This window comes from Geodermatophilus sp. SYSU D00965, from assembly GCF_054050075.1.
On record NZ_JBJGYQ010000016.1, the window covers coordinates 1 to 55,278 of the forward strand.

At 75.2% G+C, this 55,278-nt stretch carries 60 protein-coding genes (1 of these 60 only partly in view); 33 read left to right on the plus strand and 27 right to left on the minus strand.

All coding sequences use genetic code 11. The features are described 5' to 3' along the window. Positions 1-249: 249 nt before the first annotated feature. Positions 250-1,185, minus strand: coding sequence for an acyl-ACP desaturase (locus ACI789_RS15765; RefSeq protein ID WP_457010318.1), 936 nt, complete (start codon positions 1,183-1,185; stop codon positions 250-252). 188 nt (positions 1,186-1,373) lie between these two features. Here ACI789_RS15765 and ACI789_RS15770 point away from each other — a divergent pair, with 188 nt between their 5' ends. Then, entirely contained in the window at positions 1,374-2,948 is a 1,575-nt protein-coding gene (locus ACI789_RS15770) for an LCP family glycopolymer transferase (RefSeq protein WP_457010319.1), read from the plus strand. Positions 2,949-3,030: 82 nt separating this feature from the next. Here the strand turns inward: ACI789_RS15770 and ACI789_RS15775 are convergent, their stop codons facing one another. Together ACI789_RS15775 and ACI789_RS15780 are read right to left on the minus strand one after the other, a co-directional pair. Beyond that, positions 3,031-3,414, minus strand: coding sequence for a VOC family protein (locus ACI789_RS15775; protein WP_457010320.1), 384 nt, complete (start codon positions 3,412-3,414; stop codon positions 3,031-3,033). A gap of 9 nt (positions 3,415-3,423) precedes the next feature. Continuing rightward, a complete protein-coding gene (locus ACI789_RS15780; protein WP_457010321.1) occupies positions 3,424-3,696 on the minus strand; it encodes an ArsR/SmtB family transcription factor in 273 nt (90 codons plus the stop codon). Between the two features lie 54 nt (positions 3,697-3,750). Here ACI789_RS15780 and ACI789_RS15785 point away from each other — a divergent pair, with 54 nt between their 5' ends. Together ACI789_RS15785 and ACI789_RS15790 are read left to right on the plus strand one after the other, a co-directional pair. After that, positions 3,751-3,948 carry a hypothetical protein gene (locus ACI789_RS15785; RefSeq protein WP_457010322.1) on the plus strand — a complete coding sequence of 66 codons (198 nt, stop codon included), beginning with the start codon at positions 3,751-3,753 and terminating at the stop codon, positions 3,946-3,948. A gap of 70 nt (positions 3,949-4,018) precedes the next feature. Continuing rightward, positions 4,019-4,219: a hypothetical protein gene (locus ACI789_RS15790; protein ID WP_456920706.1), complete on the plus strand. Its 201-nt coding sequence runs from the start codon at positions 4,019-4,021 to the stop codon at positions 4,217-4,219. Positions 4,220-4,243: 24 nt separating this feature from the next. Here the strand turns inward: ACI789_RS15790 and ACI789_RS15795 are convergent, their stop codons facing one another. From ACI789_RS15795 to ACI789_RS15825, 7 genes are all read right to left on the minus strand, one after another. Beyond that, the gene (locus ACI789_RS15795; RefSeq protein ID WP_457010323.1) at positions 4,244-5,062 is read right to left on the minus strand and encodes an SDR family oxidoreductase; all 819 of its coding nucleotides are present in this window, start codon (positions 5,060-5,062) and stop codon (positions 4,244-4,246) included. A gap of 100 nt (positions 5,063-5,162) precedes the next feature. Further along, positions 5,163-6,374 (minus strand): acyl-CoA dehydrogenase family protein, encoded by a 1,212-nt coding sequence (locus ACI789_RS15800; protein ID WP_457010324.1) that lies wholly within the window; start codon positions 6,372-6,374, stop codon positions 5,163-5,165. A gap of 28 nt (positions 6,375-6,402) precedes the next feature. Continuing rightward, a complete protein-coding gene (locus tag ACI789_RS15805; protein WP_457010325.1) occupies positions 6,403-6,693 on the minus strand; it encodes a DUF3040 domain-containing protein in 291 nt (96 codons plus the stop codon). 183 nt (positions 6,694-6,876) lie between these two features. Beyond that, positions 6,877-7,323 (minus strand): DUF4383 domain-containing protein, encoded by a 447-nt coding sequence (locus ACI789_RS15810; protein WP_457010326.1) that lies wholly within the window; start codon positions 7,321-7,323, stop codon positions 6,877-6,879. 174 nt (positions 7,324-7,497) lie between these two features. Continuing rightward, entirely contained in the window at positions 7,498-9,141 is a 1,644-nt protein-coding gene (locus tag ACI789_RS15815; RefSeq protein WP_457010327.1) for a carbamoyltransferase family protein, read from the minus strand. Positions 9,142-9,305: 164 nt separating this feature from the next. After that, a complete protein-coding gene (locus tag ACI789_RS15820) occupies positions 9,306-11,012 on the minus strand; it encodes a RecQ family ATP-dependent DNA helicase (protein WP_457010328.1) in 1,707 nt (568 codons plus the stop codon). 89 nt (positions 11,013-11,101) lie between these two features. Beyond that, entirely contained in the window at positions 11,102-12,328 is a 1,227-nt protein-coding gene (locus tag ACI789_RS15825) for a DUF2786 domain-containing protein (RefSeq protein ID WP_457010329.1), read from the minus strand. A gap of 128 nt (positions 12,329-12,456) precedes the next feature. Between ACI789_RS15825 and ACI789_RS15830 the strand changes: the two genes are divergently transcribed. The 6 genes from ACI789_RS15830 (at position 12,457) to ACI789_RS15855 (ending at position 16,612) form a co-directional block, all read left to right on the plus strand. After that, on the plus strand, positions 12,457-12,852 hold the full coding sequence (locus tag ACI789_RS15830; protein ID WP_457010330.1) for a TOBE domain-containing protein: 396 nt from the start codon (positions 12,457-12,459) through the stop codon (positions 12,850-12,852). Positions 12,853-12,958: 106 nt separating this feature from the next. Further along, complete coding sequence (gene modA / locus ACI789_RS15835; protein ID WP_457010331.1) at positions 12,959-13,747, plus strand: molybdate ABC transporter substrate-binding protein; 789 nt, start codon at positions 12,959-12,961, stop codon at positions 13,745-13,747. Beyond that, positions 13,744-14,547 carry an ABC transporter permease gene (locus ACI789_RS15840; protein WP_457010332.1) on the plus strand — a complete coding sequence of 268 codons (804 nt, stop codon included), beginning with the start codon at positions 13,744-13,746 and terminating at the stop codon, positions 14,545-14,547. The genes modA and ACI789_RS15840 overlap by 4 nt, the downstream gene beginning before the upstream one ends. Beyond that, positions 14,544-15,599, plus strand: coding sequence for an ABC transporter ATP-binding protein (locus tag ACI789_RS15845; RefSeq protein ID WP_457010333.1), 1,056 nt, complete (start codon positions 14,544-14,546; stop codon positions 15,597-15,599). Before ACI789_RS15840 ends, ACI789_RS15845 begins: the two co-directional genes overlap by 4 nt. A 12-nt stretch (positions 15,600-15,611) precedes the next feature. Then, positions 15,612-16,205 (plus strand): nucleotidyltransferase family protein, encoded by a 594-nt coding sequence (locus ACI789_RS15850; RefSeq protein ID WP_457010334.1) that lies wholly within the window; start codon positions 15,612-15,614, stop codon positions 16,203-16,205. After that, positions 16,202-16,612: a molybdenum cofactor biosynthesis protein MoaE gene (locus tag ACI789_RS15855; protein ID WP_457010335.1), complete on the plus strand. Its 411-nt coding sequence runs from the start codon at positions 16,202-16,204 to the stop codon at positions 16,610-16,612. The genes ACI789_RS15850 and ACI789_RS15855 overlap by 4 nt, the downstream gene beginning before the upstream one ends. Positions 16,613-16,628: 16 nt before the next feature. On the opposite strand, the gene ACI789_RS15860 is transcribed toward ACI789_RS15855, so the two are convergent. From ACI789_RS15860 to moaA, 7 genes are all read right to left on the minus strand, one after another. Continuing rightward, on the minus strand, positions 16,629-17,582 hold the full coding sequence (locus tag ACI789_RS15860) for a hypothetical protein (protein ID WP_457010336.1): 954 nt from the start codon (positions 17,580-17,582) through the stop codon (positions 16,629-16,631). 161 nt (positions 17,583-17,743) lie between these two features. Next, positions 17,744-18,232, minus strand: a complete 489-nt coding sequence (locus tag ACI789_RS15865) for a GAF domain-containing protein (RefSeq protein ID WP_457010337.1) — start codon at positions 18,230-18,232, stop codon at positions 17,744-17,746. 85 nt (positions 18,233-18,317) lie between these two features. Continuing rightward, positions 18,318-18,521, minus strand: coding sequence for a hypothetical protein (locus ACI789_RS15870; RefSeq protein ID WP_457010338.1), 204 nt, complete (start codon positions 18,519-18,521; stop codon positions 18,318-18,320). Between the two features lie 36 nt (positions 18,522-18,557). Beyond that, on the minus strand, positions 18,558-19,583 hold the full coding sequence (locus tag ACI789_RS15875; RefSeq protein WP_457010339.1) for a hemolysin family protein: 1,026 nt from the start codon (positions 19,581-19,583) through the stop codon (positions 18,558-18,560). Further along, positions 19,576-20,949: a hemolysin family protein gene (locus ACI789_RS15880; RefSeq protein WP_457010340.1), complete on the minus strand. Its 1,374-nt coding sequence runs from the start codon at positions 20,947-20,949 to the stop codon at positions 19,576-19,578. The genes ACI789_RS15875 and ACI789_RS15880 overlap by 8 nt, the downstream gene beginning before the upstream one ends. A 78-nt stretch (positions 20,950-21,027) precedes the next feature. Further along, positions 21,028-21,267: a MoaD/ThiS family protein gene (locus ACI789_RS15885; protein WP_456920685.1), complete on the minus strand. Its 240-nt coding sequence runs from the start codon at positions 21,265-21,267 to the stop codon at positions 21,028-21,030. A gap of 7 nt (positions 21,268-21,274) precedes the next feature. Continuing rightward, positions 21,275-22,327 (minus strand): GTP 3',8-cyclase MoaA, encoded by a 1,053-nt coding sequence (gene moaA / locus ACI789_RS15890; protein ID WP_457010341.1) that lies wholly within the window; start codon positions 22,325-22,327, stop codon positions 21,275-21,277. A gap of 170 nt (positions 22,328-22,497) precedes the next feature. Here moaA and ACI789_RS15895 point away from each other — a divergent pair, with 170 nt between their 5' ends. Both ACI789_RS15895 and ACI789_RS15900 read left to right on the plus strand, forming a co-directional pair. Then, positions 22,498-23,757: an MFS transporter gene (locus ACI789_RS15895; protein ID WP_457010342.1), complete on the plus strand. Its 1,260-nt coding sequence runs from the start codon at positions 22,498-22,500 to the stop codon at positions 23,755-23,757. A 63-nt stretch (positions 23,758-23,820) separates the two neighbouring features. After that, positions 23,821-24,657, plus strand: a complete 837-nt coding sequence (locus ACI789_RS15900) for an aldo/keto reductase (protein ID WP_457010343.1) — start codon at positions 23,821-23,823, stop codon at positions 24,655-24,657. 52 nt (positions 24,658-24,709) lie between these two features. Here ACI789_RS15900 and ACI789_RS15905 read toward each other — a convergent pair whose 3' ends face one another. The 3 genes from ACI789_RS15905 to ACI789_RS15915 all read right to left on the minus strand — a co-directional run bounded on the left by ACI789_RS15905 (position 24,710) and on the right by ACI789_RS15915 (position 26,843). Next, complete coding sequence (locus ACI789_RS15905) at positions 24,710-25,084, minus strand: GntR family transcriptional regulator (protein ID WP_457010344.1); 375 nt, start codon at positions 25,082-25,084, stop codon at positions 24,710-24,712. A 5-nt stretch (positions 25,085-25,089) separates the two neighbouring features. After that, a complete protein-coding gene (locus tag ACI789_RS15910) occupies positions 25,090-25,962 on the minus strand; it encodes a hypothetical protein (RefSeq protein ID WP_457010345.1) in 873 nt (290 codons plus the stop codon). Between the two features lie 71 nt (positions 25,963-26,033). Then, on the minus strand, positions 26,034-26,843 hold the full coding sequence (locus ACI789_RS15915) for a DUF3097 domain-containing protein (RefSeq protein ID WP_457010346.1): 810 nt from the start codon (positions 26,841-26,843) through the stop codon (positions 26,034-26,036). A 318-nt stretch (positions 26,844-27,161) separates the two neighbouring features. Between ACI789_RS15915 and ACI789_RS15920 the strand changes: the two genes are divergently transcribed. From ACI789_RS15920 to ACI789_RS15950, 7 genes are all read left to right on the plus strand, one after another. After that, entirely contained in the window at positions 27,162-28,202 is a 1,041-nt protein-coding gene (locus tag ACI789_RS15920; protein WP_457010347.1) for a DUF2382 domain-containing protein, read from the plus strand. 114 nt (positions 28,203-28,316) lie between these two features. Further along, positions 28,317-29,231: an AAA family ATPase gene (locus ACI789_RS15925; protein WP_456920676.1), complete on the plus strand. Its 915-nt coding sequence runs from the start codon at positions 28,317-28,319 to the stop codon at positions 29,229-29,231. Positions 29,232-29,352: 121 nt separating this feature from the next. Continuing rightward, entirely contained in the window at positions 29,353-30,399 is a 1,047-nt protein-coding gene (locus ACI789_RS15930) for a vWA domain-containing protein (RefSeq protein WP_456920675.1), read from the plus strand. Positions 30,400-30,467: 68 nt separating this feature from the next. Beyond that, positions 30,468-31,589, plus strand: a complete 1,122-nt coding sequence (locus ACI789_RS15935) for an XdhC family protein (RefSeq protein WP_457010348.1) — start codon at positions 30,468-30,470, stop codon at positions 31,587-31,589. A 165-nt stretch (positions 31,590-31,754) separates the two neighbouring features. Next, entirely contained in the window at positions 31,755-32,021 is a 267-nt protein-coding gene (locus ACI789_RS15940; protein ID WP_456920673.1) for a helix-turn-helix domain-containing protein, read from the plus strand. Beyond that, on the plus strand, positions 32,018-32,710 hold the full coding sequence (locus ACI789_RS15945) for an ATP-dependent Clp protease proteolytic subunit (RefSeq protein ID WP_457010349.1): 693 nt from the start codon (positions 32,018-32,020) through the stop codon (positions 32,708-32,710). The genes ACI789_RS15940 and ACI789_RS15945 overlap by 4 nt, the downstream gene beginning before the upstream one ends. A gap of 53 nt (positions 32,711-32,763) precedes the next feature. Next, complete coding sequence (locus ACI789_RS15950) at positions 32,764-33,354, plus strand: MOSC domain-containing protein (RefSeq protein WP_457010350.1); 591 nt, start codon at positions 32,764-32,766, stop codon at positions 33,352-33,354. Here ACI789_RS15950 and ACI789_RS15955 read toward each other — a convergent pair. The 3 genes from ACI789_RS15955 to ACI789_RS15965 form a co-directional block, all read right to left on the minus strand. Continuing rightward, positions 33,308-34,243: a vWA domain-containing protein gene (locus ACI789_RS15955; RefSeq protein WP_457010351.1), complete on the minus strand. Its 936-nt coding sequence runs from the start codon at positions 34,241-34,243 to the stop codon at positions 33,308-33,310. The two genes, ACI789_RS15950 and ACI789_RS15955, sit on opposite strands and share 47 nt — an antisense overlap. Positions 34,244-34,386: 143 nt before the next feature. Further along, positions 34,387-35,280, minus strand: coding sequence for an AAA family ATPase (locus ACI789_RS15960; protein WP_456920669.1), 894 nt, complete (start codon positions 35,278-35,280; stop codon positions 34,387-34,389). 144 nt (positions 35,281-35,424) lie between these two features. Then, positions 35,425-36,552: an NDMA-dependent alcohol dehydrogenase gene (locus ACI789_RS15965; RefSeq protein ID WP_457010352.1), complete on the minus strand. Its 1,128-nt coding sequence runs from the start codon at positions 36,550-36,552 to the stop codon at positions 35,425-35,427. Between the two features lie 151 nt (positions 36,553-36,703). On the opposite strand from ACI789_RS15965, the gene ACI789_RS15970 reads away from it, so the two are divergent. The 4 genes from ACI789_RS15970 to ACI789_RS15985 all read left to right on the plus strand — a co-directional run bounded on the left by ACI789_RS15970 (position 36,704) and on the right by ACI789_RS15985 (position 41,914). Next, the gene (locus ACI789_RS15970) at positions 36,704-38,146 is read left to right on the plus strand and encodes a bifunctional 3-(3-hydroxy-phenyl)propionate/3-hydroxycinnamic acid hydroxylase (RefSeq protein ID WP_457010353.1); all 1,443 of its coding nucleotides are present in this window, start codon (positions 36,704-36,706) and stop codon (positions 38,144-38,146) included. Positions 38,147-38,209: 63 nt separating this feature from the next. Next, positions 38,210-38,737, plus strand: a complete 528-nt coding sequence (locus ACI789_RS15975) for a hypothetical protein (RefSeq protein WP_457010354.1) — start codon at positions 38,210-38,212, stop codon at positions 38,735-38,737. A gap of 125 nt (positions 38,738-38,862) precedes the next feature. Continuing rightward, complete coding sequence (locus tag ACI789_RS15980; RefSeq protein ID WP_457010355.1) at positions 38,863-40,065, plus strand: cysteine desulfurase-like protein; 1,203 nt, start codon at positions 38,863-38,865, stop codon at positions 40,063-40,065. A 184-nt stretch (positions 40,066-40,249) separates the two neighbouring features. Continuing rightward, positions 40,250-41,914, plus strand: a complete 1,665-nt coding sequence (locus tag ACI789_RS15985; protein ID WP_457010356.1) for a multicopper oxidase family protein — start codon at positions 40,250-40,252, stop codon at positions 41,912-41,914. 144 nt (positions 41,915-42,058) lie between these two features. Here ACI789_RS15985 and mftR read toward each other — a convergent pair whose 3' ends face one another. After that, on the minus strand, positions 42,059-42,652 hold the full coding sequence (gene mftR / locus ACI789_RS15990) for a mycofactocin system transcriptional regulator (protein ID WP_457010357.1): 594 nt from the start codon (positions 42,650-42,652) through the stop codon (positions 42,059-42,061). Positions 42,653-42,823: 171 nt separating this feature from the next. Here mftR and mftA point away from each other — a divergent pair, with 171 nt between their 5' ends. The 5 genes from mftA to ACI789_RS16015 all read left to right on the plus strand — a co-directional run bounded on the left by mftA (position 42,824) and on the right by ACI789_RS16015 (position 47,291). Then, a complete protein-coding gene (mftA, locus tag ACI789_RS15995) occupies positions 42,824-42,937 on the plus strand; it encodes a mycofactocin precursor MftA (RefSeq protein WP_456916595.1) in 114 nt (37 codons plus the stop codon). 77 nt (positions 42,938-43,014) lie between these two features. Then, positions 43,015-43,302, plus strand: coding sequence for a mycofactocin biosynthesis chaperone MftB (gene mftB / locus ACI789_RS16000; RefSeq protein WP_456916594.1), 288 nt, complete (start codon positions 43,015-43,017; stop codon positions 43,300-43,302). Further along, on the plus strand, positions 43,299-44,531 hold the full coding sequence (gene mftC, locus ACI789_RS16005; RefSeq protein WP_457010358.1) for a mycofactocin radical SAM maturase: 1,233 nt from the start codon (positions 43,299-43,301) through the stop codon (positions 44,529-44,531). The genes mftB and mftC overlap by 4 nt, the downstream gene beginning before the upstream one ends. A 14-nt stretch (positions 44,532-44,545) precedes the next feature. Continuing rightward, positions 44,546-46,414: a mycofactocin system FadH/OYE family oxidoreductase 1 gene (locus ACI789_RS16010; RefSeq protein WP_457010445.1), complete on the plus strand. Its 1,869-nt coding sequence runs from the start codon at positions 44,546-44,548 to the stop codon at positions 46,412-46,414. 55 nt (positions 46,415-46,469) lie between these two features. Next, a complete protein-coding gene (locus ACI789_RS16015; RefSeq protein ID WP_457010359.1) occupies positions 46,470-47,291 on the plus strand; it encodes a mycofactocin-coupled SDR family oxidoreductase in 822 nt (273 codons plus the stop codon). 219 nt (positions 47,292-47,510) lie between these two features. On the opposite strand, the gene ACI789_RS16020 is transcribed toward ACI789_RS16015, so the two are convergent. Next, entirely contained in the window at positions 47,511-47,993 is a 483-nt protein-coding gene (locus tag ACI789_RS16020; RefSeq protein ID WP_457010360.1) for a pyridoxamine 5'-phosphate oxidase family protein, read from the minus strand. 106 nt (positions 47,994-48,099) lie between these two features. Between ACI789_RS16020 and ACI789_RS16025 the strand changes: the two genes are divergently transcribed. Further along, on the plus strand, positions 48,100-48,921 hold the full coding sequence (locus tag ACI789_RS16025) for a mycofactocin-coupled SDR family oxidoreductase (protein WP_457010361.1): 822 nt from the start codon (positions 48,100-48,102) through the stop codon (positions 48,919-48,921). Position 48,922: 1 nt separating this feature from the next. On the opposite strand, the gene ACI789_RS16030 is transcribed toward ACI789_RS16025, so the two are convergent. Then, positions 48,923-49,300: a YchJ family protein gene (locus ACI789_RS16030; protein ID WP_457010362.1), complete on the minus strand. Its 378-nt coding sequence runs from the start codon at positions 49,298-49,300 to the stop codon at positions 48,923-48,925. Positions 49,301-49,341: 41 nt separating this feature from the next. On the opposite strand from ACI789_RS16030, the gene ACI789_RS16035 reads away from it, so the two are divergent. Beyond that, the gene (locus tag ACI789_RS16035; protein ID WP_457010363.1) at positions 49,342-51,285 is read left to right on the plus strand and encodes a mycofactocin system FadH/OYE family oxidoreductase 2; all 1,944 of its coding nucleotides are present in this window, start codon (positions 49,342-49,344) and stop codon (positions 51,283-51,285) included. 43 nt (positions 51,286-51,328) lie between these two features. On the opposite strand, the gene ACI789_RS16040 is transcribed toward ACI789_RS16035, so the two are convergent. After that, entirely contained in the window at positions 51,329-52,036 is a 708-nt protein-coding gene (locus tag ACI789_RS16040) for a TetR/AcrR family transcriptional regulator C-terminal domain-containing protein (protein WP_457010364.1), read from the minus strand. A gap of 56 nt (positions 52,037-52,092) precedes the next feature. On the opposite strand from ACI789_RS16040, the gene ACI789_RS16045 reads away from it, so the two are divergent. The 4 genes from ACI789_RS16045 to ACI789_RS16060 form a co-directional block, all read left to right on the plus strand. After that, positions 52,093-53,067 carry an ATP-binding cassette domain-containing protein gene (locus ACI789_RS16045; protein WP_457010365.1) on the plus strand — a complete coding sequence of 325 codons (975 nt, stop codon included), beginning with the start codon at positions 52,093-52,095 and terminating at the stop codon, positions 53,065-53,067. 2 nt (positions 53,068-53,069) lie between these two features. Further along, entirely contained in the window at positions 53,070-53,942 is an 873-nt protein-coding gene (locus ACI789_RS16050; protein WP_457010366.1) for an ABC transporter permease, read from the plus strand. A gap of 118 nt (positions 53,943-54,060) precedes the next feature. Next, entirely contained in the window at positions 54,061-54,756 is a 696-nt protein-coding gene (gene mftE / locus ACI789_RS16055; protein ID WP_457010367.1) for a mycofactocin biosynthesis peptidyl-dipeptidase MftE, read from the plus strand. Positions 54,757-54,795: 39 nt separating this feature from the next. Beyond that, positions 54,796-55,278, plus strand: partial view of a cysteine hydrolase family protein gene (locus tag ACI789_RS16060; protein WP_457010368.1) — the 5' portion only. The gene runs 60 nt beyond the window's last position; 483 of the gene's 543 nt are visible here — the first part of the coding sequence; the start codon lies at positions 54,796-54,798; its stop codon lies beyond the right edge, outside the window.

Here is a 55,278-nt window from a genome sequence, read left to right on the forward strand (position 1 = left end):
TCCTCGGGGACCCTCCGGGCCCCGCTCGTCGCTCGGGCGACACCGCGGCCAGGTACCCCCTGCAGCGGCGCTGAGCCCCGGCGGTCCTTCGCTCCTCGGGGACCCTCCGGGCCCCGCTCGTCGCTCGGGCGACACCGCGGCCAGGTACCCCCTGCAGCGGCGCTGAGCCCCGGCGGTCCTTCGCTCCTCGGGGACCCTCCGGGCCCCGCTCGTCGCTCGCGGACGCGTTGCCGCGCCCTGGCACTCCGCTCAGTCCTGGCGGGCGGCCTCGCGGGCGCGGGCGCGTTCGCGGCTCTCGACGAAGCGGGTGGCCTGCGCGTCGAGGCCGGCCAGGAACCCCGCGAGCTCCTCCCGGGCCTTCTCGCCGGCCGGGCCGAGGTCGGTGCGGTCGAAGACCCGCCAGGCGCGCAGCACCGGGCTGACCACCTCGTCGTGGTGCAGCCGCAGGTCGTAGATCCCCGCCTTGGCGATGAGCGTCGAGTTCCTGCGGAAGCCGGCCATCGTGGCCCCGGGCATCTCGAAGCCGACGACCTCCTTGGTCACCGCCTGCATGGCGAGGTCGGGGTCGATGTCGAACGCCGCGGCCATGAGGTTCCGGTAGAAGACCATGTGCAGGTTCTCGTCGGTCGCGATGCGGGCGAGCAGCCGGTCGGCGACCGGGTCGCCGGTGGCCCGCCCGGTGTTGCGGTGCGAGACGCGGGTGGCCAGTTCCTGGAAGGAGACGTAGGCGACCGCCTCCAGCGGCGTCTTGTCCCCGGAGTCGTACCCGAGCGTCATGTACTCCATCCGGGCCCGCTCCAGGGCGACCGGGTCCACGCCGCGGGTGACGACGAGGTAGTCGCGGAGCGCGACCCCGTGCCGGTTCTCCTCCGCCGTCCACCGGCCGACCCACTGACCCCAGGCGCCGTCCCGGCCGAAGCGGGTGGCGATCTCGCGGTGGTAGCTGGGCAGGTTGTCCTCGGTGAGCAGGTTGACGAACATCGCGGCCTTCGCGGGCTCGTCGAGCCGGGACTGCTCCGGCGACCAGTCCTCGCCGCCGAGGAAGGCGAAGTCCCGCCCCCGCGACCACGGGACGTAGTCGTGCGGGTGCCACTCCTTGGCGACGGTCAGGTGGCGGTCGAGGTTCTGGGCGACCACCGGCTCGAGCTCGTGGAGCACCGCCGCGTGGGGGGACGTGCGGGTCATGGGAGACCTCCGGTCGGTCCGTGAGCGTCGGTCGGCTCCCTGCCGGGTTCCCTGGCGGGACCGGCGTCACGCATCGGGCCTCTCCGATCGGGTGCACCGCAGGTGGGACGCGCAGAACAGCCGGTACGGAGTGGTTCTGAGTGGGACCATGGTCGAATGACCCGGATCCGTCCTGCACAGGCGTGCCCGTGAGCGAGCACGAGGACGCGACCCAGCCCATCGGGCCGGCACGGCCGCTCCCACCGCCGCACGGACCGGTCTACACCCGCGAGACCCGTGGGCGCTCCTTCTGGTCGGCGCTGGGCCTGACCGTCCTCGGCGCGATCCTGCCGGGGACGGCGTTCCTCGCCGCCGGACGCCGCAAGCTCGGCGTCGTCACGCTGGTGCTCTTCGCCCTCCTGGTCGGCGGCGCGGTCTGGCTGGCCACCGCCGGACGGCGCACCGCGGTGCAGATCGCGCTGGACTCCGCGTCGCTGGGCTGGCTGCTGGCCGGGGTCGTCGCCGTGGCGCTGCTGTGGATGGTCGTCGTCGTCGCCGGCTACCGGGCGCTGCTGCCGGAGCGCACGTCCGGCGTCCGGAAGACGCTCGGGGCGGTGGTCGTCCTGGCGCTGCTGGCCGGGATCGGGTACCCGTCGTTCCGGGCCGCCGAGGTGGCCACCGCCCAGCGCGGGCTGCTCGACGACGTCTTCGCCGACGACCGGCGGTCGGCGACGGTCGACGACACCCCCGACCCGTTCGGCGACCAGGAGCGGGTCAACGTGCTGCTGCTCGGCGGGGACGGCGGCGTCGGCCGCGAGGGCGTGCGCACCGACACCGTGATCGTGGCCAGCATCGACACCGACACCGGTGACACGACGCTGTTCAGCCTCCCGCGCAACCTCGAGGACCTGCCCTTCCCCGAGGACAGCCCGCTGGCCGAGGTCTACCCCGACGGCTTCGAGGGCGCCAACGAGGCCGACAGCCTGCTCAACGCCGTCTACCGCACCGGGCCGGCCACGCACCCCGACATCCTCGGCCCCACCGACGACCCGGGCGCGGACTTCCTCAAGCTCGGCGTCGGCGAGGCGCTCGGCCTGCACATCGACTACTTCGTGCTGGTCAACCTCGACGGGTTCAGCCGGCTGGTCGACGCGCTCGGCGGGATCACCGTCAACGTCAACTACTACGTGCCGATCAACGGGATCACCGGCGAGGAGCTGCCGGACGACTACATCGAGCCGGGGCCGAACCAGCACATGGACGGCTGGACGGCCCTCCAGTTCGCCCGCGGTCGCTACGGGCTCACCGACTACGACCGGATGGCCCGCCAGCGCTGCACCATCGACGCGATCATCGACGCCGCCGACCCGGTCACCCTGCTGCAGCGCTACCAGGAGCTGGCGGCGACGACCCAGGACATCGTGAGCACCGACATCCCGCGGTCGGCGCTGGACGACTTCGTCGACCTCGGCTTCCTGGTCAAGGACGCCGAGGTGCGCAGCGTCGTCTTCGACGACAGCGTGATCACCCCGGCCTACCCCGACTACGACCTCATCCGGCAGATCGTGCAGGACGCCCTCGCGCCGGCCCCGGCTCCGGACGACTCCACGGACGGCGCCGACGGCACCGCCGCGCCGACCCCGGCCGAGCAGACGCCGCCGCCGGCCGGCACCCCGGAGGGCGACGCCCAGGCCGTGACCGACGTCAGGGACGCCTGCGCCTACGACCCCGCGCAGGCGCAGGCCGCCCGGGACGCGGGGGAGCCGCCCAACCGGGCCGGCTGAAGCAGGACCCCGTCCAGGGGCTCGCCGTGGCCCCGTCCCGGTCCCGTCCTGAGCTCGCGAAGGGTGGGGAGGACGGGGTCCTTCAGGTGCTCGCGAGCTGGATCAGGTTGCCGCAGGTGTCGTCGAGGACGGCGGTGGTCACCGGCCCCATGGTCAGCGGCTCCTGGGTGAAGGTGACGCCCAGCCCCTTCAGCCGCTCGTACTCCGCCGGGACGTCGTCCACCGCGAACGAGGTGAACGGGATGCCGTCGGCGACCAGCGCGGCCTTGAACGGCCCGACGGCCGGGTGCCCGTCGGGCTCGAGCACGAGCTCGACGCCGTCCGGGGCCTCCGGGGAGACGACGGTCAGCCAGCGGTGCTCGCCCAGGGGCACCTCCGTCTTCTTCACGAAGCCCAGCACCTCCGTGTAGAAGCGCAGGGCCTTCTCCTGGTCGTCGACGAGGACGCTGGCGAGGTTGATGCGCACGAGTTCTCCTCAGGGGTCGATCCGCCACCGTTCGGTGATGGTCCGGAGGGGCCCGGTGTCCAGGGAGTGGAACTTGTACCGGCCCTCGCGGCGGGTCCGCACCAGGCCGGCGTCCTCGAGGACGTCCAGGTGCTGGGAGACGGCCTGGCGGGACGAGGTGAGCCCGTGCTTGGTGACCAGCCGGGCGCACAGCTCGAACAGCGTCTGACCGTCCCGCTCCTGGAGCTCGTCGAGGATCGTGCGCCGGGTCGGGTCCGCGAGGGCCTTGAACACGTCGCCCACGGCGGAACAATACGCAAGCATCTGCTTGCATGACAAGGGCCTAGGGTCGGCTCCATGAGCTCTCCCCGACCGGCGGCCCGCCGCGAGCGACAGGTGGCCCTGCTGGTGGCGGGCGTGGCCGCCGTCCTGCTGGTGTCCTCACCGACCTGGTTCGCCAGCGACCAGGCCGGCGTCGGCGTCGCGCAGCTGTTCCTCGGCGTCGTCCTCGCGGGCGTGGCCGCGTTCCTGTACCGCCGGGCGCAGCGTCGCTGACGCCGTTGCACGCCGACGTGACCGGGACCACGCTGGACCGCGTCTGTCGGCGACCGAGCGGAGGTCAGGCGTGAAGCTGGACAAGCAGGAGCTGCTCCGGGTGCTGCGCACCGAGGGCGACAACGAGACGGCGGACGAGGTCGAGGCGCAGCTGCCCGACGAGATCGACACCGACCGGGACGGCGAGGCGCTCGCCGCCGTGGGGCTGGACCGCACGCAGCTCATGGCGAAGCTCGCCGGCGGCGGGTTCGGCTCGACGCTGGCGCCCTGAGGGCAGCGGCCGCCCGCCCGCGCGTCACCGACCGCGCCAGGCGCCGCCGGCGGCCGCCGACCGCGCGTACTCCTCGAACGGCGTGGGCGGGCGGCCGGTGACCCGGCGGACGGCGTCGTCCGGCGCGTCGTCCCCGCGGGCGCGCAGGCCTGCGAAGGCGGCCAACTCCGCCTCGACCTCGGCGGGGTCACGGCCGAGGTCCAGCTGGGCGCGGCGGTACGCGGCGGGGTCGCCGGCGAAGCGCGCCGGGGGACCACCCGCTCCTTCGATGACCGCCAGCGCCTCGGCGAAGGAGAGCGCCCGCGGGCCGTGCAGCTCGTAGGTCCGGCCGCCGTGACCGTCGGTGGTCAGCGCGACCGCCGCGACCGCGGCGACGTCCCCGGCGTCGACGAACGCCTGGCGCAGGTCGCCGAGGGGCAGCGCCAGCTCGCCGGCGAGCACCGCGTCGCGGAAGAAGCCCTCGTCGAAGTCCTGGTCGAACCAGTTCGGCCGCAGCACCGTCCACTCCGCCCCCGAGGCGCGCACCGCCCGCTCGGCGTCCAGCAGCCGGCCGTCGCCCATCTCCTCGACCGCGCCGCTGGACAGCAGCACGATCCGGCGCACGCCGCTCTCCGCGGCCAGCGTCACGAACCGCGGGTCGACGGGGACGCCGTCGGGCGCCATCAGGTACACCGCCGCGACGCCGTCCAGCGCCGGTTGCCAGGTCTCCGGCGACGACCAGTCGAAGCGCGTGGCGCTGCTGCGGGACGCCGGTCGCACGGCGTGCCCGGCCGCGCGGAGGGCCTGGACCACGCGGCGCCCGGTGGTCCCGGTGGCGCCGAGGACGAGGACGGGACCGGTCATCCCCGCACCGTGGCACGGGGCACCGACAACCCCCGGTCAGCGGAGTGCGGGCAGCGAGGACTCCTCGCTCCCCGCACCCCGCTGAGCCCGGGATGTCCCGTCAGCCCACGAACGGGCGGTCGCGGGCCAGCTCCTCGCGGGCGACCGAGCGCAGGTGGACGGCGTCCGGCCCGTCGGCGATGCGCAGCGTGCGGGCGGCGGCGTAGAAACGGGCGAGCACCGTGTCGTCGCTGACGCCGGCACCGCCGTGCACCTGGATGGCCCGGTCGATGACCTCGCAGGCCACCCGCGGGGCCACGACCTTGATGCCGGCGATCTCGGTGCGGGCACCCTTGGCCCCGTACCGGTCGATGAGGTCGGCGGTCTTGAGCACCAGCAACCGGGCCTGGTCGATCTCCAGCCGGGAGAGCGCGACGAGCTCGCGGACGGTGCCCTGCTCGGCCAGCGCCCGCCCGAAGGCCACCCGGCCCTGCGCCCGGTCGACCATCAGCGCCAGGGCCCGCTCGGCCATGCCGAGGGCGCGCATGCAGTGGTGGATGCGCCCGGGGCCGAGCCGTGCCTGGGCGATCGCGAACCCGTCACCCTCGCCGGCGAGCAGGTTGCCCACCGGGACGCGGACGTCGGTGAGGACCAGCTCGGAGTGGCCGTGCTGGTCCTGGTACCCGAAGACCGGCAGGTGCCGCACGATCTCCAGCCCCGGGGTCTCCCGCGGGACCAGGACCATCGACTGCTGGCGGTGCGCCGGGCCCTGCGGATCGGTCTTCCCCATCACGATGAAGACCTGGCACCGCTCGTCGGCGGCACCGGTGGTCCACCACTTCCGGCCGTTGACGACGTACTCGTCGCCGTCCCGGACGATCGAGGTCGTGATGTTGCGGGCGTCGGACGACGCGACGTCCGGCTCGGTCATCGCGAAGCCGGAGCGGATCTCGCCGTCGAGCAGGGGCTGCAGCCAGCGCTCCTTCTGCTCGGGCGTGCCGAACAGCATCAGCGTCTCCATGTTGCCGGTGTCCGGCGCCCCGCAGTTGGTCACCTCGGGGGCGATCGTCGGGCTCCAGCCGGTGATCTCGGCGACGGAGGCGTACTCCAGGTTGGTCAGCCCGCCGAGCTCGGGGGAGAACAGGTTCCACAGCCCCCGCTTGCGCGCCTCGACCTTCAGCTCGTCGAGCACCGGCGGGTGCGCGTGGTCGTCGTGCCCGCGGGCGGCCCGCCACGCCGCGTAGACGGGCTCGGCGGGGAAGACCTGCTCGCGCATGAAGTCCCACATCCGGCCGCAGACGTCCTCGGCTCGGGCGGACAGGGAGAAGTCCATGACCGCAACGTAGAGCCCCCGACGCGGGTCACGGGGGTGGCGGGTCGTCCTCCGGTGGGGACGGCGCCAGCAGCCAGTGGCACACCAGCAGCGGCGTGGCCAGGACGGCGATGCCCAGGAGGCCGAACGCCATCGGCCCCAGGAGCACCGGCGAGAGCGCGGCGGTCAGGACGCCGGTGAGCGCCAGCCAGACCAGCACCCGCCGGCGGTCGCGCTGCGGGGCGGCCGGCTGGGGACCGGCGGACAGCAGGGCGGCCAGGTCGGGGTCCTCGCGGGCGAGGTCCTCGCCCAGGGCCCGCAGCACGGGGTCGTCGTCCACGGCGGTGCCTCCGGGAGCCGGAGCCTGCGGCGGTGCGCACGCCAGTAGGCGACCGCGTGACCGCACTGTCGAGTGCCCCTGGTCACCGTGCCCGCAGGGACCTTGGGTGGTGCCCCGGACAGGCCGGAGGCCGGGCCCCTGCTCGGGACCCGGCCTCCGGGTGCGTGGCGCGGTGTCCCGTCCTCAGACGCGGGTGGACCGGCCGCCCACGGCGCTGCGGACCGGGCCCAGCGCGATGACCAGACCGACCAGCGCGGTCAGGAGGTGCAGCACGTTGTCGGCGGCGTTGATGCTCAGGAAGTCCCAGGCCTCCCCGATGGCGATCAGGCCGTAGACGAACGCCGCGCCGTAGCCGACGGCGAGCAGCCAGCCGTAGGTGCGGGCCCCGGCGAGGGTGCGCGCCAGGAGCAGCCCGGCGATGCCGATCACGATGTGCACGACGTTGTGCATGCCGTTGATCTCGAAGCCGAGCAGGGTCTTGCCGGTGTCGTGGGCGAAGAAGCCCTCGAAGCCGGTGACGAAGAAGCCGATGATGCCGACGATCAGGTAGATCGCCCCGAAGGCCAGCGCCAGGGCCTGGGGCCAGGTCATGGCCCCCCGGCCGGTGCCGGCGTCGCCGGTTGCGGACATGGTGGTCCTCCCAGGTGTGCGCGGCCCGCCCTGTTCTGGACGGCCCGGAGCCGGAAATACCCGCAGGTCGCGATCGCTAACGGTCATCCCCGTCGAGGGGACGATCGTCACCCGACCGTGACCTGCCGGTCCGGTCCCGTCACCCGGGTGTTCGGCTCCGCCCCGCCGACCGGTTCAGCGCGGCGTCGGCTTGGGGCGCCGGACGACGAACGGGCCGATCGCCAGCAGGTCGACCGGGGCCGAGCCGAAGCACTCCAGGGCGTCGCGCGGGTCGTCGACCATCGGCCGGCCGGCGGTGTTCAAGCTCGTGTTGACCACGACCGGCAGCCCGGTGCGCCGCTCGAAGCACTCGAGCATGCGGGCGACCAGCGGCTCCTCGGCCCGGTCCACGGTCTGGATGCGCGCCGTCCCGTCGACGTGGGTGACCGTGGGGATGCGGTCCCGCCACTCGGGGGCGACGTCGTGCACGAAGAGCATGTAGCGCGACGGGATCGGGCCCCGGCTGAAGATCTGCGGCGCCCGCTCGGCCAGGACCATGGGCGCGACCGGGCGGAACTGCTCGCGGCCCTTGACGTTGTTCATCCGCTCGAGGTTGGCCTCGTACCCGGGGTGGGCCAGCAGTGACCGGTGGCCCAGCGCGCGCGGGCCGTACTCGCTGCGGCCCTGGAACCAGGCGACGATCCCGTTGTCGGCCAAGACGGCGGCGACGGCGTCGGCGACGTCGTGCGGCCGCTCGTAGTCGATCGCGGCCGTCCGCAGCCACTGCTCGATCTCGTCGTCGGACCAGCCGCGGCCCAGGTCGGCGCCGGGCATCGGCTCGGTCTGCTCGCCGAGCACGCGGGCCACGTGCAGGGCGCTGCCCAGGGCGGTGCCGGCGTCACCGGCGGCCGGCTGCACCCACACGTCCTCGAACGGGGTCTCGGCGTAGATGCGGGTGTTGGCGACGCAGTTCAGCGCCGTGCCGCCGGCGAGGGTCAGCGTGCGCTCGCCGGTCTGCTCGTACAGCCACCGGGCCAGGTCGAGCATGACCTCCTCCAGCCGCTGCTGGACGGAGGCGGCGAGGTCGGCGTGGTCCGGGGTCCAGTCGTCGCCCTTGCCCAGCCGGGGCGCGAACTCGGAGAAGTCGATCCGCTCGGTGCGGAAGCCGCCGTCGTCGGTGGCCCGGATGAGCTCGGTGAGCTCGCCGAGGAACCGCGGCTTGCCGTACGAGGCCATCGCCATGACCTTGAACTCGTCGCTGCTGCGCAGGAAGCCCAGGTGGTCGGTGAGCTCCTCGTACATCAGGCCGAGGGAGTGCGGCAGCGCCTGGCCGGCCAGGACCTCCAGCTGCCCGTCGACGTAGCGGCCGGCCAGGTGGCTGTGCGCCTCACCGCGGCCGTCGAGCACGAGCACCGCGTTGGACGGCGTGGGGGCGGCCAGCCCGGCGGAGGCCGCGTGCGCCACGTGGTGCTTGACGAAGCGGACCTTGGCCGGGTCGAGGCCGGGCAGCGCGTGGGCGAGGAACTCCGGTGCCTTCTCCGCGTACATCTTCCGCATGACGTCGCCGGGGTCGTTCAGCCCGGACTCCTCCGGCGTCCCCATCAGGGCGGGGTCGAAGGAGTAGGCGACCGCGTCGAGCTCCTCGGGGTGGATGCCGGCCTCGGCGAGGCACCACGCCGCCGACAGCTCCGGCAGCTCCCAGGCGCTCCACGGCAGGGGACGCTTGCCGTGCTTGCGACGGCTGAAGCGCTCCTCCTCCGCGGCGGCCACGATGCGGCCGTCGACGACGAGCGCCGCTGCGGGGTCGTGGTAGATCGCGTTGATGCCGAGGACCTTCACCCGTGTACTCCTCCCGCCGGGCGGCGACCGCCCGATCCGTCGTTGTGTTGATCATCGAGCCGGTGACCTTGGTCCGCATGGCGAACGGCCCAGGTCACCCGACCGTGCGCCTCCGGCCCCGTCCCGGGCCCGCCCTGGGCTCGCGAGGCGGGGGAGGGTCTCCTTCAGTCGCGGCGGCGCAGCAGGTCGTGCTCGGTGACCGCGGCCAGGGCGAGGGTCTTGTAGCCGACCTCCTCGAAGAGGACGACGACCCGGTCGTCCTCCACCCGCATGACCACGCCCGGACCCCACTCGGCGTGCTCGACGGGCGTCTGCGCCGGGAACGGGGTGTCGTCGTCGGCGGACGGCTGCTCCTGGGACAGCCCGGCAGAGCAGTTGTCGCAGTTGCCGCACGGCTTCTCCAGCTGCTCGCCGAAGTAGCCGAGCAGGAACTGCCGCCGGCACTCGGTGGTCTCGGCGTAGCCGCGCATCATCTCGACCCGGCTCTGGTCGACCCGCTCGTGGTGCTCGGCCAGCTCGTGCGCGGCCGAGGCGGCCTCCCCGGGGCTCGGCGCGCCCTCGGCCGGGTGGGCGGCGCCCTCGTCGTCGAGCACCACCGCCGACACCTGCTCGAGCAGGTTCAGGTCGCGGGCCAGCGGGGTGGCGCCCCGGCCGGTCTCCTCGCGCAGCTGCTTGACGTCGACGCCGTCCTCGATGCCGGCGACCTCGGCGGCGGCGACCAGGCCGGCCACCTGCTGCAGCTCCTCCTCGGCCGGGATGCCGGCGGCGAAGAACTTGCGGACGCCGAGGTCCTCCTGCCGGTACACCAGCACCGCCAGCGCCGGCTGCCCGTCGCGGCCGGCGCGGCCGATCTCCTGGTAGTAGCTGTCGACGGAGTCGGCCGGCTCGGCGTGGACGACGAAGCGGGTGTCGGGCTTGTCGATGCCCATGCCGAAGGCGGTCGTGGCGACGACGACGTCGAGCTCGTCGTCCATGAACGCCCGCTGGGTCTCCTCGCGGTCGGCCTTGCGCAACCCCGCGTGGTAGGGCGCCGCCCGCAGCCCGCGCTCGGTGAGCTCGGTGGCGATCTCCTCGGTGCCCTTGCGGGTGGCGCTGTAGACGATGCCCGGCGTCCGCCCGTCGCCGACCTCGGCGAGCACGCGGTCGAGGACCGCCTGCTGCTTGCCGTGGGCGTCGGCGTGCTGCTCGACCTCCAGCCGGATCTCCGGACGGTCGAAGCCGGCGACGACGGTCCGCGGGTCGCGCATCGCCAGCCGCTCGAGGATCTCCGCGCGCACCGGCGGCGCCGCGGTCGCGGTGAGCGCCAGCACGGTGGGGTGCCCGAGCTGCTCGACGACCGCGCCCAGCCGCAGGTAGTCGGGGCGGAAGTCGTGCCCCCAGGCGGAGACGCAGTGCGCCTCGTCCACCACGAACAGCGCCGGGTGCGCCTCGGCGATCGCCTCCACCACCTCGGGCTTGGCCAACTGCTCGGGGGCGAGGAACAGGTAGCGGACCGTTCCGTCCGCCAGGCCCTCCAGGGCGGCCCGCTGGTCACCGGCCGACAGGGCCGAGTTCAGCTGCGCGGCCTGCCCGTCGAGGCCGTCGAGCTCCTCGAGCCGGCCGACCTGGTCGCGCTGCAGGGCGATGAGCGGGGAGACGACCAGCACCGGGCCGTCCGCGAGCTGGCCGGCGACCTGGTAGACCGCGGACTTGCCGGCGCCCGAGGGCAGCACCGCGAGGGTGTCGCGCCCCTCGACCACCGCCTTCATCGCCTCCTCCTGGCCGGGCCGGAACTCCTCGATGCCGAGGAGGTCGCGAGCCACCGCGCGGATGCGGCGGGTGCGGACGGAGGGGGACGCCCCGGCGGGGTGGTCCTCGTTGCTGCGGGGCACCGGCTCCCGCTGCCCGGGGGCCGAGGTCGGCAAACGGAACGCCGGTGTGCTGTGTCGCGCACCGCGTCCCTGCGGGGCAGCCGGTGCGGTCACCGCAACCACGAGCGGCGGGACCCGACGTCGGCGGAGTCCGCGGCGGCCCGGCCGGCGTACCAGCCCGCAGGGTCCATCGACGCCCGGCTGCGGCTGGTGCGCACCCGGGGGAACAGCTCGGTGAAGGCCTCGTCCACCGCCTCCTGCCGCGAGCGCAGGACCGGCAGCAGGTCCACGCCGTGCTCCGCCGCCGCGCTGGACGTGGCCCGCTCGCGGCTGGTCCGCAGCCGTTCGCCGATGCGGCCCGCGTAACCCAGCAGGAACGCCCGCCGGAAGGAGCGGGACGCCGATCCCCGCGCCGCGGACCGCTCGGCCGCCGCGAGGGCCGGGCCCGCCTGCAGCAGCAGGGAGGTGAACAGCAGCTCGACCGCGTCGAGGTCGGAGGGGATGCCGACCAGGTTGGCGATGGCCAGGCTCCGGTACCAGACCAGCCGCACGTCGTTGGCGTCCGCGACCGCCCCGAGCAGCTGCACCTTGGCCCGCACGTACGGGTCGTCGACGTGCACCCGCCGGGTGCCGACCACCGCCCGGGCCGGGCCGGGGCGGCCCGAGTCCAGGAGCGCGGCGTCGACCGCGTGCCGGGCCATCAGCTCCTGCGCCTTGGCGGTGAGCGCCTCGGCCTCCTCCGGGAACTCCGTCGACTCCGCCTTGGCCAGCAGGCTTCGGATGCGCCGCAGCAGCCGTGCGTCGGCGGCGGCCGGGGCGGGCTCCGCGCGGCGGGTCTCCGTGCCCCATCGGGAGGGCGGCGGCACCAGCCGGTCGATCCGGGGGAGCGTGCGCAGGACGCCGGCCACGTGCAGCACACCGCGCCAGGCCTCGGCGGCGGGGCGGCTCTCGGCCCGGTGCCAGGCGGCGACGACGTCCCCGTCGCCCGGGTCGAGGGCGCCCAGCTCGCGCAGCTGGGACACCCACGGCTCGGGCGCCCGCGCGGCGGCGTCGGTCCGCCGGGCGTCCTCGGCGAGCAACGCGACGGTCAGCCGCGCCGCTCGGCCGGCCGCCTGGCGGCGCACCGCGTGCACCACGTCGGCCGGCTGCCACCCCCGCTCCCAGGCCTCGGCGAGGGCGGAGAGCAACGCCCGGGTCGCCCGGCCGGCGGCGTCGACGGCGGGGTCTCGCGCGGCCAGCACGGCGGCCGTCTCGTCGGCGTCGCGCGGGTCGTCGAGCCAGTGGCCGGCGAGGAGCAGGTCGCGCAGCCAGGTCTCGTCCGCAGTCGTCGTCCCCATGCCGGGCATGCTCCCCCGCCGCCGCCCCGGAGGCCGGTCGCGCCTGTGGACGACGCCGGGCGGTCCACAGATCCGCGCCTGCGCCTCTGTTGACGGGAGAGGACCGCAGCCGCGGCTAGGCTCGGCCCGTGGCCGCCTCCTACCGCATCGCCGAGGCAGCCGCGCTGCTCGGCGTGAGCGACGACACCGTGCGCCGCTGGATCGACAGCGGCCGCCTGCCCGCCCGCCGCGACGGCGGTGGCCCGGCCCAGGTCGACGGCGCCGAGCTGGCCCGGGTCGCCACCCGGCTGCACGAGGCGCCCGAACCCGGCACCACGCGGCACTCCTCGGCCCGCAACCGGCTCACCGGCATCGTCACGCGCGTCCTGCGGGACACGGTCATGGCCCAGGTGGAGATCCAGGCGGGGCCGTTCCGGGTGGTCTCGCTGATGTCCCGCGAGGCGGCCGACGAGCTGGGCCTCGACGTCGGCGTCCGGGCGGTGGCGACGGTCAAGGCCACCCAGGTCAGCGTCGACGTCCCCTGATCCGGCAGTCGCGGACGAGTCCCGGCCAGATCGCGCGCGTCTGCGGATCGCAGTGCGCTACGGTCCCGCAGACGCGGACACGCCTGTCCGGGAACGTGGAGGTCCGATGAACACGCGCGTCCCAGTGGTGCTGACGCTCGCGGCCACGCTGGTGCTCTCGGCGTGCGGCGGGTCGGACGACGGCGTGGCGGCGCCCGTTCCGGCCACGGACGACGGGCTCAGCGGGACGCTCACCGTCTTCGCGGCCGCCTCGCTCACCGACGTCTTCACCGAGCTGGGCGACCGGCTCGAGCAGGACGCCCCGGACCTCGACGTCCAGTTCAACTTCGCGGGCAGCTCCGCGCTCGCCACGCAGCTCACCCAGGGAGCCCCGGCCGACGTCTTCGCCTCGGCCGACGAGACCCAGATGCAGGTGGTGACCGATGCCGGGCTGCAGGCCGCCGACCCGACGGTGTTCACGTCGAACGTCCTGCAGATCGCCGTCCCCGCGGGCAACCCCGCCGGCGTGACCGGGCTGGCCGACTTCGGGCGGGAGGACCTCACCCTCGCGATCTGCGCACCGGAGGTGCCGTGCGGGGCCGCCGCCGAGGACGTCCTCGCCGCCGCGGGGGTCACCGCCGTGCCCGACACCCTGGAGGAGGACGTGCGGGCGGCGCTGACCAAGGTGGAGCTGGGCGAGGTCGACGCCGCGCTGGTCTACACCACCGACGTCACCGCGGCCGGCGACGCCGTCGAGGGGCTGGACTTCCCGGAGGCCGAGGACGCGGTCAACGACTACCCGATCGTGACGCTGGCCGACGCCCCCAACCCCGCGGCCGCGGCCGCCTTCGTCGACCTGGTGCAGTCCGGGGAGGGGCAGCAGGCGCTCGCCGACGCCGGCTTCCGGACCCCGTGAGCCGCCGGGAGGCCGGGGTCCCGCTGCCGCTGCTGGTCCCGGCGCTGATGGCGGTCGTCTTCCTCGTCCTGCCCCTGGTCGGCCTGGTCGTCCGGGCGCCGTGGGGCGAGCTGTGGCCGCAGCTGACCTCGCCGGCCGTCGGCGAGGCGCTGCGGCTCTCGCTGGTCTCGGCGACGCTGGCCACCGCGGTCTCGCTGGTGCTCGGGGTGCCGCTGGCCTGGGTGCTGGCCCGCTCCCGCGCCCGGGGGCGGTCGGTGCTGCGCGCCCTGGTCACCGTGCCGCTGGTGCTGCCGCCGGTGGTCGGCGGCGTCGCGCTGTTCCTCGTCCTGGGCCGGCAGGGGATCGTCGGCCGGTGGCTGGACTCGGCCTTCGACGTCACCATCCCGTTCACGACGACCGCGGTGGTCATCGCGGAGACGTTCGTGGCGATGCCGTTCCTCGTCATCAGCGTCGAGGGGGCGCTGCGCGCGGCCGACGCGCGCTTCGAGGACGCCGCGGCCACCCTCGGCGCCGACCGCTGGACGACGTTCCGCCGGGTCACCCTCCCGCTGGTGGCGCCGGGCATCGCGGCCGGCGCGGTGCTGTGCTGGGCCCGCGCCCTGGGCGAGTTCGGCGCCACGATCACCTTCGCCGGCAACTTCCCGGGGACGACGCAGACCATGCCGCTGGCCGTGTACCTGGCGCTGCAGCGGGACCCGGAGGCGGCGATCGTCCTCTCGCTCGTGCTGCTGGTGGTCTCGCTGGCCACGCTGCTGCTCCTGCGTGACCGCTGGCTGTCCCGCGCCGGGGCCGCCGCGTGAGCCTGGCGGCCTCGATCACCGTGGCCCGCGGCGCGCTCACCGTCGGCGTCGACCTGGAGGTCGCCGACGGGGAGGTGCTCGCCGTCCTCGGGCCGAACGGGGCGGGCAAGTCCACGCTGCTGCGGGTGCTCGCCGGCCTGCTCCGTCCCGACGGGGGCCGGGTGGCCGTCGACGGCCGCGACGTGTGGGACGACGTCCCCGCCGGCGTGCACGTGCCCGCGCACGAGCGCCGCCTCGGCATGGTGTTCCAGGACCACCTGCTCTTCCCGCACCTGACGGTCACCGACAACGTCGCCTTCGGCCTGCGCACCCGGGGCGTCCGCAAGGCCGCGGCGCGTGCGGCGGCGGGGGAGTGGCTGGCGCGGGTGGGCCTCGAGGGCCTCGGCGACCGCCGTCCCGGGCAGCTGTCGGGCGGTCAGGCGCAGCGGGCCGCGCTCGCCCGGGCGCTGGTCGGCGACCCCGCCGTCCTGCTGCTCGACGAGCCGCTGTCGGCGCTGGACGCCCGCACCCGGCTCACCGTCCGCGCCGAGCTGCGCCGGCACCTGGCCGGCTTCGGCGGCAGCACCGTCCTGGTCACCCACGACCCGGTCGACGCCATGGCACTGGCCGACCGGGTGGTCGTCGTCGAGGAGGGGCGGGTGGTCCAGGCCGGGACGCCGGCCGACGTCAGCCGGCACCCGCGCACCGACTACGTGGCCCGGCTGGTCGGGCTGGCGCTGCTGCCGGGCACCGGCGCGGGCACGTCGGTGCGGCTGGACGGCGGCGGCACGGTGGCGGTGGCCGAGGAGGCGGCGGGGCCGGTGTTCGTCGCCGTCCGGCCCGAGTCGGTCGCGCTGTACCTCAGCGCCCCGCACGGCAGCCCGCGCAACGTCTGGTGCCTGCGGCTGGTGTCGGCGACCCCGCACGGGGCCACGGTGCGCTGCGAGCTCGACGGCGAGGTGCCGCTGGTCGCCGACGTCACCGCGACCGCCTTCGCGGAGCTGGGCCTGGCGCCGGGGTCGCAGGTGTGGGCGGCGGTGAAGGCCTCCGAGGTCGCCGTCTACGCCCGCTGAGAGGCTGGCCCCATGAGCGCAGTCGCGGGTCTCGTCCTCGCCGCCGGCGGCGGCCGCCGCTACGGGATGCCCAAGGCGCTGGCCGAGTACGAGGGCAGCCTGCTGGTGGAGCGGGCGGTCCGGACGGCACGGGAGGTGTGCGACCCGGTGCTCGTCGTCCTCGGCGCCCGCGCGGTCGACGTCTGGCGGACCGCCGACCTCGACGGCGCGACGGTGCTGGCCAACCGAGACTGGGAGACCGGCATGGCCTCGTCCCTCCGCACCGGCCTGGAGGGGCTGCGCGGCTGGCCGGGACGCGTCGACGCGGCCCTCGTGCTGCTGGTCGACATGCCGGGCATGACCCCGGCCGCGCTGTCCCGGATGGCGCAGCACGCCGCGCCCGACGCGCTCGCCGTCGCCACCTACGACGGCGTCCGCGGGCACCCGGTGCTGCTCGGACGGGAACACTGGGCCGGCGTCGGGGAGACGGCGACCGGCGACGAGGGCGCCCGCCGCTACCTGGCCGCCCACGAGGTCACCGAGGTGGACTGCACCGGCCTGGCCGACCCCACCGACCTCGACGTCCCGCCGGGGAGCGACCCCTCCGGGGTACCGTCGGCGCCGTGATCGCCCGGGTCGTGGACACGCCGCTGTCGGTCGCCGAGCACGAGGACGCCGTGGCCGACAAGGCCGCCGGCGCGGTCGTGTCCTTCGCCGGTGTGGTGCGCGACCACGACGGCGGCCGCTCGGTGACCGAGCTGGAGTACGTCGGCCACCCCACGGCGCAGGAGGTCATCGTCGAGCTGGCCGAGGAGTTCGCCGCCCGGCCCGAGGTGCACGCCGTGGCGGTGTCGCACCGCGTCGGGATGCTCGGCATCGGCGACGTCGCGCTGGCCTGCGCGGTCAGCGCCTCGCACCGCGGCCAGGCGTTCGCCGCGTGTGCCGAGCTCGTCGACGAGGTGAAGAAGCGGCTGCCGATCTGGAAGCGGCAGGTCTTCACCGACGGCGAGGAGGAGTGGGTCGCCTGCCCCTAGGGCGTGCCCGGGGCCTTCAGGAGTCGACCAGCACGACCTCGTACCGGTCCGCGGTGGGCGGGATCCCGGTGTCGAACTTGGCGTTCACGACCGCGAGCCGGTGGTCGAACCAGACGGCCGTGGACGGGGTCTGGAAGGCGTCGTCGGTGATCACCTCCTCGACCGTGCCGGAGGTCAGGTCGCGGCTGAGCCGGACCTGGGTCACCTGGTTGCTGTTCTGCACCGCCCAGAGGTCCCGGCCCCTCGACACGATGCCGTCCACGCCCGGCACGCCGACCCCCTCGATCACCGCGCTGCCGCCGGTCTCCGGGTCCACGGTGAGCAGCTGTCCCCGGCCGGAGTGCGCGACGACCAGGGTGTCGCCGTCCCGGGTGGCGACGATGCCGTTGAGGTTGAACTGCCCGCTGGTGTCGGCCGCCGGGCCGCTGAGCTCCAGCGTGCTCGGCCCCCCCGGTTCGCCGTCGCGGTCGACCGGCACGAAGAACAGCGCGGCGCGGCGGCTGTCGGTGAACCAGGCGCCCTCGTCGGTGACGGTCACGTCGTTGATCGCGGTGGTGGGCGGGGCGGCGTCCGCGGGGGACGGGGGAGTGAGCTGGTGGGTCGCGACCGTGTCCCCGCTCCCGGCGTCGTACACGTACGCCTGGCCGGTGAAGCCCCCGGCGACGAACAACAGCCCGTGCCGGCGGTCGACGGTCATGCCGACGGCCATCCGCTGCTCCTCGTCCGGGACGTCGATGAACAGCTCGGCGGTCCCCTCCTCCAGGTCGCCGCGGAAGACGTCGCCGCGGAAGAGGTCGCCGGCGTAGAACGTGGCGCCCCAGCGGGCGATCCCCTCGGCGGAACTGGCCCCGGGCAGCACGATGACGTCCTCCGCCGGGGCGGCGACCGCCGGGCCGCCGGTGCCGACCACGAGGGCGAGGACGGCACCCAGCGTGACCATCGGGGATCGGGGGAGCGCGGACCTGGGCATCGGGGCCTCCTGGTCGCAGCCGCGAGGGGCGGCCGGGACCGAGACGTGGGTCCCGGCCGCCCCACGATGGCACCGCCCGACCGCCCGGGGAAGGGACCTCCGGGCGGTCGGGGACGGCGTCGACGAGGGAGCTGACCGGGTGCCCGCCGGGTGTTCCGCGGTCAGCGGAGCACCGAGCCCGGGGGTGCCGGCGGCGGTGGCGGGTCCGGGACCATCCCGGTGGCCATGAGCGTGCTGAGCATCCGGGCGACCAGCTCCACCAGGGGCAGGTCGCGGGCCGCGCTGCGCGGTTTGGCCCGGAAGCCGATGGCGCACACGGTGCCGAACAGCTCGCCGTCCGCCGTGACCAGCGGGACACCGAGGTAGGCGGCCACCCGCTGGACCGGTCCGAGCGAGCGCGAGGCGTACTCCGGGACGGCGGCGGTCACGGTGGCCACCCGCGGCGCCTCGCCGGAGACCATCAGCCGGCAGAAGCTCTCCTCCCACGGCAGGGACGCGCCCCGCGGCAGCACGTCCGTCGGGAAGGCGTGCAGCACCACCTGCCGCCCGTCGACGACGCGCGTGACGACGCAGACGTCCCACCCGAGCTGCTCGTGCAGGAACCTCAGCGCGCCGCAGGCGACGCCGCCGAAGTCGCGCCAGGGCGCCATGTCGGCGATCCCCGGTCCGGCAACCACGTGCTCCGCCATCCCCCCGGGCCCCTTCCGGTCACCGGGCCGCGCCCGGCGACGTCCCTCAGTGGTCCTGGTCGGTCCCGGGACCGGGCCGCCGGTGCGCGGCCTCCTCGCGCTCGGCCGCCTCCTCCTCGGCCTCGCCCTCCAGGCGCCGGGCCTCACCGGCGACCTGCGCGGCGGCGTCCCCGTGCGACTCGCCGTAGACCTCCTCGGCCCGGCCGAGGAGCTCCTCGGCCTTCGCCCTGGCCCTGTCCCAGATGCTCATGCACCCATTCTCGACCGTCGGCGCGCTCCCGGCGGGTCAGCGGTGCACGGCGTCCCGGATCTCGCCGACCAGCTCCTCGAGGATGTCCTCCAGCGCGACCACGCCGAGCACCACGCCGTCCTCGGTGACCGCGGCCAGGTGCGCGCCGCCGGCCTGCATGGCCTGCAGCGTGGTGCGCAGGTCCCCGGTGGCCGGCACGCGGGGCAGGGGGCGGGTGATGGCGGCGACCCGGACGTCGGCGTCGCCGTCGGCCACCAGCACGTCCTTGACGTGGACGTAGCCGACGAGCCCGCCGCCGCGCACCACGGGGAACCGGGAGAAGCCGGTGCGGGCGGCGGCGCGCTCGACGGCGAGGGCGCCGTCCTCCCAGCGCACGGTGGTCAGCCGGTCGCGGGGGATGAGGACCGAGCGGGTGTCGCGGTCCTCGAGGGTCAGGGCGCCGGTCAGCAGGTCGTGCTCGCGCTCGTCCAGCAGCCCGCCGGCCCGCGACTGGTCGAGCAGCCCGGCCACCTCGTCGCGTGTGAAGGAGCTGGTCACCTCGTCCTTGGGCTCGACCCGCAGCAGCCGCAGCACGGCGTTGGCCAGCGCGTTGAGCGCGCCGATCACCGGCTCCAGCACCCGCACGACCGTGGCGAGGGCGGGCGCGAGGGCCAGCACCGCGCGGTCCGGGCCGGCCAGGGCGAGGTTCTTGGGGACCATCTCGCCGATCACCACGTGCAGCGCGACGACGGCGAGCAGCGCGATCGCGAAGGCGATCGGGTGCACCAGCACCTCGGGCACGCGCAACGCGTCGAACACCGGCTCGAGCAGGTGCGCGACGGCCGGCTCGCCGATGGCGCCCAGGCCCAGCGAGCACACCGTGATGCCCAGCTGCGCGCCGGCCATCATCAGCGACACCCGCTCCATGGCGGCCAGCGTGGTGCGGGCGCGGCGGGAGCCGGCCTCGGCCAGCGGCTCGATCGACGAGCGCCGCGCGGAGACCAGCGCGAACTCGGCGCCGACGAAGAACGCGTTGGCCAGCAGCAGGACGACGGCGACGAGCACCCCGACCCAGTCACCCACGGAGGTCCTCCTCGGCGCCGAGCGCGCCGACCAGCGCGCGGTCGACGCGGGTGCCGTCGAGGCGCTCGACCTCGACCCAGACGCCACCCGGGTGCCCGTCGGCCTCTGCCGCCAGCTCCGGCGGCAGCTGCCGCGCGGCGGTGACCCGGTCGCCCTGCTCGGGGATGCGGCCGAGCCGGTGCAGCACGAGGCCGCCGATGGTCTCGTAGTGCCGGTCGGTGGGGACCGGCAGCCCGGTGAGCGCGCTGACCTCGTCGGGGCGCAGCAGCCCGGACACCGACCACACGCCGTCGCCCCGCTCGACGACCTCGGCGGTGACCGCCGCGTCGTGCTCGTCGGAGACGGCGCCGACCAGCTCCTCCACCAGGTCCTCGACGGTGACGACGCCGTCGGTGCCGCCGTACTCGTCGATCACGACGGCCATCTGCAACCCACCCCGGCGCAGGTCGACCAGCAGGTCGTCGAGCGGGCGGGAGGTGGGCACGAACAGCGGCGGCACCATCACCCGCTCGACCGGCACCGTCGCCCGCTGGTCCCGCGGCACGGCGAGCGCGTGTTTCACGTGGACCATCCCGTGCACGTCGTCCGCGCCGGAGCCGGAGACGACCGGGAACCGCGAGTGCCCGGACTCCCGTGCCGCGGTGAGGACGGCGGCGACCGGGGCGCCCGCGGGCACGGTGGTCATCCGGGTGCGCGGTGTCGAGACGTCGCTGGCCCGCAGCTCACCGAAGGCCAGCCCGCGCTCGAGCAGGGTCGCCGTCCCGGCCGGCAGCGTGCCCACGGTGCGCGAGCGGCGGACCAGCGAGGTGAGCTCCTCCGGCGACCGGGCGGAGGCCAGCTCCTCCTGCGGCTCGACGCCGAAGACCCGGCGCAGGATGCCGTCGGCCGCGCCGTTGAGCACCCGGATGACCGGCGACGCGGCGCGCGTGAAGCCGCGCTGGAAGCCGGACACGGCCTCGGCCACCCGGAGCGGCTGGGCGAGGGCCAGGTTCTTGGGCACCAGCTCGCCGAAGACCATGGTGAGCACGGTCGCCAGGACCAGCGCCAGGGTGATCGAGACCGACCGCGCGGCGGCGCCGGACAGGCCCAGGTCGCCCAGCGGGCCCTCGAGCAGCGCGGCGATCGAGGGCTCGGCGACGAAGCCGATGGCCAGGTTGGTGACGGTGATGCCCAGCTGGGCGCCGGACAGCTGGGTGGAGAGTGTCCGCAGCGCGGACAGCGCCGTGCCGGCCCGGCGGGAGCCCGCCTCGGCCGCCCGCTCCACGGTCGCCCGGTCGACGGTGACCAGGGCGAACTCGAAGGCGACGAAGCCGGCGCAGGCGAGGACGAGCAGGACGCCGACGACGACGAGCAGCCACTCGGTCATCGGGGGGTCCGCGCGGGCGGGCTCAGCAGGCGTTCAGGGCAGGGGGGATGGTGAGGCAGCGCCTGCACGAGTGGGGGATCAACCTCCGGCGAACGGGGGCAGCACGTCGACGACTGCCCCGGGCTGCAGGACCAACGAGCGGTCCCGCGTCTGCGTTCCGTCGACGAGGAACGAGCAGGCGGTGAGCACCCGCTCCAGCTTCTCGCCGTGGGTGTCGACGATCTGCCCGACCAGCTCCTGCAGGGTGCCGGCGCTGCGTTCCTCGGTGTCGACGCCGGCCGCCGCGCGGGCGCCGGCGAAGTACCGGACCGTGACCATGGAGTGCTCAGCCCCCGATGGCCGACATGGGCCGGGAGGGCTGCAGGAAGCTGGGGTCGTCGATGCCGTGCCCGGGCAGCTTGCCGAGGGTGGCGATCCGCCAGCGGTCGGCGAGCTCCTCGTCCGAGGCGCCGTCGCGCATCGGCGTCCGCAGGTCGGACTCCTCGCGGGCGAACAGGCAGTTGCGGACCTGCCCGTCGGCGGTCAGCCGGGTGCGGTCGCAGGTGCCGCAGAACGAGCGGGTCACCGAGGCGATGACGCCGACGGTGGCCGGTCCGCCGTCGACCAGCCAGCGCTCGGCCGGCGCCGAGCCCCGCTCCTCGGTGTCGGGGGTGAGCCTGTGCGCGGCGGAGAGCCGCTCGAGGATGTCCTCCGCGGTGACCATCCGGCCGCGGGTCCAGGCGTGGTGGGCGTCGAGCGGCATCTGCTCGATGAACCGCAGCTGGTAGCCGTGCTCCAGGCAGAAGTCCAGCAGCGGGACGGCGTCGACCTCGTTGATGCCGTGCAGCAGGACGGCGTTGACCTTGACGGGAGTGAGCCCGGCGGCCTGCGCGGCGGCGAGGCCGGCGAGGACGTCGTCGAGTCGGTCGCGGTACGCGAGCTGCTTGAACCGGTCGCGGTCGAGGGTGTCGAGGCTGACGTTGATCCGGTCCAGGCCGGCCTCCGCCAGCGCGGGGGCGACGCGGGCGAGGCCGATCGCGTTGGTGGTGAGGCTCACCTCGGGACGCGGGCTCAACCGGGTGGTGGCCTGGACGATGCCCACCAGGCCCGGGCGCAGCAGCGGCTCGCCGCCGGTGAAGCGGACCTCGCGGATCCCCAGCTGCTCGACGCCGATGCGGACCAGGCGGACGATCTCGTCGTCGGTCAGCACCTCGACCTTGGGCAGCCAGTCCAGCCCCTCGGGGGGCATGCAGTAGGTGCAGCGCAGGTTGCACCGGTCGGTGAGGGAGACCCGCAGGTCGGTGGCGACACGGCCGTGCCGGTCCACCAACCCGCCGGTACCGGGGACCGGGTCCGGGCGGCGCACCACCGGGTCGGGCAGCGGCGTCGTCGAGGTCACGCCCCGAATGTAGTGGCGGGAGCCGACATCGCGCCGCCGTCCGGCGCGGGACCGGTCCGCGCGGAAACCGGCGGCGGCCCGTCGGTCGCCGTTGCTACGGTCGGCGGGCCACCCGAGAGTCCGGCGGGCTCACCCCGCACTCGCCTGTGGCCAGGAAGCGCGAGAAGTCCGTGTCACCCCGCACCGTGTTCGCTCCGTACGCCCGTCTGTTCGCCGTGCCCGGCTCGGTGGCGTTCTCCTTCGCCGGCTGGGTCGCCCGGTTGCCCATCCCCATGCTCGGTCTCGGTGCCGTGCTCCTCGTGGCTGGGAAGACCGGCAGCTACGGGCTGGCCGGCGCGGTCTCGGGCACCCTGGCACTGAGCTTCTCCGTCGCCAGCCCCCAGTGGGCCCGCGCGATGGACCGCCGCGGCCAGGGCGCCGTGCTGCGCTGGGCGATGACTGCCTACCTGCTCTCCGGGGTGGGCTTCGTCGCCGCGGTGACCGCCGGGGCACCCCGCTGGTCGTGGTTCCTGCTGGCCGCGGTCTGCGGCGCCAGCGGGCCCAACATCGGCTCGCTCGTGCGGGCCCGCTGGGCGGCGGCGCTCGAGGACGCCCGCGGGCGGCAGACCGCCTTCGCCCTGGAGGCCGTGGTCGACGAGGTCGTCTTCGTCGTCGGCCCGCCGCTGGTCACCCTGCTCGCCACGCTGGTCGCCCCGCCGGTCGGCTTCCTCACCGGCATCGTCCTGGGCTCGGTCGGCGGCTTCTGGCTGGCCGGCCAGCGCGCCACCGAGCCGGCCGTGCACGAGCCCGACCCCGCCTCGCCCACCCGCAGGTGGGCCGCCCTCAACGCCACGGTCCTGGTGGTCTCGGCGACCTACGTCGCGGTCGGGGGCGTGTTCGGCGCGGTGGACGTCGTCGTGGTGGGCTTCGCCGCCGCGGAGGGCGTCCCGGCGCTGGCCGGCCTGGCGCTCGCCGTCTACGCGGGCGGCAGCCTGGTGGCCGGCCTGCTCTACGGCGTCCTCCGGCTGCCCGGCACGCTGGCCACCCGCTTCCTGGCCACCGCGGTCGCCTTCGGCCTCGCCGCGCAGCTCATGTGGGGTGTCGGCTCGCTCGTGGTCCTGGTGGGTGTCGGGTTCCTCGCCGGCCTGACGATCGCCCCGGTCCTGGTGTCGGGGACGTCGCTGGCCGAGTCGCGGGTGCCGCGCGCCGCGCTCACCGAGGCGCTGTCCTGGACCACGACCGGGCTCACCCTCGGGGTGACCGCCGGCTCGGCGCTGGCCGGCGCGGCGGTCGACGCGTGGGGCGCGGAGACCGCCTTCGCCGTCCCGGCGCTGGCCGCGGCGGGCGCCGCCCTCCTCGCCCTCGCCGGCGGGCCGCTGCTGCGCCGTCCGGCGCGGTCGGCCGGTGTGCCCCCGCACACTGCACGGGTTGACGACGGCGTCAAGGGGTAGGCGTCTCCCGCGGGCGGCCCCGTCGTGAGCGCCGCCCTCCCCGATCCGAGAGGAACCGTGCCTGTGGCCAGCGTGCCCACCATCCGACTGAACAACGGCGTCGAGATCCCCCAGCTGGGCTTCGGCGTCTTCCAGATCCCGCCGGACCAGACCGCCGAGGCGACCCGCACCGCGCTCGAGGTCGGCTACCGGCACATCGACACCGCGCAGATGTACGGCAACGAGAAGGGCGTCGGCGATGCCGTCCGCACCTCCGGCATCCCGCGCGAGGAGGTGTTCGTCACCAGCAAGCTGAACAACAACCGGCAGACGCGCGACGACATCCTCCGGTCCTTCGACGAGAGCCTGGCCCAGCTCGGCTTCGACCAGCTCGACCTCTTCCTCATCCACTGGCCGCTGCCGACGGTCAGCGACTACGTCGCCCGCTGGAAGGTGATGGAGGAGATCTACGCCGGCGGCCGGGTCCGCGCGATCGGCGTCTCCAACTTCCAGCCGCACCACCTGCGCAACCTCTTCGGGGCCAGCGAGGTCCGCCCGGCGGTCAACCAGATCGAGGTGCACCCTTACCTGGCCAACGACGAGGCGCGCACCTTCGGCGCCGAGCACGAGATCGTCACCGAGGCCTGGGCGCCCATCGCCAAGGGCAAGGTGAACGACGACCCGGCGATCAAGGAGGTCGCCGAGAGCCTGGGCAAGACCCCGGCGCAGGTGACCCTGCGCTGGCACGTCCAGCGGGGGGACGTCGTCTTCCCGAAGTCGGTCACCCGCAGCCGGGTCGAGGAGAACTTCGCGATCTTCGACTTCGAGCTCGACCAGTCGCAGATGGCGGCGATCAGCGGTCTGGACCGCGGCGAGCGCACCGGCCCCGACCCGGACACCTTCGACTACATCCCCGGCTGACCGTCTCGAGCGGAGTGGATCTGTGCGGGTCACCTGCCCGGATCCACTCCGCTCAGCGCGTCTGGAGCAGGGCCGCCCGCACGATGGCCAGCACCGTCTCGCCGTCCACGCCCAGGGACCGGGCCTGCACGGCCAGCTCGCCGGCCGTCCGGCGCAGCTGCTCCTCCGCCGGGGCGGCGGGACCGCGGCCGGTGACCACCGTGCCCGTGCGGCGGCGGCTGGCGACCAGGCCGGCCGCCTCCAGCTCGGCGTAGGCCCGCGCCACGGTCCCGGTGGCCACGCCGAGGTCGGCGGCCAGCGCCCGCATGGCCGGCAGCCGGGCCCCCTCGGGGAGCAGGCCCGCGTGCACGTAGGCGGCGATCTGGCTGCGGATCTGCTCGTACGGCGGGATCGCCGCACCGACGTCGACGGTGATGTCGAGCGCCATCGCCGTCAGGCCTGGACGGCGGGCTCGCCGGCGGGCACCCCGGGCGCGCGGACGCAGGCCACGGCCACCCCCGCCAGCAGCGCGGCGAACCCGCAGCCCCCCACGCCGACCCCGACGGCGCCGAGCACCTGCTGCCCGGTCGAGGTGGACACGCTCCACAGCGCGCTGCCGGCGGCACCGAGCAGGCCACCGGTGACCACGAGCGTCGCCGCGGCGGCCCCGCGCAGCACCCGGTGCACCGAGGCCCGCCGCAGCGCGGCCTCCACGCGCTCGTCCTCGGTCGCCACCGCCGGCCGGGTGGCGACGATCCACAGCGCTCCCGCGGTGAGGGCCGCGAGCAGGAGCAGCCCGAGCATTGCCGGGCGGCCGTACAAGAGGCCGGGGAAGGGGCTCGCGGTCGACCGGACCGGCGGGGCCTCGACCAGGATGCTGCGGCCGTCGGGAGCGGCCAGCGCGGCACCCAGCGCGATCGTGGCGGCGGCGGCCACGGCGGCGACGACCGTCGTCCGCACCAGCCAGCGCGGCGCGGCGTCCAGCAGCCCCCGGCGCTGCAGCCGGGCCCGGCGCACCGTGCCCTCCGGCCGCGGCCAGGCCAGCTCGGCCAGGCCGAGGACGACCGTGTGCAGGACGCCGAACGTGATCGGCACGAGCAGCGCGGTGACGCCCAGGCTGCCGGGGCCGCCGTCGTCCAGCCGGGTGGTGCCCACCCCCAGCGCCCCGGCTGCCCCGGCGACGAGGGCGGCCGCGGAGCCCAGTCCGGCGTGCTGCCGGGCAGCGGCCACGGCCCGTTCCCGGCTGGGCGGGGTCCTCCGCAGGACGCCGGGAACGACGAGGGCCGCCATCGCGGCGACGACCGGTAGCAGCAGGACCAGGCTCACGGCGCCCCCATGTCACTCAATGAATCAAGTGATTGGGACAATGACATCCCGGCCCGGCCGGGACAAGGGGGTCAGTCGGTGGTGACGAAGTCGATGAGCTCCTCGACCCGGCCGATCAGGGCCGGCTCCAGGTCGGTCCAGGTGCGGACACGGGCGAGGATCCGCTGCGCCCAGACGTAGCCGGTGTCGTCCTCCCAGCCCAGCCGGCGGCAGACCCCCTCCTTCCACGACTCGCCCTTGGGCACCGTCGGCCAGGCGCGGATGCCGACCACCTGGGGCTTGACCGCCTGCCAGATGTCGATGAACGGGTGCCCGACGACGAGCGCGTGCTCGCCGGTCACCTGGTCGGCGATCCGGGACTCCTTGGAGCCCTTCACCAGGTGGTCGACCAGCACGCCCAGCCGTCGCCCCGACGCCGGGCGGAACTCCCGGACGATCGCCGGCAGGTCGTCCACGCCGTGCAGCGGTTCCACGACGACGCCCTCGATGCGCAGGTCGTGGCCCCAGACCTTCTCGACCAGCTCGGCGTCGTGCTTGCCCTCGACGTAGATGCGGCCCTCGCGGGCGACCCGGGCCCGCGCCCCGGCGACGTAGGTCGACCCCGACGCGCTGCGGGTCGGGGTCACCGGCGCCGCGGGCTTGGGCCGCACCAGCACGACCGGCCGGCCGTCGACCCAGAACCCGGGCCCCAGCGGGTAGGCGCGGACCTTGCCGAACCGGTCCTCCAGGTGGACGACGTCCTTCTCGCAGCGCACGACCGCGCCCACGAACCCCGAGCTCGGGTCCTCGACGACGAGGTCCCGCTCGGCCTCGACCTGCGGGGCGGGCTTCTTGACGGTGCGCGGGTGGACCAGGTCGTCGTACGGCGAGCGGGGAGGCACGCCCTCCAGGATGAGCAGCGGGGGGCCGGTCGGCGGTGGCGACGCGCCGGGAGGCGGGGCGAGACGACACGCCCGGCCGAGGATTCGTGACCCTCCGTGCCCAGCCGGTCCGGCTGGTACCGAAACACCGGTTGCACGCCGGAGGCGCCCTCGTGGACCTGCGCGAACGCGCACCGCCGGGTCCCGAGATCGTCGTCGGCGGGAGCCGGGGACCGGCCCGCCCGGGCGTGTCGTCGAGCGCGTGTCCGTTTCGTGACCTCACTCCCGGTCACCCCTCTCGCGACCGTGTCACCAGCTCAGTTGGGAGCGACAACGACGATGATCGGAACCGACGCCATCAGCCGCGTGATCGGCAAGGACGTCTACGACCAGTCGGGGGACAAGATCGGCTCGGCCTCGGAGGTCTACCTCGACGACGAGACCGGTCAGCCGGAGTGGGTCACCGTCCGCACCGGCCTGTTCGGCACCAAGGAGTCCTTCGTCCCGATCCGGCAGGCCGACCTCACCGACGACGGCCTCCGGGTACCGGTCAGCAAGAGCGCGGTGAAGGACGCGCCGAAGATCGACACCGAGGGCCACCTGTCGCCGCAGGAGGAGCAGGAGCTCTACCGCTACTACGGCATGGACTTCGGCTCGGGGAACGTGGGCCGCACCGACACGACCGTCGGCCGCGCCGACCAGGCCGGGACGGCGGGCACGAGGACCGGCACGGAGTCGACCACCGGCATGGCGACCACCGGGATGGCCGGCCAGGGCATCGCCGACCGCGACCTGACCGACCGTGACCGCGGTGGTCTGACCGACCGCGACCGCGATCTGACCGGCGCGGACGCCGGCACCGGGCGGCACACCGACACCCGCGCCGCGGTCGGCCACGACACCTCCGGCCCGACGACGGACAACGCCATGACCCGCTCGGAGGAGCAGCTCAACGTCGGCACCCGCAGCGAGGAGGTCGGCCGCGCCCGGCTGCGCAAGTACGTCGTCACCGAGAACCAGACCGAGACGGTGCCGGTCTCCCGCGAGGAGGTCCGGGTCGAGCGCGAGCCGATCACCGACGCCAACGTCGGCAACGCGCTGGACGGCCCCGCCATCAGCGAGGAGGAGCACGAGGTGACCCTCCACGCCGAGCGCCCGGTGGTGGAGAAGGAGGCCGTGCCGGTCGAGCGCGTGCGCCTGGACAAGGAGACGGTCACCGACACCGAGACGGTCTCCGCCGACGTCCGCAAGGAGCAGATCGACGTCGACGACGCGCAGGGCACCGGCCTGCGCGGCGACGCGGCCGGCCGGGACGACCGCAGCCTCAAGCAGAAGGCCAAGGACGCCCTGGACCGCGACCGGGACGGCCGGATCGGCTGACCCGACCGCTCTGCAACGGCGCCCGCTCGGCTCGTCCGTGCGGGCGCCGTCGCGTGCAGGGGCCCTGCCCCGCCGGGGACCGCGCCGGGACACGGCAGGTGGGATGCTCGGACCGTGAGTGAGACCACGCTGGAACCGGTGTCGGCCTCGGACGGCGGCTTCGCCGGGCCGGACGAGCTGGCCGCTGCCCTCGAGGGCACCGGCTACCTCCCCGACGAGGGGCTGGCCACCGCGGCCTACCTGGCCCTGACCATGCACCGCCCGCTGTTCCTCGAGGGCGAGGCCGGCGTCGGGAAGACCGCGCTGGCCCAGGCGCTGGCGCAGGTGACCGGCCGGCCGCTGTACCGGCTGCAGTGCTACGAGGGCCTGGAGGCCAGCCAGGCGCTCTACGACTGGGACTTCGGCCGGCAGCTGCTGCACCTGCGCGCCGCGGAGGCCGCGCACGCGACCGGCGACACCGAGACCCTCGAGGCCTCCCTCTACGACCGCCGGTTCCTGCTCGCCCGCCCGCTGCTCCAGGCGCTGGAGGACTCCCCGAGCGTGCTGCTGGTCGACGAGGTCGACCGCGCGGACGACGAGTTCGAGGCGTTCCTGCTCGAGGTCCTCTCCGACTTCACCATCTCCATCCCGGAGCTGGGCACCATCCGGGCGGTCACGCCGCCGCTGGTGGTGCTCACGTCCAACCGCACCCGCGAGGTGCACGACGCGCTCAAGCGGCGCTGCCTCTACCACTGGCTGCAGCACCCCGACTTCGACCGCGAGGTCGCCATCCTGCGCACCCGGCTGCCGCAGGTGACCGAGCAGCTGGCCCGCGAGGTGGCCCGCGCGACGGCGAAGCTGCGCACCCTCGACCTGCTCAAGCCGCCCGGCGTCGCGGAGGCGATGGACTGGGCGACCGCGCTGCACACCCTGGGCGCCCGCGACCTCGACCCGGACGTCGCCGCGCGCACGCTGGGCGCGGTGCTCAAGTACCGCGAGGACACCGACCGGGTGCACGCCCTGGCCCGGGGGGCGCTCTTCGGTGGCTGAGAGAGGACCTCGTCTCTCGCACGCTCGGGGCGGGCCCCTGGGCGAGGCCGCCTCCTCGTCCCGCCGGCGGGACGTCGTCGACACGGTGCTGGGCTTCGCGCGCACCCTCCGCCACGCCGGGGTGGCCGCCAGTCCGGACCGGGTGGAGGCGATGCTGGCCGCGGTCGGCGCGCTCGACGTCCTCGACGCCACCGACGTCTACTGGGCGGGACGGCTGACCCTGTGCGCCGGCCCCGACGACCTGGACCGCTACGACGCCGCCTTCGCCGCCTTCTTCGGCGGCGAGGCGCCGCGGCCGACCCGCTCGGCGGCGCAGCCGGAGCGGGTGCTGGCCACCACCGCGCCGCTGGAGGCCGGCACCGGCGCGGGCGAGGAGGGCGAGCAGCCGCCGGAGCTGGCCGGGCGGGCCAGCGCCGACGAGGTGCTGCGACACCGGGACGTCGCCGAGATGACCGTGGCCGAGCGCGAGCACCTGCGCCGGCTGTTCGCGCTGCTGGTCCCTGCCTCCCCGATGCGGGCCTCCCGCCGCCGCCGGCCGAGCGCGCACGGCGCGGTGCACGCCTCCCGCACGGTGCGCCGGGCGCTGCACGACGGCGGTGAGGTCACCCGGCTGCTGCACCGCCGGGCCCGGCCGCGACCGCGCCGCGTCGTCCTGCTCGTCGACGTGTCGGGGTCGATGAGCCCCTACGCCGACGCCCTCCTGCGGTTCGCCCACGCCGCGGTGCGCGCGCACCCCGCCGCCACCGAGGTGTTCACCATCGGCACCCGGCTCACCCGCGTCACCCGCGAGTTGCGGCTGCGCGACCCCGACAAGGCGCTGGCGGCCAGCGGCACCGCCATCCCCGACTGGTCCGGGGGCACCCGGCTGGGCGAGGTGCTCAAGGCGTTCCTGGACCGGTGGGGGCAGCGCGGCACGGCCCGCGGCGCGGTCGTCGTCCTGTGCAGCGACGGGTGGGAGCGCGGCGGCACCGACGTGCTCGCCGAGCAGATGGCCCGGCTGCACCGGCTGGCGCACGCGGTCGTGTGGGTCAACCCGCACAAGGGCCGGGAGGGCTACGAGCCGCTCACCGCCGGGATGCAGGCCGCCCTGCCGTTCGTCGACGCCTTCGTGGCCGGGCACAGCATGGCGGCGTTCGAGGAGCTCGCGGGAGTGATCTCCCGTGCCTGAGGTGTTGAGCGGAGTACCACGGTGCGGGTTTCCTGCACTTCCACACTCCGCTGGGAGAAGAGGCAGCGATGCGTGACGTGCTCGACGACCTGGTCGGCTGGTGGCAGGCGGGCGAGACCGTCGGGATGGGGACGGTGGTCGCCACCTGGCGGTCGGCGCCGCGCCCGGCCGGTGCCTCGATGCTCGTCGGCCCCGACGGCACCGCCGTGGGCAGCGTCTCCGGCGGCTGCGTCGAGGGCGCGGTCTACGAGGAGGCCAAGGACGTCGCCGAGAACGGCGTCCCGACCCTCGAGCGGTACGGCGTCAGCGACGACGACGCCTTCGCCGTCGGGCTGACCTGCGGCGGGATCCTCGACGTGTTCGTCGAGCGGGTCTCCCGCGAGTCCTTCCCCGAGCTGGGCGAGATCAAGGAGTCGGTCGACCGGCACGAACCGGTCGCCGTGGTCACCTGCGTCGCCGGCCCCGAGGATCGCGTGGGGAAGCGGCTGGTCATCTGGCCCGACCGCAGCTCGGGCACGCTGGGCCTGCAGCGGCTGGACGACGCCGTCGCCGCCGACGCCCGCGGGATGCTCGCCGCCGGCCGCACCGGGCAGATGCACTTCGGGCACGACGGCGAGCGCCGGGGCGACGACCTCACGCTGTTCGTCAACTCCTTCGCCCCGCCGGCCCGCATGGTGGTGTTCGGCGCGATCGACTTCGCCGCGGCGGTCGCCCGGGTCGGCGCGTTCCTCGGCTACCGGGTCACCGTCTGCGACGCCCGCCCGGTGTTCGCGACGCCCAAGCGCTTCCCGGACGCCCACGAGGTGGTCGTGGAGTGGCCGCACCGGTACCTGCAGGCCGAGGTGGACGCCGGGCGCATCGACGAGCGCACCGTGCTGTGCGTGCTCACCCACGACCCGAAGTTCGACGTCCCGCTGCTGGAGGTCGCGCTGCGGCTGCCGGTGGCCTACGTCGGCGCCATGGGGTCGCGGCGGACGCACGAGGAGCGGCTCGCGCGGCTGGCCGACGCCGGCCTGGCCAAGGAGGAGCTGGCGCGGCTCTCCTCGCCGATCGGCCTGGACCTGGGCGCCCGCACCCCCGAGGAGACCGCCATCTCGATCGCGGCGGAGATCATCGCGGGGCGCTGGGGCGGTTCGGGGGAGCGGCTGACCGGCATCGAGGGCCCCATCCACCGGACCGCCGAGCGCTGAGGGCCGGCCGTTCCCGGGCCCGACCCCAGCCCGGCGTTGATCATGGGCTTGTTGCAGGCGACACGCGCCGCCACGCCGCGGCGACCGGCAACAAGCCCATGATCAACGGGGCGAGAGGCGGGGCGACGCTTCCCGGTATAGCGGAAGAGATATACCGTTGGTGCTATGCCGCCGCAGCGCCGCAGCCGCTTCCCGGGCCTCGAGGGGCTCGCGGACCGCCGGCGCGGCCTCATCGAGGAGCTCGTCCGGCTCCGCCAGGAGAGCGAGCTGAGCCAGACCGAGCTCGCCGCGCGCATGGGGACCTCGCAGTCCGCGGTCGCCCGGCTGGAGAGCGGTGAGCTCGACGCGCGGCTGTCCACGCTGGAGCGCTACGCGGCCGCGCTGGGCCGCACCGTCGACTGGCAGGTCCGACCGTCGGAGGAGTCCCCATGACCGTGCCCAGGAACACCTTCCCGCCCCTGCCCCCGCAGCCGCCGGAGCCGCCGCGCCCGCGGCACGACCCGTGGCACCCCGAGCCCCGTCCGGCCGCGCCCGGGCCGGTGTCGGCGTCGGCCTCCCTGGTCGTCGGCGGGCGGGACTGGCTGGCCGAGCGGCTGATCGAGCGGCGGGTGGTGGCCCTCGGTGGGCACCTGGACGCCGAGGCGGTCAACCAGGCCGTCGCCGAGCTGGCGCTGCTCGACGCGACCGGTGACGGACCGGTCCGGCTGCAGCTGTCCGGGGTCGGCGCGGACCTGGACGGCGCCCTGACCCTGGTCGACGCCCTCGACCTCGTGGGCGCCCCCGTGCACGCCACCTGCCTGGGCACCCTGACCGGGCCCGCGGTCGCCGTGCTGGCCGTGGCCGACCGCCGGCTGGTCGGCCGGCACGCGATGGTCCACCTGGCCGAGCCGCGGGCGCCGCGCGGCCTGCCCGGGTCCGACGTCGAGGCGTGGGCCGCCGAGTACGCCCGCCAGCTGCACCGGCTGCAGGAGCGGGTCGCCGACGCCTGCGGGCGCCCGGTCGAGGAGGTCGCCGCCGACATGCGTGCCGGCAAGCTGCTCGACGCCGCCGAGGCCCGCGCGTACGGGCTGGCCGACGAGGCGGAGCCGACCCCGCCGCCGGGCGCCGGGCCGATCCTCTGAGCGCCCTGCCGTACGAGTACGACGTCGAGGTCGTCGGCCTGCTCGCCTCGCCGGTGCACCGCTACGGCGGGCGGCCGGGTGCCGAGGTCCCCGACCAGGACGGCGACCGGCGCGGGTCGATCGAGGTGCGCGCCGGGATCGGTGTGGTCGGCGACCGCTACGCCGGCCGGCCCGCGCACCGCGACGCCCAGCTCACCGTGATCGCCGTCGAGGCGCTGGAGGCGCTGGCCGCCGAGCTCGGCGTGCCGCCGTTCGACCCGCTGCTGACCCGGCGCACCGTCGTCCTGCGGGGCGCGGAGGTGGAGGCGCTGCGCGGGCAGGAGTTCGCCCTCGACACCGGCGCCGGCCCGGTGCGGCTGCGGGGCGGGCGGCCGGCCAACCCGTGCGCCTGGATGGACGTCGTCCTCGCGCCGGGGGCCCACCGCGGGCTGCGGGGCCGCGGCGGGGTGCGCTGTGCGGCGCTGTCCGACGGCGTGGTGCGGCTCGGGGCCGCCGTCCTGACCTCCGCCGTCCCGCTGGACCCGGCCCGCGCGGGCGACGCCGTCCGGCCGGTCAGCGGAGTGCCACGGCGCGGAGAACGCGCCCCTCTCACTCCGCTCAGCCCAGGAGGGTCCGCACCGCGGCCGGGGCCTGCGTCGGCCTGAGCAGCGGCGCGACCCGGCCGTCACCGGCGGCGGCCAGGGCGGCGCAGTGGGCCACCGACTCGGGCTCCTCCGACAGGGAGAGCACGTGCAGGTGCGCCCCGGCGCGGGCCAGCGCCGCCGCGGCCGGGAGGGGGTCGGGGCTGTCGGTCGGCATCCCGTCGGAGAGCAGCAGCACGTCGCGGGCGGCGGCGCGGGAGCGGGCCAGCTGGGCGGCCGCGGTGCGCAGGCCCAGGTCGAGGTCGGTCGTGCCGCCGCCGTCGAGGTCGAACAGCCGGTCGATGACGGTGTCGGTGCGCGGGTCGGTGGACAGCGGCCGCAGCACGACCGCCTGCGACCAGAACGCGACCACGCCCAGCTCGTCACCGGCTCGCATCCGCTGGGCCAGCGCCGAGGCGGTGAGGACGGCGACGGCCAGCTCGTCGCCGGCCACCGAGCCGGAGGCGTCCACGAGCAGCACGCACGCCCGGCCGGTGGAGCGCCAGCCCCGCGTGTGCAGGTGCTCGGCCCGCCAGTGCGGCTCGGCGCCGCGGGCGGCGAGGGTGGCGTCCAGGTCGATGTCGCTGCCGGTCTCGTCGCGGCGGGTGACCACCCGGCGGGTGCCGGGGCGGTCGGGGACGCCGGCGCGCGGCGTCCCCACCGGCAGCCGGCAGGCCAGCGCCCGCGCGGCCGCGCGCAGCGCCGGGTCGAACGCCCGCCCCATGGCCGTCAGCAGCCGGTTGGCCGCGTCGGGGTCGCGCGCGGTGAGCTCGGCCATCGCCTCCTCGTCGAGCTCGCCCAGCTGCGGGGAGACCTGCTGGAACTCCGGGTGGGACCGGGCCAGCTCGTCGCGGCCGGCGCGGCGGGCCTGGTGCTGCTTGAGGAGCTGCTCGACGTCCTCGGCGTCCTCCACCGGCGCCGGCTGCGGGGGACGGCGTCCCGGGGGCTCGCGCAGCCCGCCGGCCCCCGGTGGCGGTGGGAGCGGCTCGGCCGGCGCGTCGGGCTCCCCGTCGGGCCCGCCCGCCTCCTCCGTCTGCTCGCCCGGCTCCTCGGGCGTCAGGCTTTTCCCAGCTCCTCACCCGCCCGGCGCCAGATGTCGGCGACGACGTCCTCCACCGGGCGCGCGGTGCCGTCGGCGAGGGTGACCTTGCCGGTCAGGGCGGCCAGTGCGGCGTCCAGCCCGGTGCCGTCCTCGACGCCCTCGTGCCCGCGGACGGTGGCCAGCTCCAGCGCGATGAGCACGGTGTCGATGGCGCCGCGGACCGAGGACCCGATGCGCAGCTCGGGGTGGTCGCGGGTGATCCGCACGGTGCGCACCGCCCGGGCCACCAGCTCGTCCGGCCCACCGGTGGCCGCGGCGACGACGGCGAGCTCGGCCTCCTCGTCCTGGTAGCCCATCGCCACCCGGCAGGAGCGGTCGTAGAGCGCCGGCGTGACCCGGGCGGTCCCCACCGCGTCGAACGGGTTCATCGCCGCGACCAGCCGGAACGTGGGGCGGGCGGTGACCCGGCCGAACCGGGGCACGTGCATCTCGCGCTCGGAGAGCACCCCGAGGAGGACGTTCATCGTCTCCTCGGGCACCCGGTTGAACTCCTCCACGTAGAGGATCGCGCCGTCGGTCATGGCCCGGGTGAGCGGGCCGGGCACGAAGTTCTCGGCGCGGTAGTCCTCGGTCAGCACCCGGGAGGCGTCGTGGTGGCCCACCAGCCGGGTCGGGGTCAGCTCGGCGTTGCCCTCGACCAGCACCAGCGGCACCCCGGCGCCGTCGGCGAGCGAGCGCAGCAGCGTCGTCTTGCCGGTGCCGGGCGGGCCCTCCAGCAGGACGTTGCGGCCGGCCGACAGGGCCGCCGCGACGACCTCGGCCTCACGGATGCGGGCGACCACCCGCTCGCGGGCGACCCGGACCATGCCGGTCACGTCGAGCCGCCGGGCGGCGGTGGCGGTGCTCACGGGAGTGCTCCTCTTGGCGTGGACGTGCGACGTGGCGTGGACGTGCGACCGGGGCGCCCCCGCAGGGAGCGCCCCGGCCGGCTGACGGCCCCGTCCCGGGTCCCACCCTGAGCCTGCGAAGGGTGGGGAGGACGGGGTCCTTCTTCAGTCGTGGATGATCACGCCGCGGATGTTCTTGCCGGCGTGCATGTCCTCGTAGCCCTGGTTGATCTCGTCGAGCTTGTAGCGGGTGGTGATCAGCTCGTCGAGCTTGAGCTTCCCCTCCTGGTAGAGCCGCAGCATCTTCAGCATGTCGGAGCTGGGGTTCTGGTCGCCGAACAGCGCGCCGCGGATCTCCTTGGTGAACAGCGCGAACATGCTGGGGTTGATCGGGATGCCCTTGTCGGTGAGGTCGCCGAGGCCGGTGATGACGACCCGACCGCCCTTGCCGATCGCCTCGAACGCCTGGGCGACGTGCTCGCCCTTCAGCACCCCGACGGTGACCAGCGCCTTGTCCGCGCCCTGCCCGTTGGTGACGCTGCGGCCGAAGTCGGCGGCCTCCTCGATGCTCGCGAAGGCGTGGGTGGCGCCGAGCTCCTGCGCCTTCTCGCGCTTGAACGGGATCGGGTCGACGGCGATCACGTGGCTGGCCCCGGCGTGCGCCGCACCCTGGACGGCGTTGATGCCGATGCCGCCGATGCCCATGACGATCACCGTGTCGCCGGCGCGCACCTCGCCGGCCTGCACCGCGGTGCCCCAGCCGGTACCGACACCGCAGCCGACGAGGCAGGCCACCTCCAGCGGGATGTCGTCGGGGATCTTCACCGTCGAGCGGACGTCGACGGTGGTCACCTCGGCGAAGGTGCCCAGGCCGCACATCTGGCCGACCGACGTGCCGTCGGAGGTCTGGAAGCGGAAGCTCTCCGCGTCGTCCCAGCGCGAGCCGACGAGCAGGTTGGCGCCGGAGTCGCAGATGTACTGCTGGCCGTTCGCGCAGTAGCGGCAGCGGCCGCACCCGGGCAGGAACGAGAAGACGACGTGGTCGCCCTCCTTGAAGCCCGGCGTGTTCGGGCCGACCGCCGTCACGACGCCCGCACCCTCGTGGCCGCCCAGCATCGGGTAGTGACCGACCGCCATGTCGCCGGTGGCGATGTGGTCGTCGGAGTGGCAGAGGCCGGAGGCCGCCACCTTGACCTGGAGTTCGCCGGTTCGCGGGTCGTCCGCCTGCAGCTCGACGACCTCCCACTGGCCGGGAGCGGAGCGCATGATCGCTCCACGGGTGTTCACGGGCACGTGTGACCTCCTCGTCGCCCTCAGCGCTGAGGGCCGCCTGCATGCTCGAGCGCATGACCGTGCTCGGACGTTATGGCGCGCGTCACACCCATGGGAAGGGAGCTGCAACGTTCTCGCTACCCCCGCTTCCGCAGGCTGGGAGAGTTGCGCCGTGTCGCTGGACCCGGTCGTCGTCGTCGGCGCCGGGCCGGTGGGGCTGACCGCGGCGCTGCTGCTGGCCCGCCGGGGCCTGGACGTGGTCGTCCTGGAGCGGCGACCGGCGCCGTACGGGGGTCCGCGGGCGGTCCACCTGGACGACGAGGCGCTGCGGGCGCTGGCCGACGCCGGGGTCGCCGAGGAGTTCCTGTCGCTGAGCCGGCCGATGAGCGGACTGCGGCTGCTCGACGGGCGCGGGCGCACGCTCGCGGAGTTCCGCCGCTCGGCCGCCGCCGGTGCGCACGGCTGGCCGCAGGGCTCGATGTTCCACCAGCCCGACCTGGAGCGGGTCCTCCTGGCCGCCGTCCGGCGGACCCCCGCCGTGGAGCTGCGCGTCGGGGCCGAGGTCACCGGGCTGGCCCAGGACGACGGCCGGGTGGTCCTGACCGTCCTCGGGCACGGGGGGCCCACGCCGCTGGCCGCCGCCGCGGTGCTCGGCTGCGACGGGGCCAACAGCACGGTCCGCCGGCTGGTCGGCGCCCGGATGCGCGACCTCGGCCCACCCGACCGCTGGCTGGTGGCCGACGTCTGCTCCGACGCGCCGCTGCCGGTCTGGCCGGGCGTGCACCAGGTCTGCGACCCGGACCGACCGGCCACCTTCATGCCGGTCGCCGGCGACCGCTACCGCTGGGAGTTCCGGCTGCGGCCGGGGGAGACCCGCGAGGCGCTCACCGCCGAGCTCCCGGCGCTGCTGGCCCCGTACGGCGCGGCCGGCGCCGAGGTGGTGCGCGTGGCCGAGTACGTCTACCGCGGGCAGGTGGCCGACCGGTGGCGCGACCGGCGGGTGCTGCTGGCCGGCGACGCCGCGCACCTCACCCCGCCGTTCATCGGGCAGGGGCTCGGGCTCGGGTTGCGCGACGTCCACCAGCTGGCCTGGAAGCTGGCCGGGGTGCTCACCGGGACCGCGGGGGAGGCGCTACTGGACACCCACCAGGCCGAGCGCGAGCCGCACGCGCGGGCGATGGTCCGGCTGGCGCTGCTCGTCGGCCGGCTGATGACCGGGGGAGGGCGCTCGGGTTCCGCCGTCCGCCGGGGGGTGCTAGCGCTGGTCGGCCGGCTGCCGGCGGTCGCGGCGTTCGCCACCGACAGCCGCACCCCGCCGCTGCGCCGCGGCCCGCTGGTGGCCCGCCGCGGACGCGCCGGACGGCGGCTGGCCGGGACGCTGCTGCCCCGCGCGCCGGTCCGTGCCGGCGGACGCACCTGCCCGGTGGACGACGTGCTCGGCGCGGGGACGGCCCGGCTGCGGCTGCTCGCCCCGGGCCGGCTGGCGGTACGGCCCCAGGGCGGTGCCGAGGTGCGGGTGGACGACGTCGACGGCATCCTCACCGGGTGGCTGCGCCGGGCCGGGGCCGCGATGGTCGTCGTCCGCCCCGACCGGGTCGTCGCGTCGGCCGGCTGACCTCGTGCACCCGACCGGGTGAGCGGCCGCGCCGGATGGTGACGCAGCGTCGAGCATGGCCGGGTGGGCAACTGGCTGCTGCGGGCTCCGTGGTGGGTCCTGTCCCTCGTCACCGGCGGCTTCTTCGGCGTCGCCATGGCGCTGTTCGGCGCGCTGACGCAGGGGGAGAGCTGGCCGGTCGCCGTCGTCGGCGGCGTCCTGGCCGGGGTGCTGTTCGGCGCCGTCATGGGCCCGCTGCTGGCCCGGCAGAACCGCCGGTTCCAGGAGAGCGTCGGGACGTCGTCGGCGGGTGACCTGCGGCGCGCCCGGCGGGTGGCGCGCGGTGGACCGGTGCCGGCCGATCCCGAGCAGCGGGCCCTGGCCCACCGGCTGGTCACGACACAACTCGGCGAGCTCCGTCGACGGCGGCGCTTCACGGTGACCGTCTTCTCGGTGTTCCTGGTGCTCGAGGCGGTCATGGCGGTGGTGAGCTCGCCCTGGTTCTGGCTGGCCGCCGCGTTCTTCGCGGCCATGCTCGCCCTGGTGCTGGTCCTCCCGCGCCGACTGGAGCGGCGGGCCGCGGAGCTGGCTCCTCCCGGCGGGGAGCACTGACCTCCGCGCGCTGTGTGCACGCAGCGTGGTCTCGGCGCGGTTCTGAGCACGTTTCGTGCACACCCGGCGGACCGTGCCGGCCGCCGGCGGGGCGGCCGGCAGCGGGACCTGGGCATGCTGTCGCGGTGCGCTACGACGTCGACGCCGTCCGTGCCCGCTTCCCGGCCCTGGCCGCCGGGACCGCCCACTTCGACGGCCCGGGCGGCTCGCAGGTCCCCGACTCGGTGGCCGCGGCGGTCGCCGCCACACTGACCTCGCCGATCGCCAACCGCGGGCGGGTGACCGAGGCCGAGCGCACCGCCGACGACGTCGTCCTGGCCGCGCGGCGCGCGGTCGCCGACCTGGTCGCCGGCGACCCCGGCGGCGTGGTGTTCGGCCGCAGCACGACGCAGCTGACCTACGACCTCTCCCGCACGCTGTCGGCCGGCTGGGGGCCGGGCGACGAGGTGGTCGTGACCCGGCTGGACCACGACGCCAACGTCCGGCCCTGGGTGCAGGTGGCGCAGGCCCGCGGCGCGACCGTCCGCTGGGCCGACTTCGACCCGGCCACCGGCGAGCTGACCCCCGATGCGGTGGCCGCGGTCCTCTCCGCCCACACCCGGCTGGTGGCGGTCACCGGTGCGTCCAACCTCCTCGGCACCCGGCCGGAGGTCGCGGCGATCACCACCCTCGCCCACGAGGCCGGGGCACTCACCTACGTCGACGGGGTGCACCTGACCGCGCACGCCGCGGTGGACGTCGCCGCGCTCGGCGCCGACCTCTACGCCTGCTCGCCGTACAAGTTCCTCGGCCCGCACTGCGGGTGCGTCGTCGCCCGCCCCGACCTGCTGGAGACGCTGCACCCGGACAAGCTGCTGCCCTCCACCGACGCCGTCCCCGAGCGGTTCGAACTGGGCACCCTGCCCTACGAGCTCCTGGCCGGCACCACCGCGGCGGTCGACTTCCTCGCGGCGCTCGGCGGCCCCGAGGGCGACCGGCGCGCCCGGCTCGAGGCGGGGATGGCCGCGGTGGAGCAGCACGAGGACCGGCTGCGGGAGCGCATCGAGGACGGCGTGCGTGACCTGCCCGGTGTCACGCTCTGGTCCCGCGCGGCCCGGCGCACGCCGACGTTGCTGATGACCTTCACCGGCCGGGACGCCGCCGAGGCCTACCGGTTCCTCGCCGCGCGCGGGGTCAACGCCCCGGCCGGCTCCTTCTACGCGATCGAGGCCTCCCGCCGGCTCGGCCTCGGCGACACCGGCGGCCTGCGGGTCGGGCTGGCGCCCTACAACGACGACGCCGACGTCGACCGGCTGCTGGCCGGGCTGGGGGAGTGGGTCGCCACCTGAGCTGCGGAGACGGGGTGCGCCCCGGACCCGGCCACCACGCTGCGTGAGGACGCGACGGGGCCCCTCCCGGATCCCCCCAGGACAGGGCGGTGGACCAGCCCCACCTCACGGGTGACGTTGCGGCATGCAACCAGCGGAGTCTCCTCCCGCTCACCGCCCGCGGGGGACATCGGAAGGAGACACCGTGCCCAGCAACCTCTCTCGCCGCGACGCACTGAAGGTCGGTGCCTTCGGCGCCACCGCGCTGACCCTGCCGTTCATCCCCGTGCTCAGTGCCAAGTCCGTGTCGCAGTTGGCCGCCAGCAAGCTGCCCAAGCCCTACTCGCTGCCGTTCAGGACCCCGCCGGTCGCGCAGTCGCGGTCGAACCCCGCCTACCCGGGTGCGGCGTTCTACCGGATGGAGCAGCGACTGCTGACCCCGGAGATCATCCCGGGCTTCACGACGCCGATCTTCGGCTACTTCGACACCATCGGCGGCGCCGGCGGCACGCCCGGGCCGACGATCCGCGTGCAGCAGGGCCAGACCGTCGTCGTCCGGCAGGCCAACAAGCTTCCGGAGACCCACCCCGCGCTGAAGTACCGCGACTGGACCTCCACCCACCTGCACGGCTCGCCTTCGCGGCCGCAGTACGACGGCTACGCCAGCGACATGACGCAGCCGGGGGAGTGGAAGGACTACGTCTACGAGAACCGGATGAGCGCCCGCACGCTCTGGTACCACGACCACGGCGTGCACCACACGGCGGAGAACGCCTACATGGGCCTGGCCGCGATGTACATCAGCACCGACCCGGTCGAACGGGCGCTCCCGCTGCCCAAGGGCGAGTTCGACGTCCCGCTCGTGCTCGGCGACAAGGCGTTCACCTCCACCGGCGCGCTGCTCTTCGACGACAACAGCCACTCGTCGACGTTCGGTGACGTCATCCTCGTCAACGGCGTCCCCTGGCCGAACATGCAGGTCAAGCGCCGCAAGTACCGGTTCCGGCTGCTCAACGCCTCGGTCTCCCGCGGCTTCAAGCTGGCGCTGAGCGACGGCTCGCCGCTGACCGTCATCGGCACCGACGGCGGTCTGATGCCGGCTCCGCAGACGGTGCCGGACTTCCGCATCGGCATGGCGGAGCGGTACGAGGTGGTCATCGACTTCGCGAAGTACGAGAAGGGCGCGAAGGTCCAGCTGAAGAACCTGGGCGTGCCCAACGCCACGGACTACGACAACACCGACAAGGTCATGCAGTTCGAGGTGCTCGACGACACCGGGCCGACGACGGACAACGCCATCCCCAGCGTGCTCGACCCCACCGCGGCCCGCGGCGTGATGAGCCTCGAGACGCAGGGCGCGGTCAAGCGGACGATGCGCCTCGAGCGGAGCAACGGGGAGTGGCAGGTCGGCGGCGTCACCTGGAAGGACATCGAGGACTCCGGCTTCACGCTCGAGTTCGCCACCCCGCAGCCCGGGTCGACCGAGCTGTGGACCATCGAGAACAGGTCCGGTGGCTGGTTCCACCCGCTGCACATCCACCTCGTGGACTTCCAGGTCGTCGCCCGCAACGGCGCGCCGCCCCCGGCGCACGAGCGGGGCCCCAAGGACGTCGTCTACGCCGGGGAGAACGAGAAGGTCGACGTCCTCATGCGGTTCCACCCCGCGAACGACCCGAACTCGCACGACCCCGAGAGCCGGCCGGAGGAGCTCACCTACCCGGCCGACCACGGGCGGTACATGGTCCACTGCCACAACCTCACCCACGAGGACCACGACATGATGACCCAGTTCTGCGTGGGCGAGGACTCGGCCGACGTCGACCCGATCAACGCCGCGAAGGCTTCGAAGGACGCCGAACCGGACGACTGAGAAAGGACCCCCTTGCCCCCGCCCTTCGCAGGCTCGGGGCGGGACCCTGCAAGGGGGCCACCGTGCAGGGCCGGGCGGCTCCGGCTCCGGTGCGCCGGGGCCGGGGCCGTTCCACGTGGAACGGCCCGCCCGGGACGGGGCCTCTCAGGTGGTGCGCAGGGTGGGGAAGCCGGCGGCGAGCTGGTGGAACGCGGCGTGCAGGTCGTCGGCGAGCGTCGTCGTGCCGTCGGCGAGCCACACCTCGAACGCCGTCGTCGCAGCTGCCCGGGTGGTGGTCGCGACCAACCGCGGGAGGAGCGCGTCGGGACCGTCCCCGGTGCGCCGCGCCACGTGCAGGGCCACCACCCGGTCCACGTCGGCGTAGCGGACCTGGGAGTGCGCCTGCAGCGCCGGCTCGCGCAGGATCAGCGCCATCCGCTGGCGCAGCATCGGCAGGTCAGCCGCGGAGTAGTCGTTGACCTCGACGTAGGCGGCGCAGATCGAGGACAGCACCGGCAGGCCCGGGTCCGCGGCGGCGAGCAGCGCGTCCAGCCGCTCGACGTGCGAGGTGAAGTCGCCCCAGACGGCGTCGGCCTTGGTCGCGAAGCAGCGGAAGAAGGTGCGCCGGCTGGTCCCGGCCGCGTCGGCGATCTCGTCGGCGGTGACCTGCTCGAAGCCCTTCCGGCTGAACAGGTCGAGGGCGGCCTGCTCGATGCGGGCACGGGTCTCCGCCCGGACGTCCCCCACCACCGCGGTCACGGGTACATCTTGCGGCACGCGACCCGCCGTCCGGCCCCGTCGGCGCTGCACAGGGGGCAGGTCGTGCCCCGTCCGGGTCAGGCGCGCAGCACCCGACCCCCGGTGTTGCCCGTGGCACTGGGTGTCACTAACGTCCTCCCCACTTCGTAACCCGGATCACAGGGAGGTCCCATGCCCGAGACCACCGACACCCAGGTCGCCGAGGCGCCCGCCGCCGAGGAGACGCTGGTCGAGGAGTCGCTCGTCGAGGAGGTCTCCATCGACGGCATGTGCGGGGTGTACTGATCGACGCCCCCGTCGCGGCGCCGGTGCCACGCTCTGGTGACGCCGGCGCCGCACTCCTGCCGGGTCCCGGTCTCCCCGTGTCCACCCCTGACTTCGACCCGTCGCTGCCCTGGCGGCGGGCCCGCTCGGTGGCGCTGCGCCCCGAGCCGTTCGGCGCGCTGGTCTACCACTTCGGCAACCGGAAGCTGTCCTTCCTCAAGTCGAAGACGCTGGTCACCGTCGTGGAGACGCTCGCCGACCACCCCACCGCCGAGGCCACGCTCGTGGCGTGCGGGGTCCCCGAGGCCCAGCGCGCCGCCTACGTGAAGGCGCTGGCCGACCTGGCACGTTCACAGATGATCGAAGTACGGGAGAGCGCCGAATGACCGCCGTCCTGCCGCCCCGCACGCCCGCCCCGGAACGCCCGACCGGCGGACGGCTGATCGACCAGTTCGAGTACGGGCTGGACGCGCCGATCTGCCTGACCTGGGAGCTGACCTACGCCTGCAACCTGGCGTGCGCGCACTGCCTGTCCTCGTCGGGACGGCGGGACCCTCGGGAGCTGACCACCGCCGAGGCCGAGGCGGTCATCGACGAGCTGCAGCGGATGCAGGTGTTCTACGTCAACGTCGGCGGCGGCGAGCCCACCGTGCGGCCGGACTTCTGGCACCTGCTCGACTACGCCATCGGCCACGACGTCGGCGTCAAGTTCTCCACCAACGGCGTCAAGCTGGACAAGACCCGGGCCGCGCAGCTCGCCCGCACCGACTACGTCGACGTCCAGATCTCCCTCGACGGTGCGACCGCCGAGGTCAACGACCGCGTCCGCGGCACCGGCTCGTACGCCACCGCCGTCCGCGCGCTGGAGAACCTGGCCGAGGCCGGGATGAAGGACTTCAAGGTCTCCGTCGTCGTCACCCGGGAGAACGTCTCCCAGCTCGACGAGTTCAAGGCGCTCACCGACCGCTACGGCGCCCAGCTGCGGATCACCCGGCTGCGCCCGTCGGGCCGCGGCGCCGACGTCTGGGACCAGCTGCACCCCACCCAGGAGCAGCAGCGCGAGCTGTACTCGTGGCTGCTGGCCAACGGCGACAACGTGCTGACCGGTGACTCGTTCTTCCACCTGAGCGCCTACGGTCAGGCCCTGCCCGGGCTGAACCTGTGCGGCGCCGGCCGGGTGGTCTGCCTGATCGACCCGGTGGGCGACGTCTACGCCTGCCCGTTCGCCATCCACGAGAACTTCCTCGCCGGCAACGTCCGCGACGAGGGCGGCTTCCAGCGCGTGTGGCAGCAGAGCGACCTGTTCGCCGAGCTGCGCAGCCCGCAGACCGGCGGCGCGTGCACCAAGTGCGCCCACTTCGACGTCTGCCGGGGCGGCTGCATGGCGGCCAAGTTCTTCACCGGTCTGCCGCTGGACGGCCCCGACCCCGAGTGCGTGCAGGGCTACGGCGAGAGCGCGCTCGCGTCCCGCGACGCGGGCACGGTCATGCCGAGGTCGCACATCGACCACTCGCACACCGGCCCGGTGCGCGGCCAGCCCACGCTGCTGGGCATCCCGTCGATCCCCGCGAAGATCTGCGACGAGTCGCCGCTGGCCGGGCTCGACCTGCGCTGAGGCTCCTCGAGCCGCTGGTCCTGGCGGGCCGGACGGCGCCCTCGCGGGTGCTGTTCGGCCCGCACGTGACCAACCTCGGTCGCGGACGGGCGCTGTCGGAGCGGCACGTCGCCTACTACGCCCGCCGAGCCGAGGGCGGCTGCGGGATCGTCGTCACCGAGACCGCGTCGGTGCACGACAGCGACTGGCCCTACGAGCGCGCGCCGCTGGCCGCCGGGTGCGGTCCCGGGTGGGCCGCCGTCGTCGCCGCCTGCCGGCCGTCGGGCGCGCTCGTGCTGGCCGGGCTCGGGCACACCGGCGGGCAGGGCACCTCCGCGTACTCGGGGACGGCGCTGTGGGCGCCGTCGCCGGTGCCCGACGTCGTCGGCCGCGAGGTCCCGGCGGAGATGGAGTCCGACGAGATCGCCGCCCTCGTCGCCGGCTTCGCCGCGGCGGCCCGCACCGCCGTCGCAGCCGACGTCGACGGCGTGGAGGTCGACGCCGGGCCGCGGTCGCTGCTGCGCCAGTTCGCCTCGGGGCTGACCAACACCCGCGCCGACGCCCACGGCACCGACCGGCTGCGACTGCTGCGCGAGGTGCTGGCCGCCGTCCGCAGCGAGCTGGGGGCCGGCCGGGTGCTCGCACTGCGGCTGTCCTGCGACGAGGAGGCCCCCTGGGCGGGCATCACGCCGGAGACCGCCGCCGGGCACGTCGCCGACCTCGCGCCGCTGGTCGACCTGCTCGTCGTCGTCCGGGGCAGCGGATTGGCGCTGTCGTCCTACCGCCCCGACGGACACGTGCGGCCCGGGTTCAACGCCGGGCTCACCCGCGGGCTGCGGGCGGCCGCCGGCGGGACGCCGGTCGTGCTGCAGGGCTCGGTCGTCGACGTCGAGGACGCCGAGGCCGCGCTCGCCGACGGCACCGCCGACGCCGTCGAGATGACCCGCGCGCAGATCGCCGATGCCGCCCTGGTCGCCAAGGCCCGCGCGGGCACCCCGGTCCGCCCCTGCACCCTGTGCAACCAGGCCTGCCGGGTGCGCGACGTCCGCAACCCGCTGGTCAGCTGCGTGGTCGACCCCCGCAGCGGCCACGAGACGGAGGACCCCGACCCCGAGGGCAGAAACGGCCATTCCCCTCCAGGCCGGGCCGTCGTGGCCGGCGGGGGGCCGGCGGGACTGGAGGCGGCGCGGGTGCTGGCCGCGGCAGGGGCCGCGGTGCGGCTGGTCGAGCGCGGCCACCGGCTCGGCGGCGCGCTGCCGCTGGTGGCGGCGCTGCCCGGCCGGCAGCGCTTCGCCGACCTCGCCGCCTGGCTCGCCGGCGAGGTCGAGCGGCTGGGCGTGCGCGTGGAGCTGGGCGTGGAGGCGGCGGCGGCCGACGTCGTCGCCACGGGTGCCCGGGCGGCGGCCACGGGCCCCGGCGCGGTGACCGCCGCGGACGTCCTCGCCGGTGCCGACCTGCCCCCCGGTCCGGTCGTGGTGCACGACCCCGCTGGCGGTCCGGTGGGCGCGGGCGTGGCCGAGCTGCTCGCCGGCGCCGGGCGGGAGGTCACTGTGGTGACGCCCGACGAGGTGGTCGGCGTGCGGCTGGCCGAGGACCTCGCCCCGGCCAACACCCGGCTGCTGCGGGCCGGCGTCCACCGGCGCACCGGGGTGGTGCTCCGCGGCGTGCCCGACGGGGAGGCGGTGCTCGCCGACCGGTGGACCGGCGCGGAGAGCCGCATCCCGTGCGCGGTCCTCGTCGAGGCCGGCCCCGGCGACGTTCCCGCCGGGCACGCCGGGCACGGCGGCCTCGCGGACGAGGGCCTCGTCGCCGGGGACGCCGTCGCGCCGCGCACCGTGCTCGAGGCCGTTCTCGAGGGCCGGCGCGCGGCGCTGGCGTGGCTGGGCCGGTGTCGGCGGCCCTGAGCTCTGCCTAGGTTGTGGCCCACGTCGCCACGCTGCGGACCACGAGGGAGCGGACATGGGCAAGCTCGACGGCAAGGTCGCGTTCATCACCGGAGCGGCGCGGGGGCAGGGCCGCTCGCACGCCGTCCGGCTGGCCCAGGAGGGCGCCGACGTCATCGCCGTCGACCTGTGTGCGCAGCTGGACACGATCGCCTACCCCATGGCCACCCCCGACGACCTGGCGGAGACGGTGCGGGCGGTGGAGGCCCTGGACCGGCGCATCGTCGCCCGCCAGGCCGACGTCCGGGACGTGGCGGCGCTCCGGTCGGTGGTCGAGGACGGCGTCGCCGAGCTCGGCCGGGTCGACATCGTGCTGGCCAACGCCGGCATCTCCGCCGCGGGCAGCCCCGAGAGCGACCCCTCCCGCACGTGGGACGACGTCATCGGGGTCAACCTGACCGGCGTCTGGAACACCGTGCACGTGGCCGCGCCCCGGATGATCGAGCAGGGCGAGGGCGGCTCGATCGTGCTGACCAGCTCCACCCAGGGGCTCACCGGGCGCGGCGGGGACGGCAGCGGCGCGGTCACCGCGTACGCGGCCGCCAAGCACGGCGTCGTCGGCCTGATGCGCAGCTTCGCCCACTGGCTGGCGCCGCACCGGATCCGGGTCAACAGCGTGCACCCGACCGGGGCGGCCACCCCGATGGTGGAGAACGAGGTGCTGCAGTCGTGGCTCGCCGCGAACGAGGAGTCCGCCGGGATGCTGGCCAACCTCATGCCCGTCGAGCTCATCGAGGCCGTGGACGTCAGCAACGCCATCGCCTGGCTGGTCAGCGACGAGGGCCGCTACGTGACCGGCGTGACGCTGCCCGTCGACGCGGGCTTCACCGTCCGGTAGCGGCCGCGCCCGGCCGACGCTCAGCCGGCCGGCCTGAGGCCCTCCCCCGGCAGGAGGTCGGGTAGCAGGTCGGCCAGCGTGAGCGCGGCGAGGAACACGACCAGGACGGCGACGGCGAACACGGGGACCTCCAGCGGGACGGTGCTCCACCGTCCCGCCGCGCCCTGGGGACCGGCCCCGCGCCGCCTGGGAGTCGCCTGTGGGCGGGCAGCCGACGGGCTACTGCAGGTCGACCTTGTCGCTCTCGCCGGCGTCGATGCGCTGCCCGGTCGCCTTGGCCTTGACGAAGCTGAACGCGGTGGCGAGCCGGCCGCCCGGGGTGTCCCAGTACTCGGCCGAGTCGGCGTCGACCCGCACCAGCACGGTCGAGGGGTCCTCGGGACCCTGCGGCAGCCACGCCTCGACCCCGCTGTTCCACAGCTCCTTCTTCGTGGCGACGTCGTCGACGACCGACGCGTGCCCGGTCAGCGACACCCACGTACCGCCGGAGCCGACGCCGACGTTCACCTGCGGCGAGGCGGCGATGTGGGCGAGCCAGTCGGTGCCCCGCTCGGCGAAGAACCACAGGTCGCCGTCGAACTCCACCTCCTGCAGGGTCATCGGGCGGCTGGTGAGCTTGCCGCCGGGCTCGGTGGTGGTGAGGAAGCCGAAGCGCTCCCCCTTGAGCAGGCCCGCGACCTTGCGGGTGTCGTCGGTGGTCATGACCGGGCAGTGCCCAACCCGGTCGCCCGCAAAGCATCGCCACCGTTGTCCCGGGCACCCGGCGGCCCCTAGGTTGTGGCCCCATCCCGAGCCGGAGGGGGCGGGCATGGGCAAGCTCGACGGCAAGGTCGCGTTCATCACCGGAGCGGCGCGGGGGCAGGGCCGCTCGCACGCCGTCCGGCTGGCCCAGGAGGGCGCCGACGTCATCGCCGTCGACCTGTGCCGGCAGATCGACACCGTGCCCTACCCCATGGCCACGCCGGAGGACCTCGACCGGACGGTCGCCGAGGTGGAGGCCCTCGACCGCCGCATCGTGGCCCGCCAGGCCGACGTCCGCAGCCTCGCGGCCATGGAGGACGCCGTCCGCGCCGGGGTCGCCGAGCTCGGCCGGCTGGACATCGTGCTGGCCAACGCCGGGATCGCGCCCATGGGCGACGAGGACGAGGCCGCCCGCGCCTGGCAGGACGTGATCGACGTGAACCTCACCGGGGTCTGGAACACCCTCCGGGCCACCGCCCCGGTCCTCGTGGAGCAGGGGCAGGGCGGCGCCATCGTGCTGACCAGCTCGACGGCCGGCCTCAAGGGGATCGGCGGCGACGCCGGCGGCGCGCAGGGCTATGCCGCCGCCAAGCACGGCGTCGTCGGCCTGATGCGCGTCTTCGCGAACACGCTCGGCCCGCACGGGATCCGGGTGAACTCGGTGCACCCGACCGGCGTGAAGACCCCCATGATCATCAACGAGTTCATGCAGCGGTGGCTCTCGGAGCGGCCGACGCCGGCGCAGGCCGCGGGGCTGAGCAACCTGCTCCCGGTCGACGCCATCGAGCCGGTCGACGTCAGCAACGCGATCGTCTGGCTGGTCAGCGACGACGCCCGGTACGTCACCGGCGTGACGCTGCCGGTCGACGCCGGCTTCACCGTCCGATGAGTCAGAGGGCGTCGAGGTAGCGCCAGGCGCCGCCGTCCCGGACGAACCGGCTGACCTCGTGCTGGCTGCCGGTCTCGCCGGCGTGCCGGTACCAGGCCCGGAACTCCACGGTGCCCTCGTCGGCGAACACCCCGCCGCCGGTGGTGGCGAGCACGTCGAGCCCGGTCCAGCGGACCGCCGGGTCGGGCTCCAGCGACCGCGGCCGGGTCGTCGGGTGCCAGGTCGCGAGCAGGTAGGCGGGGTCGCCGACGGCGAAGGCGCTGTACCGCGAGCGCATGAGCTGCTCGGCGGTGGCCGCCGTCGCGGCGCCGGCGTGCAGCCGCCCGCAGCACTCGTCGTAGGGGAGCCCCGTTCCGCAGGGGCAGCGTCGGGCTGCCATGGGCGCAGTCTCTAGGGTCGCCCCGGCGGAGGAGGTGGGCGGTGCGGTACGAACGGCTGGCCTCGCCCTTGCGGGTCGGCCCGGTCACCCTGCCCAACCGGGTCGTCTTCCCGGCCCACCTGACGAACTTCGCCGTCGACGGGCTCCCCACCGCCCGGCACGCGGCCTACTACGCGGCCCGTGCCGCCGGCGGTGCCGGGCTGGTCATCACCGAGGAGTCCACGGTCGACCCGGCCGACCGGCCCTACGAGAAGCTGGTCCGGGGGTACGACGACGCGGTCGCGCCCGGCTGGCGGCTGGTCACCGACGCCGTCCACGCGCACGGCGTCCCGGTGTTCGCCCAGCTCAACCACAACGGCGGTCAGTCGGACGCCACGCACACCCGGGCGCCGGTCCTCGCGCCCTCGCCGGTGCCCGACCCGCTGTTCCGGGAAGTGCCGCGGGAGGCGTCGGCCGCCGACCTCGCCCGGCTGGTCAGCGGCTACGCCGACGTCGCGGCCCGCTGCGCCGCCGCCGGCTTCGACGGCGTGGAGGTGCAGGCGTCGCAGTCCTCGCTGGTCCGCCAGTTCCTGTCCCCGGCGACCAACCGGCGCACCGACGGCTACGGCGGCCCCCTGGAGAACCGCGCCCGCTTCCTCGTCGAGGTGCTGACCGCCGTGCGGGAGGCGGTCGGGCCGGGCCGGGCCGTGGGCGTCCGGCTGGCCGGCGGGGAGGGCGTGGACGGCGGGACGACGCTCGCCGACGCCGCGGCCACCGCGCGCCTGGTCGCCGCCGCGGGGCTGGTCGACGCCGTGAGCACCACCGTGGGCGTCGCGACGGCGACCCTCGAGCAGGTCGTCCCGCCGATGACCACCGAGCCGGGCTACGCGCGGTACGTCTCCGCGGCGATCCGGGCGGCCGTGCGGGCGGTGTCCGACGTCCCGATGATCGGAGTCGGCCGGTTCCTCACCCCCGCGCAGGCCGAGCAGGCCCTCGCCGACGGCGACTGCGACCTGGTCGGGGTCGCCCGCGGGCAGATCGCCGACCCCGGGTGGGCCGGCAGGGCGTGCACCGGGCGGGCGGCGGAGATCCGCCGGTGCCTGGGCTGCAACCAGGAGTGCGTCGGTCGGGTCGGCACCAACCGGCCCCTGGGCTGCGTGACCAACCCCCGGGCCGGCCGGGAGGCGCCGCTGCCGGTCCCGGTCCGCCGGCGCCGGGTGCTCGTCGTCGGCGGGGGTCCGGCCGGGCTGCGGGCGGCCGCCACCGCCGCGCAGCGCGGGCACGCGGTCACCCTGCTGGAGCAGGCACCGGCGACCGGCGGAGCGGTCCGCGTCGCGGCGTCCGCCCCCGGCCGCGACGGGCTGCGACCGCTCGTCGACGACCTGGCCGCCGAGTGCGCCCGGGCCGGGGTCGACGTCCGGACCGGGACGCGGGCCACCGCCGACGGCGTCCGCGCGCACGCTCCCGACGTCGTCGTCCTCGCCACCGGGGCGCGGCCGGCCCGGCCCGCGTGGGCGGGGGACAGCGCCCGGGTGGTCGACGTCCGCGACGTGCTGACCGGCGCGGCGTCGCCGACCGGCCACGTCCTCGTCGTCGACGACCTGGGCGCCGCCGCGGGGCCGTCGGTCGCCGAACTGCTCGCCGGCCGGGGCTGCGCGGTCGAGGTCGTGACCGCGGCGATGGTGGTCGGGCAGGACCTCGGGCTCACCCTCGACCGGCCGCGGTGGCAGCGGCGGGCCGCGGAGCTGGGCATCCGGCAGAGCACCGACCTGCTGGTGCAGGCCGTCGAGGGGCGGGCGGTGCGGCTGCTGCACCACCCGACCGGCGCGGTGCGGGAGCGCGCGGTCGACTGGGTGGTGGTCGCGACGCACGCCCGGGCCGACGACGAGCTGTGGCGGGCGCTGCGCGGCAGCGGGCTGGAGGTGCACCGGGCCGGCGACTGCCTGGCCCCGCGGCGGGCGTCGGCGGCGACCCTGGACGGCGACCGGGTCGGCGCGTCGATCTGAGCGGAGGAGATCCGTGCGGGTGACGCGGACGGATCTCCTCCGCTCAGCGGGCGTAGCGGGACCGCAGCCCGTCGAGCATCAGGTCCAGGCCGAACTCGAACGCGGCCGAGTGCGGGCGGTCGAGCAGCTCGGAGATGGCGGCCAGCAGCACGGGCTGGTCACTCAGCAGGTCCGCCCGCAGCGCGTTGAGGTCCTCGTCGTCCGCGTCCGGCAGCGGCTGGCTGCGCCCGCGCTCGGCCTCCGCCTGCCACTCGATGGCGCTGCCGATCACGTACGCGCCGATGGCGAACAGCGTCTGCTGGGCCTGGCCGGGCGTCATCCCGGCGTCCACCAGCGCGCCGAGCACCCGCTCGATCCCGGGGAGGCTGTCCGGGCTGGGCCGGTTGCCGGCGAGCACCCGGGGCGCGTCCCGGGTCGAGGTGAGCGCCGCGAACACGCGGCGGGCGTCCTCGCGCAGCCACTCCCACCACGGCTGGCCCTCCGCCGGCCCCGCGTAAGCCCGGCCGCTGCGCCGGACCAGCTCCTCGGCCATGAGGTCCATGAGCTGGCGCTTGTTGTCGACGTGCCAGTACAGCGTCGGGCCGGACACCCCCAGCCGGGCGGCGATCCGCCGGAAGGAGACCGCCTCCAGCCCGCCCTCGGCCAGCAGGGCCAGCGCCGCGTCGACCACCGCCTCGCGGGTCACCGGCGCCCGCTCGGTCCCCGCCTCGGCACTCCCGGGGGCCCGCTCGGTCGCCGCGTCAGGATTCACGCTTGACAGCCTAACGCTGTTAGAGGACGGTGTCCGCCGTGTCTAACGCCGTTAGAGTGCCGGCCATCGAGGTGGCCGGGTTGACGAAGACCTACAAGACCGGCGACACGGTGGTCGAGGCGGTCAAGGGCATCGACCTGCGGGTCGAGGCCGGGCAGACCTACGGCTTCCTCGGGCCCAACGGGGCGGGGAAGTCGACGACCATCGAGATGCTCTGCACCATCCGCAACCCGACGTCCGGCTCCGCGCGGGTGGCCGGGTTCGACGTCGTCCGCGAGCGCGACCAGGTGCGCCGCCGCATCGGGCTGGTCTTCCAGCAGCAGACCCTGGACCTGCAGCTCACCGCGGAGCAGAACCTGCGCTTCCACGCCGAGCTGTACGGGCTGACCCGCCCCGAGGCCGACCGCCGGATCGCCGAGGTGCTGGAGATGGTGGCGCTGGCCGACCGCCGCTCGGACACCGTCGCGCGCTTCTCCGGCGGCATGAAGCGCCGGCTGGAGATCGCCCGCGGCCTGGTCCACGCCCCGCAGGTGCTCTTCCTCGACGAGCCGACGATCGGGCTGGACCCGCAGACCCGCGCCGCGATCTGGGACCACCTGCGGTGGCTCCGCGAGAACAGCAGCATCACCGTCTTCGTCACCACGCACTACATGGACGAGGCCGAGCACTGCGACCGGATCGCGATCATGGACCACGGCGAGATCGTCGTGGAGGACACCCCCGAGGCGCTGAAGTCCAGCGTCGGCACCGACCGGATCGCGCTGCGCACCGACGACGACGAGCTGGCGATCGCCCGCGTCCGGGAGCGGCTGGGCATCGAGGCCGGCGTCCACGAGGGGCAGGTCACCCTGGCCGTGGCCGAGGGGGCGCAGGTGGTCCCGCGGCTGTTCACCGAGCTCGGCGTCGGCATCCGCTCGGTCACCGTCACCCGGCCCAGCCTCGACGACGTCTTCCTGACCTACACCGGCCGCACCATCCGTGACTCCGAGGGGCCCGGGCACCCGGCGTTCCCGTTCGCCGGGAGGCGATGAGCATGACCATCCGCGAGACCGCCCCCGACCTGTCCCCCGCGCCCCTGACCGAGGTCCGCAGCGACGCCGCGCACGAGCTGCGCGCCACCTGGGTGGTCATGCGCCGCGAGCTGCTGCGGCTCAAGCAGGACAAGGCCCGCATCCTCACCATGCTGCTGCAGCCGCTGCTGTTCATCTTCGTGATGGGCACCGGGCTGGCCAGCATCGTCGACACCGGCGGCAGCACGGACTTCCGCACGTTCCTCTTCCCCGGCGTCCTGGCGACGTCGGTGCTGTTCACCGCGGCGTTCGCCGGCATCAGCCTGGTGTGGGACCGGGAGTTCGGCTTCCTGCGCGAGATGATGGTCGCGCCGATCTCCCGCGGCTCGATCATCTGGGGCAAGTGCCTCGGCGGCGCCGTCGTCGCCACCGTGCAGAGCCTGGTCCTGCTGGCGCTGATGGGCACCGTCGGCATCCCCTACGCGCCGTCGCTGATCCTCGAGCTGATCGCCTGCCTGTTCCTCGGCTCGCTGCTGCTGACCGCGCTGGGCGTGCTGCTCTCCACCCGGATCAAGACCATCCAGACCGCGATGCCGGTCAGCCAGTTGCTGATCATGCCGATGATGTTCCTGTCGGGGGCGCTGTTCCCGATCTCGGGCCTGCCCGACTGGCTGGCGGTGCTCACCCGGCTCAACCCGCTGACCTACGTGGTTCAGCCGATGCGGTACTTCGTGCTCGAGCACCTGTCGCTGTCGGAGACCGAGCAGGCGCGGCTGGTGCCGGTGCTGACCTGGTTCGGCTGGCACGTGCCGGTGGCGGTGCAGCTGCTCACCGTCGCGGTGATCACCCTGGGCCTGGTCGCCGTGGCCGCTCGGGTCTTCAAGACCACGGAGTAGCAGGACCTGCAGGAGCACCCGGTAGCACGCTCGCGGCGAGCCTCAAAGGCCCCTGCAGGGTCCCGCCGCGAGCTTGCGAGGGGCGGGGGGCAGGGGGTCCTTTCACTAGGCTGCCCCGGTGAGTTCCCTCGCCGGGGCAGCCTGGCCCGACCTGCCGGAACGCCCACTCCTCCTCGTCCCCCTCGGCGCGGTCGAGCAGCACGGCCACCACCTGCCGCTGGCCACCGACACCACCGTGGCCTGCGCGGTCGCGGAGTCCGCGGTCGACGCCCTGGACGGCGTGCTGCTGGCCCCGGCGCTGGCCTACGGCGCCAGCGGCGAGCACGAGGACTTCCCGGGCACCATCTCCATCGGCACCGAGGCGCTGACCGGGCTGCTCGTCGAGTACGGCCGCTCGGCCGGCCGGTGGGTGGGGCGGCTGGTCGTCGTCAACGGCCACGGCGGCAACCTCGGCGCCCTGCGGACGGCGGTCCCGCGGCTGCGCTCGGAGGGGCGCGACGTCGCCTGGTTCCCGTGCGGCGTCCCCGGCGCCGACGCGCACGCCGGCCGCACCGAGACCTCGCTGGTGTTGCACGTGGAACCAGCGCGGGTGCGCGCCGACCGCGCGGTGGCGGGGGAGACGACGCCGATCGCGCAGCTGCTGCCCCGGCTGCGGGCCGAGGGCGTGCGGGCGGTCAGTCCCACCGGCGTGCTCGGCGACCCGGCCGGTGCCTCCGCGGAGGAGGGCGCGCAGCTCCTGGCGGCGATGGCGGCCCGGCTGGCCGACGCCGTCCGGACGTGGGACGTCGACGCCACCGGCCGGCTGCTCGGGTAGCCCCGGCCGGGGTCCGGGGGCCGGGTTATGGTCCGGAGCATGGGGTCCCCGTCCGGCTGGCTCGTCGTCGTCGACTACCAGGAGGTCTTCCGCGACCCCACGTCGCCGTGGACGACGCCCCGCTTCGACGAGATCCGCCCGCGCATCCGGTCGCTGGCCGAGGCCTTCGGCGACCGGGCGGTCTTCACCCGCTTCGTCGTGCCCGAGGAACCGGCCGGGGCGTGGGCCGACTACTACGCGAAGTACGACTACTTCCGCGCGGAGCACGCGATCCCGCTGCTCCAGCTGTCCGAGGACCCGGGCGAGCGCCGGGTCATCGAGGCACCGACGTTCGGCAAGTGGGTCCCCGAGCTCGCCGACCTCGTCGGGGACGGGCCGCTGACCGTCGCCGGCGTCGCCACCGACTGCTGCGTCCTGTCCACCGTGCTGCCCGCGGCCGACGCCGGCGTGCGGGTGCGGGTGGTCGCCGACGCCTGCGCCGGCGCCAGCGACCAGGCGCACGAGGACACCCTCGAGATCCTC

Bases quoted from the DNA above. Each gene is read 5' to 3' on its own strand.
- ACI789_RS15825 (WP_457010329.1), bottom strand. From the start codon at position 12,328: ATGGGGACGACGACTGCGGACGAGACCTGGCTGCGCGACCTGCTCCTC.
- modA (WP_457010331.1), top strand. From the start codon at position 12,959: ATGAACACGCGCGTCCCAGTGGTGCTGACGCTCGCGGCCACGCTGGTG.
- ACI789_RS15810 (WP_457010326.1), bottom strand. From the start codon at position 7,323: ATGTCCGCAACCGGCGACGCCGGCACCGGCCGGGGGGCCATGACCTGG.
- ACI789_RS16025 (WP_457010361.1), top strand. From the start codon at position 48,100: ATGGGCAAGCTCGACGGCAAGGTCGCGTTCATCACCGGAGCGGCGCGG.
- ACI789_RS16030 (WP_457010362.1), bottom strand. From the start codon at position 49,300: ATGGCAGCCCGACGCTGCCCCTGCGGAACGGGGCTCCCCTACGACGAG.
- ACI789_RS15860 (WP_457010336.1), bottom strand. From the start codon at position 17,582: ATGCCCAGGTCCGCGCTCCCCCGATCCCCGATGGTCACGCTGGGTGCC.
- ACI789_RS15800 (WP_457010324.1), bottom strand. From the start codon at position 6,374: ATGGACTTCTCCCTGTCCGCCCGAGCCGAGGACGTCTGCGGCCGGATG.
- mftC (WP_457010358.1), top strand. From the start codon at position 43,299: ATGACCGCCGTCCTGCCGCCCCGCACGCCCGCCCCGGAACGCCCGACC.
- ACI789_RS15935 (WP_457010348.1), top strand. From the start codon at position 30,468: ATGCGTGACGTGCTCGACGACCTGGTCGGCTGGTGGCAGGCGGGCGAG.
- ACI789_RS15765 (WP_457010318.1), bottom strand. From the start codon at position 1,185: ATGACCCGCACGTCCCCCCACGCGGCGGTGCTCCACGAGCTCGAGCCG.
- ACI789_RS16015 (WP_457010359.1), top strand. From the start codon at position 46,470: ATGGGCAAGCTCGACGGCAAGGTCGCGTTCATCACCGGAGCGGCGCGG.
- ACI789_RS15870 (WP_457010338.1), bottom strand. From the start codon at position 18,521: ATGAGCATCTGGGACAGGGCCAGGGCGAAGGCCGAGGAGCTCCTCGGC.
- ACI789_RS15885 (WP_456920685.1), bottom strand. From the start codon at position 21,267: ATGGTCACGGTCCGGTACTTCGCCGGCGCCCGCGCGGCGGCCGGCGTC.
- ACI789_RS15905 (WP_457010344.1), bottom strand. From the start codon at position 25,084: ATGGCGCTCGACATCACCGTCGACGTCGGTGCGGCGATCCCGCCGTAC.
- ACI789_RS15785 (WP_457010322.1), top strand. From the start codon at position 3,751: ATGAGCTCTCCCCGACCGGCGGCCCGCCGCGAGCGACAGGTGGCCCTG.
- ACI789_RS15940 (WP_456920673.1), top strand. From the start codon at position 31,755: ATGCCGCCGCAGCGCCGCAGCCGCTTCCCGGGCCTCGAGGGGCTCGCG.
- ACI789_RS16050 (WP_457010366.1), top strand. From the start codon at position 53,070: ATGACCATCCGCGAGACCGCCCCCGACCTGTCCCCCGCGCCCCTGACC.
- ACI789_RS15920 (WP_457010347.1), top strand. From the start codon at position 27,162: ATGATCGGAACCGACGCCATCAGCCGCGTGATCGGCAAGGACGTCTAC.
- ACI789_RS16020 (WP_457010360.1), bottom strand. From the start codon at position 47,993: ATGACCACCGACGACACCCGCAAGGTCGCGGGCCTGCTCAAGGGGGAG.
- ACI789_RS15865 (WP_457010337.1), bottom strand. From the start codon at position 18,232: ATGGCGCCCTGGCGCGACTTCGGCGGCGTCGCCTGCGGCGCGCTGAGG.
- mftA (WP_456916595.1), top strand. From the start codon at position 42,824: ATGCCCGAGACCACCGACACCCAGGTCGCCGAGGCGCCCGCCGCCGAG.
- ACI789_RS15850 (WP_457010334.1), top strand. From the start codon at position 15,612: ATGAGCGCAGTCGCGGGTCTCGTCCTCGCCGCCGGCGGCGGCCGCCGC.
- ACI789_RS15880 (WP_457010340.1), bottom strand. From the start codon at position 20,949: ATGACCGAGTGGCTGCTCGTCGTCGTCGGCGTCCTGCTCGTCCTCGCC.
- ACI789_RS15945 (WP_457010349.1), top strand. From the start codon at position 32,018: ATGACCGTGCCCAGGAACACCTTCCCGCCCCTGCCCCCGCAGCCGCCG.
- ACI789_RS15795 (WP_457010323.1), bottom strand. From the start codon at position 5,062: ATGACCGGTCCCGTCCTCGTCCTCGGCGCCACCGGGACCACCGGGCGC.